44 protein-coding genes and 1 riboswitch are annotated in these 44,557 nt (G+C 71.1%); of the genes, 24 read left to right on the top strand and 20 right to left on the bottom strand.

Annotated features, from left to right (window positions below; translation table 11 throughout):
• Positions 1 to 152: 152 nt before the first annotated feature.
• The 10 genes from AV521_RS10275 (at position 153) to AV521_RS10230 (ending at position 10,414) form a co-directional block, all read left to right on the top strand.
• Positions 153 to 761 (top strand): CDP-alcohol phosphatidyltransferase family protein, encoded by a 609-nt coding sequence (locus AV521_RS10275; RefSeq protein ID WP_076086671.1) that lies wholly within the window; start codon positions 153 to 155, stop codon positions 759 to 761.
• A gap of 115 nt (positions 762 to 876) precedes the next feature.
• On the top strand, positions 877 to 3,372 hold the full coding sequence (locus AV521_RS10270; protein WP_076086668.1) for a mannose-1-phosphate guanyltransferase: 2,496 nt from the start codon (positions 877 to 879) through the stop codon (positions 3,370 to 3,372).
• A 121-nt stretch (positions 3,373 to 3,493) separates the two neighbouring features.
• Positions 3,494 to 4,411 (top strand): DUF881 domain-containing protein, encoded by a 918-nt coding sequence (locus tag AV521_RS10265; RefSeq protein ID WP_107480864.1) that lies wholly within the window; start codon positions 3,494 to 3,496, stop codon positions 4,409 to 4,411.
• Positions 4,408 to 4,740 carry a small basic family protein gene (locus tag AV521_RS10260; RefSeq protein ID WP_003988855.1) on the top strand — a complete coding sequence of 111 codons (333 nt, stop codon included), beginning with the start codon at positions 4,408 to 4,410 and terminating at the stop codon, positions 4,738 to 4,740. The genes AV521_RS10265 and AV521_RS10260 overlap by 4 nt, the downstream gene beginning before the upstream one ends.
• A gap of 5 nt (positions 4,741 to 4,745) precedes the next feature.
• Positions 4,746 to 5,576, top strand: a complete 831-nt coding sequence (locus tag AV521_RS10255) for a DUF881 domain-containing protein (RefSeq protein WP_076086662.1) — start codon at positions 4,746 to 4,748, stop codon at positions 5,574 to 5,576.
• A 190-nt stretch (positions 5,577 to 5,766) separates the two neighbouring features.
• On the top strand, positions 5,767 to 6,597 hold the full coding sequence (locus tag AV521_RS10250; protein WP_179022965.1) for an FHA domain-containing protein: 831 nt from the start codon (positions 5,767 to 5,769) through the stop codon (positions 6,595 to 6,597).
• 43 nt (positions 6,598 to 6,640) lie between these two features.
• Positions 6,641 to 7,378 (top strand): MerR family transcriptional regulator, encoded by a 738-nt coding sequence (locus tag AV521_RS10245; RefSeq protein ID WP_076086656.1) that lies wholly within the window; start codon positions 6,641 to 6,643, stop codon positions 7,376 to 7,378.
• Between the two features lie 86 nt (positions 7,379 to 7,464).
• The gene (locus AV521_RS10240; protein ID WP_026253112.1) at positions 7,465 to 7,938 is read left to right on the top strand and encodes a bifunctional nuclease family protein; all 474 of its coding nucleotides are present in this window, start codon (positions 7,465 to 7,467) and stop codon (positions 7,936 to 7,938) included.
• 228 nt (positions 7,939 to 8,166) lie between these two features.
• Positions 8,167 to 8,811, top strand: a complete 645-nt coding sequence (locus tag AV521_RS10235) for a MerR family transcriptional regulator (RefSeq protein WP_076086653.1) — start codon at positions 8,167 to 8,169, stop codon at positions 8,809 to 8,811.
• Between the two features lie 112 nt (positions 8,812 to 8,923).
• Positions 8,924 to 10,414 carry a DNA polymerase IV gene (locus tag AV521_RS10230; RefSeq protein ID WP_076086651.1) on the top strand — a complete coding sequence of 497 codons (1,491 nt, stop codon included), beginning with the start codon at positions 8,924 to 8,926 and terminating at the stop codon, positions 10,412 to 10,414.
• On the opposite strand, the gene AV521_RS10225 is transcribed toward AV521_RS10230, so the two are convergent.
• On the bottom strand, positions 10,336 to 10,710 hold the full coding sequence (locus tag AV521_RS10225) for a PRC-barrel domain-containing protein (protein WP_179022963.1): 375 nt from the start codon (positions 10,708 to 10,710) through the stop codon (positions 10,336 to 10,338). The genes AV521_RS10230 and AV521_RS10225 overlap by 79 nt on opposite strands.
• A 119-nt stretch (positions 10,711 to 10,829) precedes the next feature.
• Positions 10,830 to 10,924, top strand: a riboswitch (glycine riboswitch).
• 169 nt (positions 10,925 to 11,093) lie between these two features.
• Here AV521_RS10225 and gcvP point away from each other — a divergent pair.
• Entirely contained in the window at positions 11,094 to 13,979 is a 2,886-nt protein-coding gene (gene gcvP / locus AV521_RS10220) for an aminomethyl-transferring glycine dehydrogenase (protein WP_076086647.1), read from the top strand.
• 54 nt (positions 13,980 to 14,033) lie between these two features.
• On the opposite strand, the gene AV521_RS10215 is transcribed toward gcvP, so the two are convergent.
• From AV521_RS10215 to modA, 4 genes are read right to left on the bottom strand one after another with little or no spacing between them, the layout of a single operon-like run.
• Positions 14,034 to 14,453 carry a molybdopterin-binding protein gene (locus AV521_RS10215; protein ID WP_076086645.1) on the bottom strand — a complete coding sequence of 140 codons (420 nt, stop codon included), beginning with the start codon at positions 14,451 to 14,453 and terminating at the stop codon, positions 14,034 to 14,036.
• Positions 14,454 to 14,481: 28 nt separating this feature from the next.
• A complete protein-coding gene (locus AV521_RS10210; protein ID WP_076086643.1) occupies positions 14,482 to 15,567 on the bottom strand; it encodes an ABC transporter ATP-binding protein in 1,086 nt (361 codons plus the stop codon).
• A gap of 41 nt (positions 15,568 to 15,608) precedes the next feature.
• Positions 15,609 to 16,469: a molybdate ABC transporter permease subunit gene (gene modB / locus AV521_RS10205; protein WP_076086641.1), complete on the bottom strand. Its 861-nt coding sequence runs from the start codon at positions 16,467 to 16,469 to the stop codon at positions 15,609 to 15,611.
• On the bottom strand, positions 16,466 to 17,296 hold the full coding sequence (modA, locus tag AV521_RS10200; RefSeq protein ID WP_076086639.1) for a molybdate ABC transporter substrate-binding protein: 831 nt from the start codon (positions 17,294 to 17,296) through the stop codon (positions 16,466 to 16,468). The genes modB and modA overlap by 4 nt, the downstream gene beginning before the upstream one ends.
• A 208-nt stretch (positions 17,297 to 17,504) precedes the next feature.
• Between modA and AV521_RS10195 the strand changes: the two genes are divergently transcribed.
• Positions 17,505 to 17,990: a molybdopterin-dependent oxidoreductase gene (locus tag AV521_RS10195; protein ID WP_076086637.1), complete on the top strand. Its 486-nt coding sequence runs from the start codon at positions 17,505 to 17,507 to the stop codon at positions 17,988 to 17,990.
• Here the strand turns inward: AV521_RS10195 and AV521_RS10190 are convergent.
• Both AV521_RS10190 and AV521_RS10185 read right to left on the bottom strand, forming a co-directional pair.
• A complete protein-coding gene (locus AV521_RS10190) occupies positions 17,905 to 20,643 on the bottom strand; it encodes a molybdopterin-dependent oxidoreductase (RefSeq protein ID WP_076086635.1) in 2,739 nt (912 codons plus the stop codon). The genes AV521_RS10195 and AV521_RS10190 overlap by 86 nt on opposite strands.
• A complete protein-coding gene (locus AV521_RS10185; RefSeq protein ID WP_076086632.1) occupies positions 20,640 to 21,464 on the bottom strand; it encodes a xanthine dehydrogenase family protein subunit M in 825 nt (274 codons plus the stop codon). The genes AV521_RS10190 and AV521_RS10185 overlap by 4 nt, the downstream gene beginning before the upstream one ends.
• 211 nt (positions 21,465 to 21,675) lie before the next feature.
• Here AV521_RS10185 and AV521_RS10180 point away from each other — a divergent pair, with 211 nt between their 5' ends.
• Entirely contained in the window at positions 21,676 to 23,280 is a 1,605-nt protein-coding gene (locus AV521_RS10180) for a PucR family transcriptional regulator (protein WP_076086628.1), read from the top strand.
• Positions 23,281 to 23,340: 60 nt separating this feature from the next.
• Here AV521_RS10180 and AV521_RS10175 read toward each other — a convergent pair whose 3' ends face one another.
• Entirely contained in the window at positions 23,341 to 23,736 is a 396-nt protein-coding gene (locus AV521_RS10175; RefSeq protein WP_076086754.1) for a molybdopterin-binding protein, read from the bottom strand.
• Positions 23,737 to 23,861: 125 nt separating this feature from the next.
• Between AV521_RS10175 and AV521_RS10170 the strand changes: the two genes are divergently transcribed.
• The gene (locus tag AV521_RS10170) at positions 23,862 to 24,440 is read left to right on the top strand and encodes a DUF1707 domain-containing protein (RefSeq protein WP_076086625.1); all 579 of its coding nucleotides are present in this window, start codon (positions 23,862 to 23,864) and stop codon (positions 24,438 to 24,440) included.
• 39 nt (positions 24,441 to 24,479) lie between these two features.
• Here AV521_RS10170 and AV521_RS10165 read toward each other — a convergent pair whose 3' ends face one another.
• The 3 genes from AV521_RS10165 to AV521_RS10155 all read right to left on the bottom strand — a co-directional run bounded on the left by AV521_RS10165 (position 24,480) and on the right by AV521_RS10155 (position 27,958).
• Positions 24,480 to 26,435, bottom strand: a complete 1,956-nt coding sequence (locus tag AV521_RS10165) for an APC family permease (RefSeq protein ID WP_076086622.1) — start codon at positions 26,433 to 26,435, stop codon at positions 24,480 to 24,482.
• Between the two features lie 268 nt (positions 26,436 to 26,703).
• The gene (locus AV521_RS10160; protein ID WP_076086619.1) at positions 26,704 to 27,261 is read right to left on the bottom strand and encodes a hypothetical protein; all 558 of its coding nucleotides are present in this window, start codon (positions 27,259 to 27,261) and stop codon (positions 26,704 to 26,706) included.
• A 166-nt stretch (positions 27,262 to 27,427) separates the two neighbouring features.
• Positions 27,428 to 27,958, bottom strand: coding sequence for a universal stress protein (locus AV521_RS10155; RefSeq protein ID WP_076086616.1), 531 nt, complete (start codon positions 27,956 to 27,958; stop codon positions 27,428 to 27,430).
• 277 nt (positions 27,959 to 28,235) lie between these two features.
• Between AV521_RS10155 and AV521_RS10150 the strand changes: the two genes are divergently transcribed.
• Entirely contained in the window at positions 28,236 to 28,988 is a 753-nt protein-coding gene (locus AV521_RS10150; RefSeq protein WP_076086752.1) for a carbohydrate ABC transporter permease, read from the top strand.
• 121 nt (positions 28,989 to 29,109) lie between these two features.
• On the opposite strand, the gene AV521_RS10145 is transcribed toward AV521_RS10150, so the two are convergent.
• Together AV521_RS10145 and AV521_RS10140 are read right to left on the bottom strand one after the other, a co-directional pair.
• A complete protein-coding gene (locus AV521_RS10145; protein WP_067135827.1) occupies positions 29,110 to 29,316 on the bottom strand; it encodes a DUF5999 family protein in 207 nt (68 codons plus the stop codon).
• A 288-nt stretch (positions 29,317 to 29,604) separates the two neighbouring features.
• Positions 29,605 to 30,204 (bottom strand): hypothetical protein, encoded by a 600-nt coding sequence (locus AV521_RS10140; RefSeq protein ID WP_076086612.1) that lies wholly within the window; start codon positions 30,202 to 30,204, stop codon positions 29,605 to 29,607.
• Between the two features lie 570 nt (positions 30,205 to 30,774).
• Here AV521_RS10140 and AV521_RS10135 point away from each other — a divergent pair.
• Complete coding sequence (locus AV521_RS10135; protein ID WP_076086609.1) at positions 30,775 to 32,292, top strand: glutamate--cysteine ligase; 1,518 nt, start codon at positions 30,775 to 30,777, stop codon at positions 32,290 to 32,292.
• A gap of 162 nt (positions 32,293 to 32,454) precedes the next feature.
• Entirely contained in the window at positions 32,455 to 33,255 is an 801-nt protein-coding gene (locus AV521_RS10130) for a CPBP family intramembrane glutamic endopeptidase (protein ID WP_076086606.1), read from the top strand.
• A 16-nt stretch (positions 33,256 to 33,271) separates the two neighbouring features.
• Here AV521_RS10130 and AV521_RS10125 read toward each other — a convergent pair whose 3' ends face one another.
• Together AV521_RS10125 and AV521_RS10120 are read right to left on the bottom strand one after the other, a co-directional pair.
• A complete protein-coding gene (locus AV521_RS10125; protein WP_076086603.1) occupies positions 33,272 to 34,084 on the bottom strand; it encodes a PhzF family phenazine biosynthesis protein in 813 nt (270 codons plus the stop codon).
• Positions 34,085 to 34,129: 45 nt separating this feature from the next.
• A complete protein-coding gene (locus AV521_RS10120; RefSeq protein WP_076086599.1) occupies positions 34,130 to 34,585 on the bottom strand; it encodes a hypothetical protein in 456 nt (151 codons plus the stop codon).
• 117 nt (positions 34,586 to 34,702) lie between these two features.
• Here AV521_RS10120 and AV521_RS10115 point away from each other — a divergent pair, with 117 nt between their 5' ends.
• Complete coding sequence (locus AV521_RS10115; RefSeq protein WP_076086596.1) at positions 34,703 to 35,068, top strand: MerR family transcriptional regulator; 366 nt, start codon at positions 34,703 to 34,705, stop codon at positions 35,066 to 35,068.
• Between the two features lie 70 nt (positions 35,069 to 35,138).
• Here AV521_RS10115 and AV521_RS10110 read toward each other — a convergent pair whose 3' ends face one another.
• Positions 35,139 to 35,681 carry a hypothetical protein gene (locus AV521_RS10110; protein ID WP_076086593.1) on the bottom strand — a complete coding sequence of 181 codons (543 nt, stop codon included), beginning with the start codon at positions 35,679 to 35,681 and terminating at the stop codon, positions 35,139 to 35,141.
• A gap of 289 nt (positions 35,682 to 35,970) precedes the next feature.
• On the opposite strand from AV521_RS10110, the gene AV521_RS10105 reads away from it, so the two are divergent.
• Complete coding sequence (locus AV521_RS10105) at positions 35,971 to 36,597, top strand: PadR family transcriptional regulator (RefSeq protein ID WP_031226750.1); 627 nt, start codon at positions 35,971 to 35,973, stop codon at positions 36,595 to 36,597.
• A gap of 163 nt (positions 36,598 to 36,760) precedes the next feature.
• Here AV521_RS10105 and AV521_RS10100 read toward each other — a convergent pair whose 3' ends face one another.
• Positions 36,761 to 37,189: an SRPBCC family protein gene (locus AV521_RS10100; RefSeq protein WP_076086590.1), complete on the bottom strand. Its 429-nt coding sequence runs from the start codon at positions 37,187 to 37,189 to the stop codon at positions 36,761 to 36,763.
• 88 nt (positions 37,190 to 37,277) lie between these two features.
• Positions 37,278 to 37,472: a hypothetical protein gene (locus AV521_RS10095; protein ID WP_076086587.1), complete on the bottom strand. Its 195-nt coding sequence runs from the start codon at positions 37,470 to 37,472 to the stop codon at positions 37,278 to 37,280.
• 150 nt (positions 37,473 to 37,622) lie between these two features.
• Between AV521_RS10095 and AV521_RS10090 the strand changes: the two genes are divergently transcribed.
• The 3 genes from AV521_RS10090 (at position 37,623) to AV521_RS10080 (ending at position 40,413) form a co-directional block, all read left to right on the top strand.
• Positions 37,623 to 38,201, top strand: coding sequence for a Clp protease N-terminal domain-containing protein (locus AV521_RS10090; RefSeq protein ID WP_256725489.1), 579 nt, complete (start codon positions 37,623 to 37,625; stop codon positions 38,199 to 38,201).
• 70 nt (positions 38,202 to 38,271) lie between these two features.
• The gene (locus AV521_RS10085; RefSeq protein ID WP_076086584.1) at positions 38,272 to 39,276 is read left to right on the top strand and encodes a DMT family transporter; all 1,005 of its coding nucleotides are present in this window, start codon (positions 38,272 to 38,274) and stop codon (positions 39,274 to 39,276) included.
• 192 nt (positions 39,277 to 39,468) lie between these two features.
• Positions 39,469 to 40,413, top strand: a complete 945-nt coding sequence (locus AV521_RS10080; RefSeq protein WP_076086581.1) for a DMT family transporter — start codon at positions 39,469 to 39,471, stop codon at positions 40,411 to 40,413.
• 23 nt (positions 40,414 to 40,436) lie between these two features.
• On the opposite strand, the gene AV521_RS10075 is transcribed toward AV521_RS10080, so the two are convergent.
• Entirely contained in the window at positions 40,437 to 41,117 is a 681-nt protein-coding gene (locus AV521_RS10075; RefSeq protein ID WP_076086577.1) for a pyridoxamine 5'-phosphate oxidase family protein, read from the bottom strand.
• Between the two features lie 76 nt (positions 41,118 to 41,193).
• On the opposite strand from AV521_RS10075, the gene AV521_RS10070 reads away from it, so the two are divergent.
• The gene (locus AV521_RS10070; RefSeq protein WP_107480863.1) at positions 41,194 to 42,525 is read left to right on the top strand and encodes an aminotransferase class I/II-fold pyridoxal phosphate-dependent enzyme; all 1,332 of its coding nucleotides are present in this window, start codon (positions 41,194 to 41,196) and stop codon (positions 42,523 to 42,525) included.
• 61 nt (positions 42,526 to 42,586) lie between these two features.
• On the opposite strand, the gene AV521_RS10065 is transcribed toward AV521_RS10070, so the two are convergent.
• Positions 42,587 to 43,522 carry a DMT family transporter gene (locus tag AV521_RS10065; protein ID WP_256725488.1) on the bottom strand — a complete coding sequence of 312 codons (936 nt, stop codon included), beginning with the start codon at positions 43,520 to 43,522 and terminating at the stop codon, positions 42,587 to 42,589.
• Positions 43,523 to 43,596: 74 nt separating this feature from the next.
• Between AV521_RS10065 and AV521_RS10060 the strand changes: the two genes are divergently transcribed.
• Entirely contained in the window at positions 43,597 to 44,499 is a 903-nt protein-coding gene (locus AV521_RS10060; RefSeq protein WP_076086567.1) for a LysR family transcriptional regulator, read from the top strand.
• The last annotated feature ends 58 nt before the right edge of the window (positions 44,500 to 44,557 follow it).

Here is a 44,557-nt window from a genome sequence, read left to right as displayed (position 1 = left end):
GTACTGCAGGGGGGACCCTGTGGGAGAGTAGGACACCGCCGAACTCCTTTTATAGCTCCGGCTCTTGGGCACTGCCCAGGGGCCGGAGCTTTTTTGCGTTGAGGTAGGGTCAGGGGGCATCGTTGGCTCGTTTTCGCACAGGAGGCCCCCGGGTGGAGGTCCAGGAGACGCGTGTCCAGACGGACCGGGTCCTCACCATCCCCAACATCCTCAGCATGGCACGGCTCGTCGGCGTCCCCCTCTTCCTGTGGCTGATCCTCAGGCCCGAGTTCGGGGGCCCCAAGAGCGACGGCTGGGCCCTCCTCGTGCTGGCCTTCAGCGGGATCAGCGACTATCTCGACGGCAAGCTCGCCCGGCGCTGGAATCAGATCAGCAGTCTCGGCCGGCTTCTCGACCCCGCAGCCGACCGGCTGTATGTACTTTCCACGCTGGTCGGTCTCACCTGGCGGGAGATCCTCCCGCTCTGGCTGACCGCCCTTCTGCTCGCGCGAGAGCTGATGCTCCTGGTGATGGTGGGCATCCTCCGCCGGCATGGGTATCCGCCGCCGCAGGTGAACTTCCTCGGGAAGGCCGCCACCTTCAACCTGATGTACGCCTTCCCGTTGCTGCTCCTTAGCGATGGACACGGTTGGATCGCGTCACTCGCTGCTGTTTTCGGATGGGCGTTCGCCGGGTGGGGTACAACGCTCTACTGGTGGGCAGGAGTGCTCTACGTGGTACAGGTCCGCCGTTTGGTCCGCGCGGACGCCATGGCCGATTGAGCTCGGCGATTGTCCCGGACGTAACGCCACGATGGCCCGCGGTGGAAAAGTGCGGGACAATCTGGACGGGTGAAGTCGGCTAGACCGTCGTCTCTTGGAGGAGGACGCTTCCGACATGAAGGCCGTCGTGATGGCCGGGGGCGAAGGCACTCGCCTGCGCCCCATGACCTCTAGCATGCCCAAGCCGCTCCTGCCCGTGGCCAACCGCCCGATCATGGAGCACGTGCTACGGCTGCTCAAAAGGCACGGGCTCACCGAGACCGTCGTCACCGTCCAGTTCCTGGCATCGCTCGTCAAGAACTACTTCGGCGACGGCGAGGAGCTCGGGATGGAGCTCACGTATGCCAATGAGGAGAAGCCACTCGGTACCGCCGGAAGCGTCAAGAACGCCGAAGAGGCGTTGAAGGACGATGCCTTCCTCGTCATCTCCGGTGATGCCCTGACCGACTTCGACCTCACGGAGCTGATCAATTTCCACAAGGAGAAGGGCGCGCTGGTCACGGTCTGTCTGACCCGGGTGCCCAATCCGCTGGAGTTCGGCATCACGATCGTCGACGAGGAAGGCAAGGTCGAGCGATTCCTGGAGAAGCCGACCTGGGGGCAGGTCTTCTCCGACACGGTCAACACGGGCATCTATGTCATGGAGCCCGAGGTATTCAACTACGTCGAACCCGATGTTCCGGTCGACTGGTCCGGTGATGTCTTCCCGCAGTTGATGAAGGACGGCAAGCCGATCTACGGCTATGTCGCCGAGGGCTACTGGGAGGACGTCGGCACCCACGAGAGCTATGTGAAGGCCCAGGCCGACGTGCTTGAGGGCAAGGTCGACGTCGACATCGACGGCTTCGAGATCTCCCCGGGCGTGTGGGTGGCGGAAGGCGCCGAAGTACATCCCGATGCCGTACTGCGCGGTCCGCTGTACATCGGCGACTACGCGAAGGTCGAGGCCGGGGCCGAGATTCGCGAACACACCGTCGTCGGCTCCAATGTCGTCGTCAAGAGCGGGGCCTTTCTGCACAAGGCCGTCGTGCACGACAACGTGTACGTCGGGCAGCACAGCAATCTGCGTGGCTGTGTCGTCGGCAAGAACACCGACATCATGCGGGCCGCGCGGATCGAGGATGGCGCGGTCATCGGTGACGAGTGCCTGATCGGCGAGGAATCGATCGTTCAGGGCAATGTCCGGGTCTATCCCTTCAAGACCATCGAGGCCGGTGCCTTCGTCAACACCTCCGTCATCTGGGAGTCCAGAGGGCAGGCCCATCTGTTCGGCGCCCGGGGTGTGTCCGGCATTCTGAACGTGGAGATCACGCCGGAACTGGCCGTGCGGCTGGCCGGCGCCTATGCGACGACCCTCAAGAAGGGCTCCACGGTCACCACGGCCCGCGATCACTCCCGAGGTGCCCGTGCGCTCAAGCGGGCCGTGATCTCGGCGCTGCAGGCCAGCGCCATCGACGTACGCGACCTGGAGAACGTGCCGCTGCCCGTGGCCCGGCAGCAGACCGCGCGCGGCAGTGCCGGCGGCATCATGATCCGGACCTCGCCGGGGGTGCCGGACTCGGTCGACATCATGTTCTTCGACGGCAACGGCGCCGATCTGTCGCAGGGCAGTCAGCGCAAGCTCGACCGGGTGTTCGCGCGCCAGGAGTACCGGCGGGCGTTTCCCGGTGAGATCGGGGACCTCTACTTCCCCGCGAGCGTGTTCGACTCGTACACCGGCTCGCTGCTGCGCAATGTCGACACGACCGGGATCGCGGATTCCGGACTGAAGGTCGTCGTCGACGCCTCGAACGGCAGTGCCGGGCTCGTGCTGCCCAGCCTGCTCGGCAAGCTCGGTGTGGACTCGCTGACCATCAACCCCGGTCTCGACGAGGCCCGGCCCACTGAGACGGCCGAGGTGCGGCGCAACGGTCTGGTCCGGCTGGGCGAGATAGTGGCGTCCTCGGGTGCCGCGTTCGGTGTCCGGTTCGACCCCGTGGGCGAGCGGCTGTCGCTCGTGGACGAGAAGGGCCGGATCATCGAGGACGACCGCGCGCTGCTGGTCATGCTGGACCTGGTGGCCGCTGAGCGGCGCAGCGGGCGGGTGGCGCTGCCGGTGACCACGACCCGGATCGCCGAACAGGTGGCGGCCTATCACGGAACCCAGGTCGAGTGGACGACCACCTCGCCCGACGACCTCACGCGCGTGGGCGGCGAGGAGGGCACGATCTTCGGCGGTGACGGAAAGGGCGGGTTCATCGTCCCCGAGTTCAGCAGCGTCTACGACGGCACGGCGGCCTTCGTACGGCTGATCGGGCTGGTGGCGCGCACGCAGCTCACGCTGAGCCAGATCGATGCGCGGATCCCGAGGGCGCACGTGCTGAAGCGGGACCTGGCGACGCCGTGGGCGGTCAAGGGTCTGGTCATGCGGCGGGTGGTCGAGGCGGCCGGTGATCGCTTTGTCGACACCACGGACGGGGTGCGGGTCGTGGAGACCGACGGCCGTTGGGTGATGGTGCTGCCCGACCCGGCCGAGGCTGTCACCCATCTGTGGGCCGAGGGGCCGGACGACGCCTCGGCGCAGGCGCTGCTCGACGAGTGGTCGGCCGTGGTGGACAGCGCCGGACGGTAGGCGGCGCACGCCTTCGGACGGAAAAATCCACGCACGCGCGCGTGCCGGACAAGTGTCCCCAAGGGGGCCTGTCCGGCACGCCGGTGGGGCCATTCGGAGGAACCGCTCGCGACATGCGACGATGTGCGGCATGCCGCAGCAACCCCCCGTTCGGAGCAGCGCCACTCAGGCGCACCGCCCGGACGCCTCCATGTCGTTGATCACCAACGTCATGGACCACAGCCTCGACGACGGGTACGCCGAGGCCGCCGCCCGGAGGAAGTCCCAGGGCGAGGGCGGGCTGCCCAAGACCCTCAGGGCGAAGCTGGGCCTCGCGGCCGGCCTTGTCCTCGCGGCGCTGGTCGTGACCGTGGGGGCGGCACAGACGCAGGCGGCGGCACCCGTGGTGGCCAAGGAGCGCCAGGAGCTGATCGACCGCGTCGACAGCGAGACCGCGGCCGCGGACAAGCTCGAGGGCACGGTCGACAAACTGCGTGACGATGTCAGCGCGCGTCAGCGTGCGGCGCTGAAGTCGAGCGGCGGCAGCGCGCAGGTGGACCTGGTGGGTGTGCTGTCGGGCGCCACCGCGGTCCACGGGCCCGGCGTCAAGCTCGTCGTGAACGATGCCAAAGAGGCCAGCACCGGCGGCGACGGCACCAATCCGCGGGAGACCTCGGGGTTCTCCGACACCGGCCGTGTGCGCGACCGCGACATGCAGCGCGTGATCAACGGGCTGTGGCAGTCCGGCGCGGAGGCCGTCTCCATCAACGGCCAGCGGCTGACCTCCCTGTCCGCGATCAGGGCCGCGGGGGACGCGATACTGGTCGACAACAGGCCGCTGGTGCCGCCGTACACGGTGCTGGCGGTGGGGGATGGGGAACGGATGAGCACCACGTTCCAGAACAGCGACGACGGGCTGTACCTGCACGCCCTGGAGCAGAACTTCGGCATCCGCGCCACTATCTCCACGGAGGGTGATCTGCGGTTGCCCGCTGCACCCAGTGTGATCGTACGAACAGCAACGCCGAGCACCGAGAAGACTGAGAAGGGCACATCGTGATCGCCGTACTGGGCCTCGTCGTGGGAGTGGTGGCTGGACTCTTGGTCCGGCCCGAGGTTCCGGCGGTCGTCGAGCCTTACCTGCCGATCGCCGTGGTCGCGGCGCTGGACGCCGTGTTCGGCGGTCTTCGGGCCATGCTCGACGGCATCTTCGACGACAAGGTCTTCGTGGTGTCGTTCCTGTCCAACGTGGTCGTCGCCGCGCTGATCGTGTTCCTCGGCGACAAGTTGGGCGTGGGTGCCCAGCTGTCCACGGGCGTCGTGGTGGTCCTGGGCATCCGGATCTTCTCCAACGCCGCGGCGATCCGCCGCCACGTGTTCCGGGCGTGACACCGATGAGCGAGGAGAACGAGCGGCCGGAGAACAGGCTGCGCAAGGAACTGCCCGAGGAGGTGCCCGCGCGGGCACCGGAGCCGGCGCCCGAGGAGAAGACGGAGGCGCCGCTGACCGGGCGGCAGCGGCTGGTCAAGGGACTGTGGCCGCCGCGCGTCACCCGGGCCCAACTCATCGTCGCCCTGCTGCTGTTCGGCCTCGGCTTCGGGCTCGCGGTGCAGGTGGCGTCGAACAGCAACAGCGACAGCGCGCTGCGCGGCGCGCGCCAGGAAGATCTTGTTCGCATCCTCGATGAACTGGATTCGCGCACTCAGCGTCTTGAGGACGAGAAGCAAGGACTCGAAAAGCAGCGCTCGGAGCTGCAGAGCAGCTCCGACCAGGCCGCGGAGGCCCGCAAGCAGACGGCCGAGAAGGGGAAGCAACTCGGCATTCTGGCGGGCACCGTGGCGGCGCAGGGTCCCGGCATCACGATGACCATCGAGGACACGAAGGGGACGGTCAAGGCGGACATGCTGCTCGACGCGATCCAGGAGCTGCGCGCGGCCGGTGCGGAGGCCATCCAGGTCAACGGGATCCGGGTGGCGGCGGGCACCTACTTCACGGATTCCGGCAAGAGCGTCGCCGTCGACGGGAACAAGATCAACGCCCCCTATCGTTTCCAGGTCATCGGTAAGCCGCAGGATCTGGAACCCGCGCTGAACATTCCGGGAGGCGTGGTGCAGACGCTGGAGAAGGAGCAGGCCACGGTGACGGTCGAGCAGTCGGACAAGATCATCGTGGACGCCTTGCGACAGGCGAAGCGGCCTGACTACGCTCGGTCGTCCTCCCAGTGAACCGGCGGTGCATGCGGGACGTCCGGCAGGGGCATGAGGTTGCGGGGGGTCGGCGCACCGAAGGGGTGGTGCGTGATGGAAACTGTCTGGTGGATACGGACGTTGTGAGAATGTCCGGCTCGGCCGGTGTAGGCAATCAGGGTTCGTCCTGCCCCACGGGCGGGTCTGTTTCGGTCAAGGGGAATCGCCCGTGAAGTTGTTTGCGAAGTTGTTCGGCAAGAGCGCGCGAGAGGGCAGCGACAACGCGACCGCTCGGCATCGCGCGCAGCCTGACGCGGAGAGCCAGCGCCCGCTGTTCCGGGACCAGGTCGCTGGTCCGGGCGGTGACATTTCCGGAGGTCAGGGCGGGGCGTCGGTTGACCCTGCCCAGTCCGGCGGCATAGGTTTCGGGCAGCCGTCGGCCTCAGGTGCGGGTGGAGGATTCGCCTCCGGTCCGTACGCGTCCAACGCCCCTGCGGGGCAACCGCAGCAGGAGGATCCGTCCATGTCGGTCCTGGTGTGTACGAGGTGCGGTAACCGCAACGCGGAAAACGCCCGCTTCTGCTCCAACTGCGGTGCGCCGCTGCGCCCGGGAGCGGTGCCGGAGCGCGCCGCGGAGACGACGTCCACGATCTCCATCTCGGGTCTCGAGGCCTATGACTCCGAGGTGACCGGGCAGACGCAGATGCCGATGCTGTCGCCGGAGGCGCAGGCCGCGGTGGACGCGTTGCCGCCGGGCTCGGCGCTGCTGGTGGTGCGCCGGGGACCGAACTCGGGCAGCCGCTTCCTGCTGGACAGCGACCTGACCACGGCCGGCCGTCATCCGCAGAGCGACATCTTCCTGGACGACGTCACGGTCTCGCGTCGGCATGTGGAGTTCCGGCGTTTGCCGGACGGCTCCTTCACCGTGGCCGACGTCGGCAGCCTGAACGGCACATACGTGAACCGCGAGCGGATCGACCAGGTCGCTCTGTCGAACGGCGACGAGGTGCAGATCGGCAAGTACCGGCTGGTGTTCTACGCGAGCCGGCAGGGCATCTGACCCACCCCCGGACCGGTGTCCGGGGGGACCCCAGGGAAGGTCCATGCTTCAAACACCGAGTGGCGGTGCCGGAAGCGGTACCGCCGCCAGGGACAGTGGGCTGATGAGCATCGGCACGGTGCTGAACGTGCTGCGCGACGAGTTCCCCGAAGTCACCATCTCCAAGATCCGTTTCCTGGAGTCCGAGGGGCTCATCGAGCCGCAGCGGACCCCTTCGGGGTACCGCAAGTTCAGCGCCAGGGATGTCGAGCGACTGGCTCATGTGCTGAGGATGCAGCGGGACCACTATCTGCCGCTCAAGGTGATCCGCGAGCATCTGGACGCCATGGAGAAGGGCGAGGCCGTCCAGCTGCCCGTCGTGGGGCGTCAGCGCGCCGGGGAGGACGCCGCGGCGCCGCTGCGGGCGCCCGCGGTGGCCCGGGTGGGCCGGGCCGAGCTGCTGGCGGCCGCGGAGATCGACGAGGGCGAGCTGAAGGAGTGGGAGTCGTACGGGCTGATCGCTCCTCTGGAGGACGGGGCGTACGACGCCGAGGCGGTCACCGTGGCCTCACTGGTGGCCGAACTGGGCCGGTTCGGGATCGAGCCACGCCACCTTCGGGTGATGAAGGCGGCCGCCGACCGCGAGGCGGGTCTCGTGGACCAGGTCGTGGCCCCACTGAAGCGCCATCGCAACCCGCAGACCAGGGCGCATGCCGAGGCTCGTACGAAGGAACTGGCGGGGCTGACGGTGAAGCTGCACGCGGCACTGGTCCAGACCGCTCTTGGGGTGCGGCTGCCGTGAAACGCCGGGGCCGGACGGCGGTCGGATCGGCCACCTGTTCCCGGCCCGACTACCCAAACGTCCCGGGCACGGCCTAGGGTTGCTGTGTGAACGAGCTCGATGTCGTAGGTGTCCGGGTCGAAATGCCCTCCAACCAACCGATCGTGCTCCTGCGCGAAGTGGGAGGCGACCGTTACCTCCCCATCTGGATCGGGCCGGGGGAGGCGACGGCGATCGCGTTCGCCCAGCAGGGCATGGCCCCGGCCAGGCCGCTGACCCACGACCTGTTCAAGGACGTGCTGGAGGCCGTCGGTCAGGAGCTGACCGAAGTACGCATCACCGATCTGCGCGAAGGTGTCTTCTACGCGGAGCTGGTGTTCGCCAGCGGCGTCGAGGTCAGCGCCCGGCCTTCCGATGCCATAGCGCTGGCCCTGCGCACCGGAACGCCGATCTATGGCAGTGACACGGTGCTGGACGACGCCGGCATCGCCATCCCGGACGAGCAGGAGGACGAGGTGGAGAAGTTCCGCGAGTTCCTCGACCAGATCTCGCCCGAGGACTTCGGCACGAGCAGCCAGTGAGAGAGATCGGCCGGTTCGCGCCGACATCCCGTGCCCGGGCAATTGCCACCGGCCATTGAGGGCGTCCTACGGCCCCCCGCGAACGCATTCGGCTAGCCTTTCCCCGCGGTGGGACACGGGAAACCACTCCTAGGGTGATTATCACTCGGCGTGCCGAGTGTGGCGATCGTTGACGCACCCCTGGTGACTGCCTACCGTCGTGAAGGCAGGTCAAGGACGGAGGTCGGCGTGAGAACCAGCGGCGACGGTACGGCTGGGGGTGCTCCCGTGCGCGGTCTCGGGGAGAGCGGTCCGTACCCGGTTCACAGCAGCGCGGTGGATCACGCTCCGCAACGGCCGACGGCGGTGCCGAACGGCGGAGGGGCGGCGTCCATGGCGTCGGAACAGATCGGCTATCGCGGGCCCACGGCCTGCGCGGCCGCCGGCATCACCTATCGACAGCTCGACTACTGGGCCCGTACCGGCCTCGTCGAGCCGAGCGTGCGGCCCGCGTACGGGTCGGGTACACAGCGTCTGTACAGCTTCCGGGACGTCGTCGTCCTGAAGATCGTCAAGCGCTTCCTGGACACGGGTGTGTCGCTCCAGAACATCCGCTCCGCCGTGCAGCACCTCAGAGAACGCGGTTTCCGCGACCTGGAGCGGATGACGCTGATGAGCGACGGCGCCACGGTCTACGAGTGCACCTCGCCGGACGAGGTCCACGCCCTGCTCCAGGGCGGTCAGGGCATCTTCGGGATCGCTGTCGGCGTGGTGTGGCGGGATGTGGAAACCGCGCTCTCCCAGCTGCACGGCGAGCGCATCGACACCGGCGAGACCCTCGTCGGGCACAACCCCGCCGACGAGCTGGCGCGGCGCCGCAACCGGGCGGTCTGACTCCGCTGCGGTGGTCCGACCCCCGTACGGCGATCCGGCAGCGGTACGGCGGTCCGACACCGGGCCTTTCGGGGCCGGGGCATTGTCAGTGCCGTGGTGCAGCATCGGAGATGTGAGAAACGCGCCCACGATCCTGCATCTCGACATGGATGCCTTCTACGCCTCGGTGGAGCAGGCATCCAAGCCGAGCCTGCGCGGGAAGGCGGTCGTGGTGGGCGGCCTCGGACCCCGCGGGGTGGTGGCCACCGCGTCGTACGAGGCACGGGTCTTCGGGGTCCACTCGGCGATGCCCATGGCCCAGGCGCGCCGGCTGGCACCGAATGCCGCGTATCTGGTGCCGCGCTTCACCCTGTACCGGGCGATCAGCGAGCAGGTGATGGCGCTGCTGCGGGAGCTGTCGCCGCTGGTGGAGCCGCTCAGCCTGGACGAGGCCTTCGTGGACCTGGAGGCCGGCGGGACGGCCTGGGACGAGCAGTCGGCGCGGTTGGCCGGGATCGAGCTGCGCGCGGACATCCGGGAGGTCACCGGGCTCACCGGCTCGGTGGGGCTCGCCGCCTCCAAGATGCTCGCCAAGATCGCCTCCGAGCAGGCCAAGCCGGACGGTCTGGTGGTCATCGAGCCGGGCTCCGAGCGGGCGCTGCTGGGGCCGATGCCGGTGCGGACCCTGCCCGGGGTCGGGCCGGCCACCGGGGACCATCTGCGCAGAGCCGGGATCACCACGGTCGCGGAGCTGGCCGAGGCGGGCGAGGACGAGCTGGTCCGGCTGCTCGGCAAGGCCCATGGGCACGCGCTGTACGCCATGGCCCTGGCCCAGGACGAGCGGCCCGTGGTGGCCGAGCGCGAGGCGAAGTCGGTGTCGGTCGAGGACACCTACGACGTGGACATCCATGACCGGCTGCGGATCGGACTGGAGGTGCAGCGGCTGGCCGACCGGTGCGTGGGGCGGCTGCGCGGGGCGGGGCTGTCCGGGCGGACCATCGTGCTGAAGGTGCGCCGGTACGACTTCTCGACGCTGACCCGCTCCGAGACGCTCAGAGGACCCACGGACGATCCGGCGGTGGTCCGGGAGGCGGCCGCGCGGCTGCTGGACTCCGTGGACACCACGGGCGGGGTACGGCTGCTGGGCGTGGGGGTGTCCGGGCTCGCCGACTACACGCAGGAGGACCTGTTCGCGCAGGCCGCGCCGGTGCCTGCGACGGAGGAGCCGGAGAAAGGCGCCGTCGAGGCCGTTGAGGAGCGGGCGGAGCCGGTCGAGCGGCACTGGCGGGCCGGGCAGGATGTGCGGCATGCCGAACACGGGCATGGGTGGGTGCAGGGGAGCGGGCTGGGGCGGGTGACGGTGCGGTTCGAGACCCCGCAGTCCCCTCCGGGACGGGTGCGGACGTTTCTTGTGGAGGATCCTGCGCTGGAGTCTGCCGATCCGTTGCCGTTGGTCGCGGATTCCGCCCACCCGCTCGTCCGTCTCGGTCAGTCAAGCAGCGACCGCCCCGGGGCTCCGCCCCGGATCCCGGAAGAGAGTCACGTTCAGGCCTCCTCCGACCCCGCCAGCTTGCCGAAGTCGTGGTCCGGGACCGATGGAGGTGGGGCCACGTCCAGGCCGTAGTGATGGTAGAGCTGGAGTTCCTGCTCGGGGGAGAGGTGGCGGCCCACGCCGAAGTCGGGGGCGTCCTTGATCAGGGCGCGGTCGAAGGGCACGTGGAGGGTGCCGTCCTTGAGCAGTTCGCTCGGTTCCAGGGGGACGAACGCGTCCCGGCTGAACAGGCCGGTTCGTATGGCCGCCCACTCTGGCACGCCGGTCGCGTCGTCGAGGTAGATCTCGTCGATGGTGCCGATCTTGGTGCCATGGCGGTCGAACGCCTTGCGGCCGATCAGGTTGCGTGGATCGATGTCGGTCAGCACGGCCCCTCTCCCTCCACTTGGTCGCAATTCATCCGTAACCACTACAAAAGAGCACATTCAAGGAGGCGGCCACTCGAGGGCTCGGGCGTTGACCTCGCTGGTAGGCTGACAGCGGCTGCTGACCCCGTGCGGGAGAGTCCTCCGAGCACCTCGGAGGCGCCGAAGGAGCAACTCCTCCCCGGAATCTCTCAGGCTCACGTACCGCACGGACGAGGTCACTCTGGAAAGCAGGGCGGGTGTCGATGGCTCCCGCCCTCACCGACGGTGAAAGCCGGGGGCATACCCGGTGAAGCTCTCAGGTTGAGATGACAGAGGGGGAGGCCGTCGGGGTACCCGCGCCGTGGTGCCCTTCGAAGGTCGCGTCAGACCAGGAGGCCTCCGCAATGACCGTCCATCGCATGCCGCTCTCGGAGCTCGAAGCGGGCATCCCCTTCGAGCAGCGCCACATCGGGCCCGACCAGGAGGCGCGGGCCAAGATGCTCGCGCAGGTCGGTTACGGCTCGCTGGACGAGCTGACCGCCGCGGCGGTCCCGGATGTGATCAAGAACGCCGACGCCCTCGACCTGCCGGACGCCCGCACCGAGGCCGAGGTGCTCGCCGAGCTGCGCTCGCTGGCCGAGCGCAACCAGGTCCTCGGCTCGATGATCGGGCTGGGGTACTACGGCACGTTCACGCCGCCCGTCATCCTGCGCAACGTCATGGAGAACCCGGCCTGGTACACGGCCTACACGCCGTACCAGCCGGAGATCTCCCAGGGGCGGCTGGAGGCCCTGCTGAACTTCCAGACCGTGGTCGCCGACCTCACCGGTCTGCCGACCTCGGGTGCCTCCCTGCTCGACGAGGGGACGGCCGCCGCCGAGGCGATGGCGCTGTCCCTGCGCATGGGCAAGAACAAGAAGGGCCTGTTCCTGGTCGACGCGGACGCGCTGCCGCAGACCGTCGCCGTCATCCAGACCCGTGCGGAGCCGACCGGTGTCGAGGTCGTCGTCGCCGACCTCAGCGAGGGCATCCCGGCCGACATAGCCGCGCGTGAGATCAACGGCGTGCTGATCCAGTACCCGGGCGCCTCCGGTGCCGTACGGGACATCAAGCAGGTCATCGACCAGGCGCACGAGCTGGGCGCCCTGGTCACCGTCGCCGCCGACCTGCTCGCGCTGGCCCTGCTGACCTCGCCGGGCGAGCTGGGCGCGGACATCGCCGTTGGTACGACCCAGCGCTTCGGTGTGCCGATGGGCTTCGGTGGTCCGCACGCGGGCTACATGGCGGTGCGCGAGAAGTTCGCACGCAGCCTGCCCGGCCGCCTCGTAGGCGTCTCCGTCGACGCCGACGGCAACAAGGCCTACCGGCTCGCGCTGCAGACCCGAGAGCAGCACATCCGCCGGGAGAAGGCCACCAGCAATATCTGCACCGCGCAGGTGCTGCTCGCCGTGATGGCCGGCATGTACGCCGTCTACCACGGGCCCGAGGGGCTCCAGACCATCGCGCGCCGCACCCACCGGTACGCCACGATCCTCGCGGCGGGGCTGAAGGCCGGCGGTGTGGAGATCGTCCACGGCGCCTTCTTCGACACCGTCACCGCGCGTGTGCCCGGCAGGGCCGCCGAGGTCGTCGCCGCAGCGCGGCAGAACGGGGTCAACCTCCACCTGGTCGACGCCGACCGCGTCTCCCTGGCCTGCGACGAGACCACCACACGCGCCCAGCTGGGCACCGTCTGGTCCGCCTTCGGCGTCGAGGGCGACATCGAGGCGCTGGACGCGACTGCCGAGGACACCCTCCCCGAGGCGCTGCTGCGCACCGACGCCTACCTCACCCACCCGGTCTTCCAGCAGCACCGCTCCGAGACCGCGATGCTGCGCTACCTGCGCAAGCTGGCCGACCGCGACTACGCGCTCGACCGCGGCATGATCCCGCTGGGCTCGTGCACCATGAAGCTCAACGCGACCACCGAGATGGAGCCGGTCACCTGGCCCGAGTTCGGCCAGCTGCACCCCTTCGCCCCGGCCGAGCAGGCGCAGGGCTACCTCACGCTCATCCGCGAGCTGGAGGAACGTCTCGCCGAGGTCACCGGCTACGACAAGGTCTCCCTGCAGCCGAACGCCGGTTCCCAGGGCGAGCTGGCCGGTCTGCTCGCGGTACGCGGGTACCACCGCGCCAACGGCGACGAGCAGCGTGTCGTCTGCCTGATCCCGTCCTCCGCGCACGGCACCAACGCGGCCAGCGCCGTGATGGCCGGCATGAAGGTCGTCGTCGTCAAGACCGCCGAGGACGGCGAGATCGACGTCGAGGACCTGCGTGCCAAGATCGAGCAGTACCGTGACCAGCTGGCGGTGCTGATGATCACCTACCCGTCGACGCATGGCGTCTTCGAGGAGCACGTCGCCGACATCTGCGCCCAGGTGCACGAGGCCGGCGGCCAGGTCTACGTCGACGGCGCCAACCTCAACGCGCTGGTCGGCCTCGCCAAGCCGGGCCACTTCGGAGGTGACGTCTCCCACCTGAACCTGCACAAGACCTTCTGCATCCCGCACGGCGGCGGCGGCCCCGGCGTCGGCCCGGTCGGGGTCCGTGCGCACCTGGCGCCGTACCTGCCGAACCACCCGATGCAGCCGGCCGCGGGTCCGGAGACCGGCGTCGGCCCGATCTCCGCCGCTCCCTGGGGCTCCGCGGGGATCCTGCCGATCTCCTGGGCGTACGTCCGGCTGATGGGCGGCGAGGGCCTCAAGCGGGCCACGCAGGTGGCCGTGCTCAGCGCCAACTACGTCGCCAAGCGGCTGGAGCCGCACTACCCGGTGCTCTACACCGGCCCCGGCGGCCTGGTCGCGCACGAGTGCATCATCGATCTGCGCCCGCTGACCAAGGCGACCGGTGTGAGCGTGGACGACGTGGCCAAGCGGCTGATCGACTACGGTTTCCACGCGCCGACCATGTCCTTCCCGGTGGCCGGCACGCTGATGATCGAGCCGACCGAGTCGGAGGACATCACCGAGCTGGACCGTTTCTGCGACGCGATGATCGCCATCCGTGCGGAGATCGAGAAGGTCGGCTCGGGTGACTGGCCGGCGGAGGACAACCCGCTGCGCAACGCCCCGCACACCGCCGCCGCGCTCGGCGGTGACTGGGCGCACGCCTACAGCCGCGAGGAGGCCGTCTTCCCGGCCGGAGTCTCGGCGGCCGACAAGTACTGGCCGCCGGTGCGCCGTATCGACCAGGCCTTCGGTGACCGCAACCTGGTGTGCTCCTGCCCGCCGCTGGACGCGTACGAGGACTGAGTCCGCGGTGACGTTCAGGGCCCCGTCCGGTTTCCGGGCGGGGCCCTCGCCGTGTCATGCCGTCGCCAGCGCCACCTCGGTGGACTTGATCAGGGCGACCACGGCGGAACCGGCGGAGAGCCCGAGGTCGGTGGCCGACTCCTTGGTGATGGCGGAGGTCACCGAGCCGCCGTCGATCGAGATCTTCACGGTGGCCATCGCGGCGCCGGCCGCGATGTCGGTGACGGTGCCCGGCAGCTGGTTGCGGATCGAGACGCGGTCGATCGGCGCGGTGGCGAGGGAGACCTCGGTGGACTTCACCAGGGCCCGTACCGGGGAGCCCTCGGCCAGGCCGAGGTCGCGGACGGATTCCAAGGTGATCGCCGCGGTCAGGTCCTGGCCCCCGTCGAGCCGGATCTTGACGGTGGCCATGGCCTCACCCGGCTGGATCGCCGTGACCGTGCCGGGGAGCTGGTTGCGGATGCTCAGGGTCATGGGCACCCACGGTAGGGCGCCCGTCCGCTCAGGCCGGGTATGCGTGCGTCTGCGTCGCTTTGACCGTCGCCCAGACGGCCGCGCCCGGGTGCAGATCGAGCTCGGCGGCGGCGACCGTGGTGAGGTCGGCGGCGAGGGGGAGCTCGCCGCCGAGGTCGGCGCGGATCTGATCGCCGTGCGTCTCCAGGCCGGTCACCTCGCACTGCCAGAGGTTACGGGCGCTGGCTCCGGTGGGCCGGTCCCGGAACAGGGTGACGGCGCTGGGCGGGAACGCCACGAAGACCGGGCCTGACAGGTCTTCCGTGGTGGTGATCCGGGGACCCGCGTCGAGTCGTACCGTGTGCCCCTCGGCCCGGCCCCGGTAGAGGTTGAGGCCGACCAGTTGGGCGATGTAATCGGTGCGCGGGTGGCGGGCGATGTCGGAGGGGGTGCCCTCCTGGACGACCTGGCCGTGCTCGACGACCACCAGGCGGTCCGCGAGCACCATGGCGTCCAGGGGGTCGTGGGTGACGAGGACGGCGACCGCCTCGAACCCGGCCAGGTGGCGGCGCAGTTGGGCGCGTACCGCCAGGCGGGTACGGGCGTCCAGGGCGGCCAGCGGCTCGTCCAGGAGCAGCAGCCGGGGGTGGGTGGCCAGGGCGCGGGCGAGGGCCACGCGCTGGGCCTGCCCGCCGGAGAGCCGGCGGGGCTTGGCGCCCGCGTGACCGGCGAGACCCATCCGGTCCAGCCACGCGGCGGCCTGGGCACGCGCCTCGGCCTTGGGCAGGCCCTGGCAGCGCGGCCCGAAGGCCACGTTGTCCAGCGCGGACAGATGCGGGAAGAGCAGATAGTCCTGGAAGACCACGCCGACCGGGCGGGACTCCGGGGGCGTGCGGTCCAGGGAGGCGCCGTCCAGCCTGAGATGGCCGTCGGTGAGCGGGGCCAGGCCGGCCAGGGCGCGCAGGGCGGTGGTTTTGCCGGCGCCGTTGGGGCCGAGGAGGGCCACGACGTCCCCCGGGGCGGCGGCCAGGGTCACATCCAGCCGGAAGGAGCCGCGGTCGACGACGAGATGGGCGTCGAGCCCCTCGTCGCCCGCTCTGCGCAGGTCGGCTTTGGGGGCGTCGATGTCGGTCATGGGTCTGTACGTTCGCACACGGCTCGCTCCGGCTGCCATGATCACGCTCCCGTCATCCAGCGGTCCCTGAGCGCGGCCAGCACCGCGATGGATACCACCAGCAGAACCAGGCTCAGCGAGATCGCCGCATCGGGGTCGTTCTGCAGGGCCAGGTAGACCGCGAGGGGCATGGTCTGGGTGCGGCCGGGGAAGTTGCCCGCGAAGGTGATCGTCGCGCCGAACTCGCCGAGCGCACGCGCCCAGGCCAGCACCGACCCCGCCGCGATGCCGGGCGCGATCAGCGGCAGGGTGACCCGGCGGAACGCGGTGAAGCGGGACGCGCCGAGCGTCGTGGCCGCCTCCTCGAAGCGCGGGTCGGCCGCGCGCAGCGTGCCCTCGACGCTGATGACCAGGAACGGCATCGCGACGAACGCCTCCGCGATCACGACCCCGGCGGTGGTGAACGGCAGCGTGACCCCGAACCAGGAGTCCAGCCACTGGCCGATCACCCCGTTGCGGCCGAGCGCCAGCAGCAGGGCCACACCACCGACCACCGGCGGCAGCACGAGAGGCAATGTCACCAGGGCCCGTACGAACCCCCGGCCGGGGAAGTCCGTACGGGCCAGCAGCCACGCCAGGGGCACGCCCAGGACGAGGCAGACGGCCGTTGCCACTGTGGCGCTGATCAGCGAGAGCTGGAGCGCCTGCCACACCTCGGTGCTGGAGAGCTGGTCCGGCAGGCTGCCCCAGGGCGCGCGGATGAGAAGCGCGACCAGGGGCAGCAGCAGGAACGCCAGCGCCAGCAGGCCCGGCAGCAACAGCGGCAACGGCACCCCGCGTCGGCCCCCCGTGCCGACGCGGCGGCGCCACGGCCGGCCCGTGCGGGGGCCGGCCGCGGCACCGGGCTCGTGAAGCGAGGTCACGGCTTGAGGAAGCCGGCCTGGCTCAGCACCTTCTGGCCCTCGGTGGATTGCACGAGGGCGATGAACGCCTTGGCGGCTTCGGCGTTCGGCGCGTTCTTCAGCAGGGTGATCGGGTAGTCGTTGACCGCCTTGGCCGACTCGGGGAACTCCACGCCCTCCACCTTGTCACCCGCGGCGTGCACATCGGTCTTGTAGACGACCGCGGCGTCGGCCTCCTTCAGCTCCACCTTGTTCAGGGCGCCCTTGACGTCCTGTTCGTAGGAGACCGGGGTGAGCTTGAGGTGGCCGGCGTCCAGGGCCTTCTGCGCGGCGGCACCGCACGGCACCGTCTTGTCGCACAGGACGACCTTCAGGCCGGACTTGGTGAGGTCCTTCAGCGAGGCCACCTTGTGCGGGTTGCCCGGCACGGTGGCGATCTCCAGCTGGTTGCGGACGAAGGTGGCCGGGGTCCCGACCGCGTCGTTCTTGGCCGTGACGATCTTCATCGTCTTCGGGCTGGCGGCGGCGAAGACGTCCGCCGGGGCACCACCGGTGATGCTGGCCGCGAGGGTGTCGCTGCCGCCGAAGTTGAAGTTGACGTGGGTGCCCGGGTGCTGCTTCTCGAACTCCTTGCCCAGGGTAGTGAAGCTCTCCTTCAGGGAGGCGGCGGCGAACACCGTGACCGAGCCGGACAGCTTCGCCGAGGCCGAGGACCCGGACGAGGCCGAGGTGTCCTTGGACTTGGCGGAGCCGGACGAGGAGGAGCAGGCGCTCAGTGCCATCAGGGCCGCGGCTCCCGCACCGGCCAGCTGCAGCATCCGCCGGGTCCGGCGCACGGAACGGGTCATCACGTTTCTACTCCTCGCGTTCTGTGGAACAACTGTCGCGCCCTGTCGTGGCCGGGGATCCGGCCGTGCGGCGATGATACTGCCGCATCTGCCAGCTGTAAGTCTCCTGTCGCATCGCATGAGCTGCGAACTTGTGATGCGGAGCTCGCATGTGCGTTTGCACGGTGCGCTCCCGCGGGTACGGTGCTGCGGGAGGTGGTCGCAGGTGATGCTCGCGGAACTCGACCTGACCGGCGATCTGGCCCGGCCCGCCCGGCTGACCGTGCCGGACCTGCTCCGCTGGCCGCAGCACCGGGTGGACGTCAGCTTCGAGTGCGCGACCAGCGGCATCCAGCGCCACCGGTTCGCCGGCCCCCGGCTGTACGACGTCCTCGTCGACGCGGGGCCCGGTTTCGACCCGGCGCGGCGCAAGGACCGGCTGCGTTTCCTGATCGCCGTCACCGGCACCGACGGCCACCACGCCGTGCTGTCCTGGGCCGAGATCGACCCGGACTTCGCGCACGCGCCGGTCCTGCTGGGCGTACGGATCGACGACACCCCGCTGGACGTGGCCGGGCCCCAGCTGGTGCTCCCGCAGGACCGGTGCGGGGCCCGGCACATCAGCGGGATCACGGCGATCCGGGTGGACGGCGGCTGTCGTTGTGGCGCGCCAGCTCCCGCCACACTCGGTCACGCGGCAGCGGCACCTCGGTGAACCGCACGCCCGTCGCGTCCCGAAGGGCGTTCGCCAGGGCCGGGGCGACCGGGTTGAAGGGGCTCTCGCTCATCGACTTCGCGCCCAGCGGGCCGATCGCGTCGGCCGTCTCCATGAAGTGCACCTCGGTGCGCGGCACATCGGCGTACTGCGGGAGCCGGTAGCGGCGGAAGGCGGCCGTGTCGACCGCGCCCCGCTCGTCCAGCAGCACCCGCTCGAAGAGCGTGGCGCCGAGCGCCTGGGCGACCCCGCCCTCCACCTGGCCCCTGCACTGCATCGGGTTCATCACCTTGCCCGCGTCGGCCGCGTGCACACTGCGCAGGATGCGGATCTCGCCGGTGCCGGGATCGACCGCCACCCGGAACCAGTGCGCGTTGAAGGCGACCGAGCGCGGGGTGCCGCCGAAGTGCCCGTCGGCGGCGAGCTCCAGGCCGACCGCGCGGGAGGCCGCGTACGCCTCCTTGAGCAGCAGGCGCCCACCGGGGTGCAGCACGGCCTCCTCGACGAGCCGGCAGTCGGCGCGCGCCACACCCAGGTGGGCGGCGGCGAAGTCCAGCAGCTGGTCGGCGAGGGCGCGCGCGGCGCGCAGGGTGGCCTTGCCGGCCACGACCGTGCCGGTGGAGGCGAAGGCGCCCGTGTCGTGTCGTACGACGTCCGTGTCGGACTGGCGGATGGCGATCCGGTCGACGGTGGTGGCGAGTTCGCCGGCCGCGATCTGCTTGTGCACGGTCGTGGTGCCGTTGCCGAACTCGGCGGTGCCGACGGCCAGATCGAAGGTGCCGTCGGGCAGCAGGGTGGCCTTGGCGTCGGCGATGTGGCCGCCGGGCGGCCCGGTCGCGATCATCGCCAGGGCCGCGCCCTCACCGAGCAGCCAGCCGCCGGGGGCGGGTTCACCGGGCTGGGACTGCGCTCTGCGCACGATCGACAGGCACTGGTCGAGGCCGTAGCTCGCGATGTGCAGGTCCTCCTCGTGACCGCCCGGGGTGAGCATCGGCTCGTCGGGGCCGATGATGTTGCGGGCCTTGAACTCCAGCGGGTCCAGGCCCAGTCGCCGGGCCAGCTCGTCCAGCGCGGACTCCACCGCGAACAGCACCTGGCCGAGGCCGTAGCCCCGGAAGGCGCCCGCCGGGACGGTGTGCGTGTACACCGAGTAGGCGTCGACCTGTTTGTGCGCGGCGCGGTAGACGGCCATGGACTCGCCGACGCTGTGGAACATCACGGCCGGGCCGTGATTGCCGTAGGCGCCGGTGTTCGCGACGACGCGCAGCTGGAGGGCGGTGAGGGTGCCGTCGCGGCGGGCGCCCGCCTTCACCCGGATCGTGAACGGGTGCCGGGTGGTCGCGCCGTAGAACTGCTCGGCGCGTGTGTACTCCAGCTTCACCGGCTTGCGCAGCTTCAGTACGGCGAGGGTCACGATGTCCTCGACCAGCATCTCCTGCTTGCCGCCGAACCCGCCGCCGACCCGGCCCGTGACCACGCGGACCTGCTCCTCGGGCAGGTCGTACAGCGCGCACAGGGCGCGACGGGTGAGGAACGGGGTCTGGGAGCTGGTACGGACGGTGAGCCGGCCGTCCTTGTCGATCCAGGCGAGCGCGCCGTGCGTCTCCAGGCTGGCGTGCTGGACCCGCTGGGTGCGGAAGGTCTCCTCGTAGACGACGTCCGCCTCGGCGAAGCCCGCTTCGACATCGCCGATCTCGCCGTGCGCCTCGCCGACGACGTTGTCCTGCGGGCGGGAGATCCGGGCCGTTCCCGCGTCCTTGTCGTGGACCACGGGAGCCCCCGGCCGCATGGCCTCCTCGGGGTCGAGTACGGCGGGCAGTTCCTCGTACGTCACCTCGATCCGCCGGCAGCCCTCCTCGGCGGCCGCCTCGCTGTCGGCGACGACGGCCGCCACGCGCTGGCCGGCGTAGCGGACCGTGTCGTCGAGGACGCGGGTGTCGTCCGGGTCCTCCTCGGGGTGTTCGTGGCGGGCGGTGGAGAAGTGCCGTTCCGGGGCGTCGTGGTGGGTGAACACGGCCTGGACGCCCGGGACGCGCAGGGCGGCGGAGGTGTCGATCGCGAGGACGCGGGCGTGGGCGTGCGGGGAGCGCAGCAGCTTCATGTGGAGCAGGCCGGGCACGTCGATGTCGAAGGTGTAGCGGGCGGTGCCGGTGACGACCTGGGGTCCGGCCGGGGCGGGCAGGCTGCGGCCCACGGACTCGCCGGGCGCGGGTTCCTCCACGTTCTTCACCCCGCGTACGGCGTCCTCGATGGCCCGGTATCCGGTGCAGCGGCACAGGTTGCCCTTGAACGCCCGCGGCAGGTCGGCCAGTTTGTCCTCGTCGAGGGCGGCCGTGGTCATCAGGAAGCCGGCGGTGCAGAAGCCGCACTGGAAGCCCTGGGCGTCGAGGAACTTCCGCTGGACGGGATGGAGTTCGCCGTCCGGGGCGGCCAGGCCCTCGACCGTGGTGACACGGTGGCCGTCGGCCCGGAAGGCCGGGTACAGGCAGCTGTGCACGGGCCTGCCGTCGACATGGACCGTGCAGGCGCCGCAGTCGCCCTGGTCGCAGCCCTTCTTCACGCCGAACCAGCCGCGTTCGCGCAGATAGGTGCGCAGGCACTGGCCGGGCCTCGGCTCCTCCTCGAAGGTCCGGCCGTTGACGTCCACCCTCATCGCCGCTCCTCCTCCGCCAGTTCCCGGTGGATCTCCTCCGCCAACCGGAGCGTCATGTGCCGCCGCCACTCGGGCAGTCCGTGGATGTCGTCGAACCACTCGCCGTGCGCGACCGCCCCGTCGATCGCCTCCCGCAGCGCCGCGGCCGTCGGGGCCAGCGGGAACCAGAGCCGCACCGGGCGGACCGTGGCGGCGGTGACGGTGAGCGCGACCGAGTGGTCGACCGGGTCGAGCGTGCCGATGACGAGGACGGCCGAGCGGCCCAGGCCGTACAGCGAGGTCTGCCGGAACGCCGTACGGCAGGCCAGGGCGCGGGCGGGGAGGGTGACCGAGCGCAGCAGCTCGCCCGCGGCGAGGTCCTTGCGGCCCGCTCCGATGACGAAGTCGGCGACCCGGACCCGGCGCCGGCTGCCGTCCTGGGCGATGAGCAGACACTCCCCGTCGAGAGCGGCCGTGAGGGAGATCATCGGACCGGCCGGCAGGCCGTTGCACAGGTTCCCGCCGACCGTGGCCATGTTCCAGATCTTGAACGAGGCGAGGAACGCCCGGCAGCACTGCTCGAAGAGGGGAGCCGCGGGAGCGACCAAGTCCCGTGCGTATCGCGAGAGTTCCGCGATGGTGCAGGTGGCGGCAAGCTCCAGCGAGCCGTCCGGGTGGCGGTGCACGGGTGTCCAGCCCATCCGGCTCAGGTCCACCAGGCGCCGCAGGTGCGGCTGGGGCTCGGAGAACAGGTACGTTCCGCCGCCGAGCCAGGCGTCCCCCGGCCGCCACGGCGCGGGCCGCCTGGCGTCTCGTATCTCGACCACCGTGTTCAGGTCCATGGCCGAAAGTGAACCAACGGGGAACCGGTCCGGACGACTGGTGCGGAGCACGGAAACTCCGACACCGCCGCAGCTCCCACTGGAGGATCCACCAAGAGGCATTCCGCTCCCGCAGGCTTGCATTTACGATGCTGTATCTCGCACTCGGCTTGCGAATGCGAGATGCCAGGCGGTCTGCTCGCCGCCCGGCGGCCGTACGAGGAGCCAGCACATGCACGTCGAACACCTCCTGGGGGACGCCTCCCTCGGCCTGCGCCTGCTGTGGGCGGAGGACGCCCTGATGAGGCGTGAAATCAGCGGAGTGACCGTCACGGACCTGGAGGACCCGGCCCGGTTCGTGCGGCCCGGCGAGGTGGTGCTCAGCGGACTGGTGTGGTGGTCGCCCGACGGCGGCTCCGGCAAGGCGGAGCGGTTCGTCTCGGCGCTCAAGGACGCGGGGGCGGCCGCGCTGCTCGCTGGCGAGGAGACCCACGGAAGTGTGCCGGACGACCTGGTCGAGGCATGCGTACGGCACCGGGTGCCGGTGGCCGGGGTGCCGGCCCACATCATGTTCCGGTCGATCACGGACACCGTGTATCTGCGGCAGTGGGGCGGGCTGAGCCGGCATCACGCGCTGCCGGAGAACACCCGCGTACGGCTGAGCCGGCTGCTCGCTCAGGAGGCCGGGCCGGACGCCGTACTCGCCGCGGCCTTCGCCCACCTCGGCGGGACCGCCGCGTACGTCTTCACCGCGTCCGGGCGGACGGTCGCGGCCACGGCGGGCGCGGCGGCCGTGCCGGCCCGGGAGGCGGTCGCACTCGTCGCGGACGGGTCCGGGGTGACCGCCTCCGTCGACACCGCCGGAGTGTCCGCGTACGAGCGCCGGCTGCTGTACCTGCCCGATCCCGACGGTGCCCCACCGAGCATGCTGCACGAGGTCGCCGCCGCGCTGGCGCGCTGTCAGGAGGCCGGTGCCCGGCGTCCGTCGGCCGGGTCGCGCGCGGCGGACGAACTCGGTGCGCTGCTGGCCGCTCCGGGCGAGCGGGAGGACGCGGCCGTGGAGGCGGCGCTGCGCCGGTGCGGGCTGCCGGAGACGGGCCCGTACCGGGCGATCGTCGCGGACGCGGCGATACGACCGCCGGAGGTGCCGCAGCCGGGGGTGGGTGAAGTGCTGCCCGCCGAGGGGGCGTTGGCCGAGGTGGCCGCGCATCTGGTGGAGGCGGGTGGCCCTGCCGAGGCGGAGTCGGCCGGTGGCACGGGCGAGGGTGAGGGCGAGGGGGCTTCCGCTGTGGCGGTCGCCGTGGGGCGGCTGCCGGACGGATGCGCCTTCGCGGTGCTCGCCGGTGGGGTGGCGGACGGCTGGGCGGACGAGGCGTGGCAGCTGGTCGCCGACTGCGCGCCCGGCGTCGTGCTGCACGGCGGCATGGGCGTGCCCGCGGCGGAACCCGAGGGCCTGGGAGGCGCGCTGGCGCAGGCCCGCTACGCCCTCACCTCGGCCCGCAGCACCGCGCCCGGCGCCTCCCGCCTGATCGACGCCGGTTCCCTCACCACCCTCGACTCCCTGCTCACGGGGGTGCCGGCCGATGTGCGCGCCGCCTACAGCCATAGGGTCCTCGGCCCGCTGCTGGAGAGCGACCGGCCCGGCATCGCCGCCCTGCTGAGCACCCTGGAGACCTTCCTGGCCTGCGACGGCTCCTGGGCGCGTACGGCCCAGGAGCTGCATCTGCACGTCAACACCGTGCACTACCGGATGGAACGCGTCGAGCGGCTCACCGGGCGTGACCTGTCCCGACTGCGGGACCGGCTCGATCTGTGGGCGGCGCTGATGTGCCGGTGAGGGTGCGTTGGTAAGGGGCCCCTGGTGGGGGGTGCCGGGAGCGGGCGCGGCGCTGTCGGGTCAGACGCGGTCGATGTGCACGTTGGTGGACTTCACGCGCGCGGTGGCCTCCATGCCGACCTCCAGGCCCAGTTCCTCGACCGCTTCCCGGGTCAGCAGCGACACCAGCCGGTGCGGGCCCGCCTGGATCTCCACCTGGGCGGCCACGTCACCGAGTTTGATCGCCGTGACGATGCCGGGGAACGCGTTGCGGACGGAGGTGTAAGGGGCGTCGTCCTCGCCACTGCCCGCCTTGGCCAGTTCGACGGAGAACGCGGCGAGGTCCCCGCCGTCGATGAGCCGCCGCCCGGACTCGTCGCGATGGGTCGCCACCCGGCCCGCGTCGGCCCAGCGGCGGGCGGTGTCCGGGCTCACGCCGAGCAGCCGTGCCGCCTGGCCGATCGTGTAGGACTGCATGCCGGTCACGATAGGGCCACCCCCTGGGAAGCGTGGATCTGGGGTTGGCCGTTGGGTATAACGCGATATAGCGTTACTCTGTGATGCCGGCTCCCTGCGGGGACGTTCTGAATCGGGGTGAGGGTATGGCGGTCGAGCTGCCCGCGGAGACGTCGTCCGGGCTGCGCGCCTCGCACGCGGACCGGGACCAGGTGGTGGACGTACTGACGGGCGCCGCCGGAGACGGCCGGATCACGGCCGAGGAGCTGGACGAGCGGGTGGCGGCCGCGCTGTCCGCGCGCACGCTCGGAGAGCTGGCGGTGCTCACCGCCGATCTGCCGCAGGAGGCCGACGCGGCACCGGCCAAGGACGTCGTCCGGATCGAGCAGCAGTACGCCTCGGCCACGCGCGAGGGCCGCTGGGTCGTGCCGCGCCGGCTGGAGATCGTGTGCGCCTGGGGAAACGTGACCCTGGACCTCTCCGACGCCGTGATCACGCACGACACCCTCGACATCGACCTGGACATGTGCGGCGGCACCCTGCGCCTGCTCACTCGGCCCGGCGTGGTCGTCGATGCCGACTCGCTGGCGATCGGCCACAGCAAGACCAAGGTCCGCCCGGCCCGTGATCCCGAGGCGCCGGTCGTGCTCCGGGTGGCGATAGGCGGCCAACTGAGCATGGGCAAGGTGGAGGTACGACCGCCTCGGCGGTGGTTCGGAAAGTAGCGCCGAGCCGGTCGGGCTCGGCGCTGTCGGGCTCCGGACTCAGCCGGTGTGCACCCGCGGCCGGCGCACCCGGTCCGGCTCCGCCTCGCGCAGGACCTCTCGGGTCACCGGGGCGACCTCGCCCTGCCCGAAGAGGAAGAAGCGCAGGAAGTTGGCGAGCGGTGTGCCCTCGGTCCATTCGAAGTAGATGTGCGGCGTGCAGCCCGTCATGTCACGGGCGTGCAGCAGCAGTGCTGCCAGGGCGTTGGGGATGGAGGAGGACTCCAGGGTCAGGACCCGGTAGCGACCGTGCAGGACCTCGCCGCGCACGGTCAGTCCCGCCTCGAACTCGGAGGGGTCGGTGACCGTGACCTCGACGAAGACGAAGTCCTCCTGCTCCGGCATGTCGTTGTCGGCGCGGATCTGCTCGATCTTTTCGCGATACTCGGCCTTGTCGCGTTGACCCGGCTCGTTGGCGATAAACCGGATCTTGCGGCTGGCCATGTCCCGGATGAATCGTTCCGCCATCGGATCGAACGTCACGCTGGTCACGCGCAGCTCGAAGGCGCGGGCGAGCCGGGACAGCAGCGAGACCAGAATGATGCCGATGATGAAACAGGCACCGATCTTCACACCGTCCGGGCGCTCGATGACGTTGGCGACGGTGACATAGAGAAGGACCGCGGAGACGACCGCGAAGGCGATGGTCCAGCCGCGCTGAGCGGCCCTGCGCGCGGCGATGGTCACAGCGATCGCCGCGGAGGACATCAGCACCAGCACGCCGGTGGCGTATGCGCCGCCCTGTGCGTCGACGTTGGCGTCGAAGAGCCAGGTGACCAGGAAGGCGACCAGCGTGAAGACGATCACCATCGGGCGCACGGCGCGGGCCCAGTGCGGGGCCATGCCGTAGCGGGGCAGATAGCGCGGCATCAGGTTGAGCAGACCGGCCATGGCCGAAGCGCCGGCGAACCACAGGATCGCGATGGTGGAGAGGTCGTAAACCGTGCCGAAGGCGCCGCCGAGGTACTCGTGTGCGAGGAAGGCGAGCGCGCGGCCGTTGGCTTGCCCGCCGGACTTGAACTCGTTCGCCGGGATCAGCACCGTGGTGATGAAGCTGGTGGCGATCAGGAAAACGCTCATGATGAGCGCCGCGGCCGTCAGCAGCTTCTTGGTGTCGCGGATCCGGCCCTTGGGGTTCTCCTCGGTGTCGTCGGGGTCGCCCTGGACGTGGGGCATCACGGCGACACCCGTCTCGAAGCCGGACAGGCCCAGGGCCAGTTTCGGGAAGACCAGCAGGGACACGCCGATCATGGCGAAGACGTTGCCGTGCTGGGTGGTCAGGGCGCTGGTCCAGTCGGTGACGACGTGCCCGGCGGTGAGGACGTGCCACATGCCGACGACCACGACTACGACGTTCAGCGCGAGATAGACCACCACAAGGGCGACCGCGACGCCGATCGCCTCCAGGAAGCCCTTGAGGAACACCGCGCCGAGCAGGGCGACCAGCAGCAGCGTGATCAGCATCTGCTGACCGTGCAGTGCGCTCTGCAGGTGTGGGTTCTCGATGAGGTGGGTGGAGGCGTCTGCGGCCGACAGGGTGATGGTGATCAGGAAGTCCGTGGCGGCGAAGCCCAGCAGTGTCAGAACGAACAGCTTGCCCTTCCAGAAAGACAGCAGCCGCTCCAGCATCGCGATGGAGCCCTCGCCGTGAGGACTCTCCTCCGCCACGCGGCGGTACACCGGGAGAGCGCCCGCCAGGGTGACCACGACGAGAACGAGGGTGGCGACAGGTGAGAGCAGACCGGCCGCCAGGGCCGCGATGCCCGGCTGGTACCCCAGGGTCGAGAAGTAGTCGACGCCGGTCAGGCACATCACGCGCCACCAGCGCTGGCCCTTGTGCGGGGGCTCGGGTTCGGCGTGGGGCCCGGTGTGGCCGCCGTGCTTGCCCATGTCGGACAGCCCCTCCAGCATCCAGTTGCGCAAGCGACTGGGAGGAGGGTGTTCGGTCGTGGCCATCGGCGTGCTCCTGGGTGCGGCTCAGCTCTTTCCGGCCATCACGCGGACGGCGGCACCAGCGTATGCAGAGAGTGACGTCTGGGCCCACGGATCCGGGCGCAGGAGGCGTCAAACTTGCGTTAAGAATGGCCTGGAAGGCGCAGAGCCGCATCAAGAACGGGAGGCCGGAGAGGTTTGCCGGGAACACGGCCGTTCGGGTCAGTCATTGGGGTGTCGCCCCATGGACGGCCACCGAGCGTCATGGTGTCAGAGCCGTGAAAACACCACCTCACTCCATGCCGGAGGCCCGGAACACGCTCAGGGCCGTGTCGCTGTCGACGCGTCGGGCGAGGCGGTGCAGGGCCGTCGTGCCGCACAGCAGGATGCCGGCCGCCTCGGAGGCGCGTACGCCCTCGTCGAGCAGGTACCACAGGTTCGGATTGCGGATCAGGACCTCGGGGTCGATCTCGACCCGGTTGCCGAGGGCGTCGCGCAGGATCAGTCGCTGGGCGACGCCGTCCAGCGGGCGCACCGCGACCAGCAGATCGGTGCGGACACGGCGGGTGACCAGCAGTCGTCGCACGGCCAGCCAGCCCGTACCGGCCGACACCCGCACCGGGAACAGGACGAGCAGCAACAGCAGGGCGAGGACGCCCCAGACGGCGCCGCGCCACGAGGTGAGGGAGCCTGCCGCCCAGTCGACGGACAGCAGTAGTCCGAGCAGCACACCGGCGTAGCGGAGCGCCGTGCGTGCGTCCGCTCGCCAGTCGCGGTCGTACGCCACACCGACGGGGCCGGCCGGGTGCGAACCCATGGGCCGGGTCGGGGCGTCGTCGTGGCGCTTCATGGCTGAGACGTTAGACAGCCCTGGTCCCGCCGGAGCGTTCGTTGACGGCATCCTGACGGCCGGCGTACGCGTTTTGACGGGATCCGAGCGCGCGGGGGGAACCCGGTGACCGCAGCGCGCCCCGGGCCCTCATTGCACCCGGGGGCCCAGTGGCCTCGCGCCGCCGTCACAACCCCCGTATATCCATGCGCAGATGCCAGGTGTACCGCCGGTGCACGGACATCAGTTCTGACTCCAGCGGCGACGGGGGCACCGCGAGGACCGGGCAGACCGCGTGGGCCAGGCAGTGGCGGGAGACCCGGCCCGAGAAGGCGCGTTGCAGACCGCGTCGGCCCGCGCCCACGACGAGGACGTCGTCCTCCCGGTCCGCGGTCGCCACCAGCGCCGGGCCCGGGGCGCCCCGGACGACGACCGCGTGCATCGGCACCCCGGGGGCGTCCACGCCGAAGATCTCGTCGAGCACCGCGGCCAGCCGCTGTCTGGCCAGCCGCTGCCAGTCCTCGATCAGCAGACCGGCGGCGGGGGAGCGGCGTGCGGCGGGGTCACCGCCCGGTGGCTCCCAGGCCAGCACGGGCCACAGTTCCGCTCCCAGCCGACGGGCCAGCGCGGTGGCCCGACGCAGGGCCGTGACGCTGCCCAGGGAGCCACTCACACCGACCACGACCCGAGCGGCCGCCGAGGCGTCGTAACCGGACATCACTCCACCGTTCCTCGCGGGCGACGCCGGGTGTCTCGCGCGTGGACGTGCCCGCCCTGCAAGGCCCTTGGTTCCTCTCTTCCATCCCACTCCCGTCCCGGCGATTCGACCAGCCGGGCGGACCGTCGCCTTCCGGGCCCTCTTTCCGGGTCGCGCGCCCGGCACGGCTCCGCACCCGCCACCTCCTGCGCGACACCTTGACGCTCCCGACACCCGTTCCTGGAGTCGCCGTTCGGAACGTTCGGTATTTGAGTCGAATGTTTCGGTCGACTCCGAGCTGCAGTACGCGCTGTTCTCCGGCCTCAAGTCCACCGACCAGCTGTCCCGCAACCCGGTGGGGCTGCCGAGCCCCTGGGTGTTCGCCAACTACGGCGACATCCTCGGCTCGGGTTCCGTCTGGCGGCTGGTCGGCAACAGCACGCTGATCGCGGTCGGTACGACGGTGCTCGTCGTCGCGGTGTCCGCGCTCGCCGCCTTCTCCTTCGCGCGGTTCGCCTTCCGGGGCAGGGAAGTGCTGTTCACGCTGTTCACGATGGGGCTGATGTTCCCGTTCGCGGTGGCGGCGCTGCCGCTGTTCCTGCTGCTGCGGTCGCTGGGGCTGCTGGACAACCCGCTGGGCGTGATCCTTCCGCAGGCCGCGTTCGGGCTGCCGATGACGATCATCGTCCTGAGGGGCTTCTTCCGGCAGATCCCGGGCGAGCTGGAGGAGGCGGCCACGCTCGACGGCTGCGGACCGCTCGGGTTCTTCTGGCGGGTACTGCTGCCGATGGTCCGGCCGGCGCTCGGCACGGTCTCCGTGCTCGCCGTCGTCACGAGCTGGAACAACTTCTTCCTGCCGCTGCTGGTGTTCACGGACTCGACCTGGTGGACCATCCCGATCGGTGTGCAGCAGTTCCAGGGCCGGTACTCCGCCGACACCGCGCGCGTCTTCGCCTACCTCGTGCTCGCCATCGTCCCCGCCCTGGCCTTCTACTCGGTCGCCGAACGCCAGCTGGTCGGTGGTCTCACCGCGGGTGCCACCAAGGGCTGAGCCGCCGTACGAGGCGCTGCGCCGACATGTGGTCACCGAACGTGACCGACCCCGGACACACGTCGGGGCCGGTGCGCACCGGACGGGTGCGGCCGGCCCCTGGAGGTCGCTCGTGCTCCGCTCAGGCGGCGGTCATCACCTGGTCCGCACCGAGCGGGCGGTGCGGACCGATGATCCGGCCGTCGGGCAGCAGCTCACCGGTGTCCTCGAAGAGCAGGACGCCGTTGCACAGCAGACTCCACCCCTGCTCCGGGTGGTGCGCCACGAGACGGGCGGACTCCCGGTCGGCGGACTCGGCTGGTGGACACGGCGGCTGGTGCTGGCACATGGGTGGGATCTTTCGCTCTGTCGTGGTCATGGCCGTCCCCCGTGGTGATAAGTCGGTCGGAACCCAGTGTTGCCCTCTGGGCGTCATTCCGCAGGGATTTCGCAGCACCGCTTCTCACAGGTTCATGACGCGTCACCCGGGCGGACGGTTCAGTCCAAGTGCACTGTCCCTTTGGATGGTTCGCAGTGGCCGGATGGGGCTAGTCCATGCAGGCCACACGCCCTGACATGAACGTACCCCGCTCCCCTTGCGGGCAAGCGGGGTACGAGGTCGGCCGTCGCGCGGTGGTCAGGCGGGCGAGCCCAGCACCGGCGGCCCCAGCAGCGACACGGGAGTCGCGCGCTGGGTCAGCACCGGCAGCAACTCCGTCACCGGGAACGGGCGGTGTGTCGGTATGCCGGGCGGGGCCGGCGCCAGAGGGACGAGCAGATCGGTGTCGGCCGGATGCCCCTCGGCTCCGTCGGCGCCTGTGTCGCCGTGCAGCCACAGGGTCAGCATGTACAGACCGGGCACCGACAGCAGTCGGGCCTGGTACGGCTGTTGCAGCGTCTCGGCCTGCTGCAGGGCGCGCTCGGTGGAGGTGACGTAGGGGCCCTCGAAGAAGTGCGAGAAGGTCCAGCCGTCGGGCGTGAGCATGGTCTCGGCCGCGGCCACCGCACGCTCGCCGGACCGTATCAGGAAGCGCCAGCCGGCCAGCCGGGTCGCGGACAGGCCCTGCGGGGTGATCCGGTCCAGGACATGCACGGGCAACGGGAGTTCGGGTGTCGTCGGGCCCTGTGCGGCACGCAGGGAGGGGGTGCGGGCCTCACGGACCGCGGTGGGTGAGCCGAGGGCGGCGAGGACGGAACGCAGGGCGGGCGCGGGGGCAGGGGGCACGTGGAGCGGCATGTGGGTCGCCTCTCTCATTCGACAGGCGCGACGGCGCGAGGAGGGGTGGGGCGGACGACGCTGTCTGCTCACGCAAGGCCAAAAGGGTGAAGGCCCGATCGGTGAACATGGGTGCGGCTCGGCCTGCCGCCCGTCGCGAGGACGGCCTGAACACGGCAGGAACCAGGACCGAGGGCGTCAGCCTTCTACCTTGTGGGCGAAGTTTATACGACGTCCGTTCGGCCGTTGTTTCGTCTATCTCATTTCCGGGGGTGACGCAAGGCGGTAATACGCCGTCGATTTGCGGGACTTCTCCCGGTTCCCGGGCCGGTGTGCCACCGCTGACCTCGCCATACGCGCCGGTAACGGTCGGCCGAATGTCATCGGCGTTTTTCACGAGGAGTTCGGGGAACTCGAAGACGCGGACTGTTGCATGCCCCGTGAATGTGCCGCGGGGAACATTCCGACAGGGTAGCGGGCGCCGCGCTCGCACGGGACGTTATCGATCGCTTCCGCTGGGCATCATCCCCCCACTGACCGGGAGCCCGGCGGCCGGAACGCCGGCCCGCCCATCCGAGGAGGGACACTTCGATGGGGGAGAAGGTCGCGGCAGGGCAGTTCGACCTGTCCGATCGCCAGCGCTACCGCGAAAAGCTCCAGAAGTGCCTCGCGGGACTGGAGCGGCTGTTGCGCGAGAAGAGATTCGACCGTCCCAAGAACCTCATGGGAGTCGAGATCGAATTGAATCTCGCTGGACCCGACGGTATGCCGAAAATGTTGAACGGGCAGGTGCTGGAACGCATCGCGAGCCGCGATTTCCAAACAGAACTCGCCATGTTCAATCTGGAAGTCAACATCGCCCCACACCGATTGGGCGGCCGGGTATTCGACCGGCTCGCCGAGGAACTGCGCACCTCGCTCGCCTACGCCGATCGCAAGGCCGGCGAGGTGGACGCGGGCATCGTCATGATCGGCATCCTGCCCACGCTCGACCGCGACGACCTGGTCTCCGCCAACCTCTCCGAGGTCGACCGTTACACCATGCTCAACGACCAGATCGTGGCCGCACGCGGAGAGGACTTCCGGCTCGACATCGAGGGCGTGGAGCACCTCGTGTGCACGTCCAAGTCGATCGTCCCGGAGGCCGCGTGCACCTCCGTACAGCTGCACCTGCAGGTCACCCCGGCCCGGTTCGCGGACGTGTGGAACGCGGCGCAGGTGGCGACCGCCGCGCAGATCGCCGTCGGCGCCAACTCGCCGTTCCTGTTCGGCCGCGAGCTGTGGCGCGAGTCCCGGCCACCGCTGTTCCTGCAGTCCACCGACACCCGCCCGCCCGAACTGCAGGCGCAGGGTGTACGGCCGCGCACCTGGTTCGGCGAGCGGTGGATCAGCTCCGCGCAGGAGCTGTTCGAGGAGAACCTGCGCTACTTCCCGGCCCTGCTGCCGATCTGCGACGACGAGGAGCCGCTGGACGTGATCGCGGCCGGCGGCACGCCCAGGCTCGCCGAACTGGTGCTGCACAACGGCACGATCTACCGCTGGAACCGGCCGGTGTACGGCATCGCGGACGGCGTCCCGCACCTCAGGGTGGAGAACCGGGTGCTGCCGGCCGGGCCGACCATCACCGATGTGATCGCCAACGCGGCCTTCTACTACGGCCTGGTCCGCGCCCTCGCCGAGGAGTCCCGGCCGGTGTGGACCCGGCTGCCGTTCGCCGCGGCCGAGGCCAACTTCGACACCGCGTGCCGGTACGGCGTCGACGCGAGGTTCGTATGGCCCCGGCGAGGGCGCTACGGCGGCACGGGAGTGGTCGACGCGGTCACCCTGATCCGTGACGAGCTGCTGCCGCTGGCCGCGGCCGGGCTGGACGCGTGGGGTGTGGAGGCGGCCGACCGCGACCTGTACCTGGGCGTCATCGAGGAGCGCTGCCGCAGGCGGGTGAACGGGGCGTCCTGGCAGGCGGCCACGTTCCATCGAGCGCTGGAGCAGGGGCTGAACCGAGACGGTGCGCTCGCCGCCACGACGCGGAGGTATGCCGAGCTGATGCATGTGGGGGAGCCGGTGCACACGTGGCCGGTGGGGTTGCCGGAGCCGGTTCCTCTGGGATGACGGTCGCTCCGCCGTATTGCGCCGACCTGGGTTGAGCGTCGTACACAGGCGTACCGGTGCTGCTCGTGCGCGACGGCCCGGTACGCCGTCCTCACATGTGCTTCTGCGATCCTTGCGGGGCGAAGGTGGGCCAGGGGGCCCGTGAGCCGCAGGGAGGCAGGGGTGCAGGTGGAGGCTGACTCGGTGACCGCGTCCGGGGCGCGCGAGCGTGGCCCGCGGCGGATCCTGCGGGACGAGACACTGCTCGTGCTCGGGCTCTCGCTGGGCGCGAGCGGGGTCTCCGCGCTGATCAGCTTCATCGGCTCGGTCACCAAGCCCGGCGGTCTGAAGGACCAGGCGGCCACCCTCAACGCCTCGGCCGCGCCCGGCCGCCCCTGGCTCGACCTGGCCTGGCAGCTGTTCGGCATCGCCACCGCGTTGGTCCCCGTCGCCCTGGTCGCCCACCTCCTGCTGCGCGAGGGCGCGGGCCTGCGCACCCTCGGCTTCGACCGCACCCGCCCCCGGCCCGACCTGGCCCGGGGCGCCGGGATCGCGGCGGTGATCGGCAGCACCGGGATCGCCTTCTACCTGGCCGCCCGCGGCCTCGGCTTCAACCTCACGGTCGTCCCCGAGGCGCTGCCGGACGTGTGGTGGAAGTACCCGGTACTGATCCTGTCCGCCCTGCAGAACGCGGTCCTCGAAGAGGTCATCGTCGTCGGCTATCTGCTGCGCAGGCTGGGCCAGTTGGGCTGGAGCCCGGGGACCGCTCTGGTGGCCAGCGCGGTCCTGCGCGGTTCGTACCACCTCTACCAGGGTGTCGGCGGCTTCCTCGGCAACATGGTCATGGGCGTGGTGTTCGTGTACCTGTACCGGCGCTGGGGACGGGTCGGTCCCCTGGTCGTCGCGCACTCCCTGCTCGACATCGGCGCCTTCGTCGGCTACGCCCTCCTCGCGGGCAAGGTGGGCTGGCTGCCGACGGCCTGAGACTCTGAACGCCTGGTCAGGCGTGCAGCTCGCCCTCGATGACCGTGACCGCGCGGCCGGTGAGCAGGGTGCGGTCGCCGCGCAGACCGGTGCGGACCAGGCCGGTGCGGCGGGAGGCCTGCAGCCCGGTGAGGTCGTCGCGGCCGAGGCGCGCCGACCAGTGCGGGGCGAGCGCGGTGTGGGCGCTGCCGGTGACCGGGTCCTCGTCGATGCCGACGTTCGGGAAGAAGCAGCGGGAGACGAAGTCGTAGCCCCGGGACGGGTCCTCGGCACGGGCGGTGGCGATGACGCCGCGCGAGGAGTAGGCGCCGAGGGACCTGTGGTCCGGCGTGAGGCCGAGGACGGTCTTCTCGTCGGCGAGTTCCACGAGCAGGTCGCCGACGTTCGCGCCGGTGTCGAAGACGGCGACGGGCTCGGCACCCAGCGCCTCGGCGACCCCGGCCGGGATCTCGATCCGGGTCAGCGGGGCGGTCGGGAAGTCGAGGGTGATCGAGCCGTCCGCGGCGGGCGTGGCGCTGAGCACGCCGCTGCGGGTGGTGAACCGCACCGGGCCCTCGTGGGCGCCGGTGGTGTGCAGGACGTGGGCGGTGGCGAGTGTGGCGTGCCCGCACATCGCCACCTCGGCAACGGGCGTGAACCAGCGCAGCGCCCAGTCCGCCTCGCCTCCCTCGGGCAGCGGGTGGGCGAACGCCGTCTCGGCGTGGTTCACCTCCATGGCGACGTTCTGGAGCCAGTCGTCGTCCGGGAAGACGTCGTCCAGGAGCAGGACGCCGGCCGGGTTGCCGGTGAAGGGGCGGTCGGAGAAGGCGTCCACGATTCGAATGCGCATGACGCCGACGCTAACGGCTGCGACGGCCCTCGGCACAAGGCCAATTCACGAGTCCTGGCACGTTTCCCGGACGCCGGTGGCCCGCGCCCGCGCCCATGGCGCGAGCTGGGCGACGCCGAACGACACCTCCAGCACCAGGAACGGCCACAGCACCCCGGGCCCGCCGTGTGCCAGCGCGTACGCCTGCCACAGCGAGAACAGGGCGCGGGCGGTGCCGTCGAGCAGACCGTGCAGGGGCAGCGGTCGTACGACGCGCAGGACGGACCAGACCACCACGACCGAGCCCATCAGGTTGGCGTACAGGGTCTGCATGGGGGTGAGTGCGGGCATGGCGCCGAGACCGGCCGCGTCGCCGCCGGCCGACAGCAGGCGATGCAGCAGCGCGTACGTCCAGGGCGTGGCGAATCCGGCCGTGACGACCAGGTCGTACCAGCCGCTGGAGCGGACGAGGCGCAGATAGGCGGGGGAAGCAGGGGAAAGGACAGGGGAAGCAGGAGGCATCGGAGGCTCCTCGGGGCTCCTGGGAAGGGCTCGCTCGGGCGCCGCCCACGCTAGACAGCGGAGTACGCTCCAAGGTCAAGCCGACCGAGCCGGTGGGGACCAAGCGGCGGGGGAGTCATGCGCATCGGAGAACTGGCCGCGCGTACGGGGCTGTCGAAGGACACCCTGCGCTTCTACGAGAAGATCGGCCTGCTCGACGGCGGCCGGCTGCCCAACGGCTACCGTGACTTCCCGCCGGAGACCGTGGTCTGGCTGCGCTACGTCCGCACCGCACAGGCGCTCGGCTTCACCCTGGCGGAGATCGCCCGGCACGGTGAGGAGCTGCGGGACGCCCCGGACAGCGCCGAGGCCCTGTCCGTCCTGTTCGAGGACAAGATCCGGGTCATCGACGCGCGCATGGCCGAACTGACGGCGCTCCGCGCGGACCTGACCTCCCGCGTGGGCGCGGGCTGTCCGTTGCGGGCGGCGGAACAGGCGGTCTGAGGGGCACGCGCGAGCGCGTTGCCGCGCGGGGGTACGGACAACTGCCAGGGGCCTGCCGGGGAGGGGTCCCTCAGGCGGCCGTCGCCCGATGCCGTGCGGGGCGATGACGGCGATAGTAGGAGAGCGTGACGGCGGCGGTCAGCGGGCCCCAGAGGACCAGCGGCTGGTAGAGAAGGCCGACGACCAGATTGCCGGTGGGTGTCATGCCCTCGTGCGGATACGTCCACCACCACGGGACGTCGGCCCAGATCACGGTGAGAGCCGCCGCGCCGAGGGCGGCAGGGACGACGGCGGCCGGAGGACGCACCCTTCGCCCTCCGAGCAGCGGTATCCAGCGCGGGACGACCTCGCCCCACGGCCGCACCAGGCCGGTCGTCAGGAAAGCGGCCAGCTCGCAGAGCACGCTGAGCGTCAGCATCCACGCCTTGGCCCCGAACGTCTCGAAGGGCCCGAAGCCCGTCGCCGTGTAGCCGGCGGGGTATCCGAGCACCAGCGCGATGCGCCACAGCCCGCTCGGCAGCACCAGCAGCGTGGTCAGATGCGCGGCCCGGACGGTCCAACGCGGCGGCGCCAGTGTGGAGTTGGCGGGAGTGGAAGGCGAGTGAAGGCTCATGCGAACGATCCTCAGGCACATCTCGACGCTCTTCGTCGGCCTGCGCGGCGCACTCGTGTGAGCCGCCGGTACGAGGCCTGTGCGGCCTGCTCGGCCGGGCGGCGGGAGCGGGGTCCTCCTCCGGGACGAGGGGTCGTCCTTCGCGACGAAGAGTCCTCCCCTGGGACGAGATGTGCGACGGGCTCTCGGAAGGGTGTTGCCATGCGATCGGTCCCGATATATCGTTGAGGCATCGCGAACGATACGCGATGCAAACGTGACAGATCAGCGATGGAATGGAGTGATCGCGATGCGTACCCACGGATTCGAGCGTGGACATCGGCACGAGGGCCCCGGAATGCGGGGCATGGGTGGATTCGACGGGCGACGGGCCGCCTTCGGACCCTTCGGTCCGGGTGGTCCCGGATTCGGGCCCGGCGGACCCGGATTCGGACCCGGTCCCTGGGGGCCCAGGGGGCGCGGTGGCCCGCGGGGACGGGCGCGGCGCGGTGATGTGCGGGCCTCGATCCTGGCCCTGCTCAAGGACCGCCCCATGCACGGCTACGAAATGATCCAGGAGATCGCGGAACGCAGCGGCGGCGCGTGGAAGCCGAGCCCCGGCTCGGTGTATCCGACGCTCCAGCTGCTGGAGGACGAGGGTCTGATCGCCAGCGAGACCGAGGGCGGCAAGAAGCTGTTCGCCCTCACCGAGGACGGGCGCACCGCCGCCGACGAGGGGCCGGACGCACCCTGGGAGGAGGCCTCGCGCGGGGTCGACTGGGAGGCCCTCAGTGAGATCCGCCAGGCCGGCTTCGGTCTGATGGAGGCCTTCGGCCAGGTCTGGAAGACCGGCAGCAAGGAACAGCGCGAGAAGGCGCTGGCCGTCATCAACGAGGCCCGCAAGAAGCTGTACCTGATCCTCGCCGACGAGCACTGAGGATCGCAGGCGCGGTGAGGCGCCCCGCACGGTGATCCGGGCGGGGCGCCTTCGCGTGCCCGGGACCGCCGAAGGCGCCTTCGCGCGGCCGGGACCGCTGAGGGCGCCATCGCGTGCCCCGCCCGCCGGGGTGCCGTCGTATGCCCGGCCGGCCCGCCCGGGTTCAGACCACCAGGCCGGCCAGCTTGCGCAGTGACTCGTTCAGGGCGGCCGTCGCCGAGTCCTTCAGCTTGCCCGCCATCAGTGAGACGGCGGCGCCGGTGAACTCGCCGTCGATGCGCACGGACGTGGCGTCGCCGTCGGGGGTGAGGGTGTAGCGGGTGGCGACCGTCACCGCCATCGGACCCTTGCCGCGGATGGCCAACACCCGCGCCGGCTCCAGCTCCTCGACGGTCCAGTCGACCTCGGCCGGGAAGCCCATCAGCTTCATGTTCTCCTGGAACGTCCCGCCCACGGCCAGCGTCTCCGGGCCGCCCTTGGGGAAGCTGGTGTGGGTGGCGTTCCACTCCCCGTACGACGACCAGTCGGTGAGCTGGGCCCACACCTTCTCGGCCGGTGCCTGGATGCGTGCCTCCGCGCTGACTTCGGCCATACGACCACCCCTTCGGAATCGGGCGTAGCGGGCTACGGTGTCGCGGAACGTAGCCGCAGGGGCGTGAACATTCAATACTGATGAACCGTCAGGAATGTCGGTCGATGGGCGCGGGTCGGCCCACCCGCCGTATCGCCGCCGCGTCGAACAGATCCCACGCGCTCGGCAGGGCACTCTCGTCGCGGCAGTGCCAGGCCTCCCGGAACAGGTCCGCGAGCAGGGCGTCCTCTCCACGCCGGTGTGGGATGTGCGGGGGCGTGGGGTGGTTGCGTGCAGGGCGCATGGCAAGGCGACGCGCGCCCTCCTGGGCCGGAGCGGCCGAATCTCCTCCGTAAGGATGAGATGCAGATCGTCGATGTCCACTCTGTGTGGGACGCGAAGATGGTTCCAGTCGTGGATGACTCGGCCCGTTGAGGCTGATGGGGTAGGGGATGTGCAACCCCGTACTGCCCGCCGGGCCGCCCATGACGAGGCGGCCGCGCACCTGGATGACGATGCCGCGCTCGGCGCAGAGCTGGCGGCGGTGCTCGCCGGTGCCCGCCGCAGGGCCGTACGGGACGGGGACCGGCAGATCGACACCGCCCATCTGCTGCACTCCCTCCTGGAACACGACCCCGAGGTCCGCGCCGCCGTCGGCGGCCCGCCGCAGCTCGCCCGGCTCCTCGGCTACCTGGTGCAGCGCAGCATCGGCTACGGACTGCGCTGGCAGGGCAGCGTGGAGGACTCCGGCGCGCTCGCCGTCCTGCCCGCCACGGCCGTTCCCGGCGCACGGGAACCCATGGACACCGCCGGCTGGTCGCCCGCGGCGGCCGCCGCACTGTCCGGCGCCCGTGCACGTGTCCGCCTGCGCGGCGAGCCCCGCGTCACGGGCGTCGATCTCCTCGCAGCGCTCACCGCGGACCCGGGGTCCCGGGCCGTCGAGGTGCTCGAACGCGCCGGCATCCGCGACCTGAACACCCGGCTCGCGGCCGGCGCCGAGGAGTGCGCCGGCGACGGCGATCCGGTCCGCTGAGGGCGTCGCACGTCCAGCCCCTGAGACAGGTGTCATAGGGGATGACGCTCATGTCGCCGCCTGTCATCATGTGCCGGTGCACACGTCAGAGAGCAGTCAGGGCAGCTGTGGCAGGGGTGTCGGGCTCGGTCTCGCGCTCGCCTCGGCACTCGCCTTCGGCGGGTCCGGAGTGGCCGCGAAGCCGCTGATCGAGGCGGGCCTCGACCCGCTCCACGTGGTCTGGCTGCGGGTGGCCGGCGCCGCCGTGGTCATGCTGCCGCTCGCCGTGCGGCACCGGGCGCTGCCGCGCCGCCGCCCCGCGCTGCTCGCCGGGTTCGGACTGCTCGCCGTCGCCGGTGTCCAGGCCTGCTACTTCGCCGCGCTCTCCCGGATCCCGGTGGGCGTGGCCCTGCTCATCGAGTACCTGGCTCCCGCACTCGTGCTGGGCTGGGTGCGGTTCGTGCAGCGGCGGCCGGTGACGCGTGCCGCCGCGCTCGGTGTGGTCCTCGCGGCCGGCGGCCTCGCCTGTGTGGTGGAGGTCTGGTCGGGGCTGAGCTTCGACGCCCTCGGCCTGCTGCTCGCCCTCGGAGCCGCCTGCTGCCAGGTCGGCTATTTCGTCCTGGCCGACCACGGAGGTGACGCGGGCGACGAGGCACCGGACCCGCTCGGTGTCATCGCCTACGGTCTGCTCGTCGGCGCCCTCGTCCTGACGGTCGTCGCCCGCCCCTGGACCATGCGCTGGTCGGTGCTCACCGGCTCGGCGGACATGAACGGCACCGCCGTACCGGCCCTCGCCCTGCTGGGCTGGATCGTGCTGATCGCCACCGTCGCCGCGTACGTCACCGGGGTGCTCTCCGTGCGCCGGCTGTCTCCGCAGGTCGCGGGCGTCGTCGCCTGCCTGGAGGCGGTCATCGCGACCGTGCTGGCCTGGGTGCTGCTCGGCGAGCACCTGTCCCTGCCACAGATCGCGGGCGGCGCCGTCGTCCTGCTCGGCGCGTTCATCGCCCAGTCCTCGACCCCCGCCAAGGGTTCCGCCGAGCCGGTGGCCGCGGGCGGCGCGGAGCGGGAGTTGTCAGCGCGCGGTACGGCTGCCTAAGGTGCCGGTCATGCCGTCCACGCTCGTTCTTCCGCCCCCGGCCGCCTGAGGCGGGCCTCCGGGACACCCGCCCAGCGCCGCTTGTGCGCCGGGCCGGACGGTGCTGCCCGCAGATGAAGTCCGCGCGCCCCGCTGAAACGGGTCGCCCTCGAACTTCCGCACCGTCGTGTGCGCTTCTGCGGAGAAAATCCCTTGTCGAACACTGCTTCTGGCCTGCCCGTCGGGCGTGGCCTGCTCTATCTGATCATCACCGGTGCCGCATGGGGCACCGCCGGCGCCGCCGCCTCCCTGGTCTACCGGACCAGTGACATGGGCGCCTTCGGGCTGTCCTTCTGGCGCTGCGCGCTGGGACTCGTCCTGCTGCTCGCCGGACGAGGGCTGCGCCCCCGGGTCCGCCCGGCCACCATCGAACCCCTGGCCCGCAGGGCCGGCCGGGTCCTCGCCACCGGCCTCGGCCTCGCGGTGTTCCAGACCGCCTACTTCGCCGCCGTGGAGTCCACCGGACTGGCCATGGCCACCGTCGTCACCCTCGGCGCGGGCCCCGTGCTCATCGCGCTCGGTGCCCGGCTGCTGCTCGGCGAACGGCTGGGCGCAGGCGGGGCGTTGGCCGTCGCCGGGGCGCTCGCCGGGCTCGCGGTGCTGACCTTCGGCGGCTCGGCCGCGACCGTGCGCCCGGCCGGTGTGCTCCTGGCGCTCGCCTCGGCCGCGGGCTACGGCGCCATGACCCTGCTGACCCGCTGGTGGGGGAGGGGCGGCGGCGCCGACGCCTCCGACACCACCGCCGGGGCGTTCGCGGTGACCGCCTTGTGCCTGCTGCCGTTCGCGCTGCACGAAGGCCTGCTCCCGCACACCGCCCACCCGGCACGGCTGCTGTGGCTCGTGCTCTACATCGCCGCCGTGCCCACGGCCCTCGCGTACGCCCTGTACTTCGCCGGAGCGGCCGTCGTACGGTCCGCCACCGTCTCCGTGATCATGCTGCTGGAGCCGGTGACCGCGGCCGTGCTCGCCGTCGCCCTGCTCGGCGAGCGGCTGACGGCGACCACCGCGGCCGGCACCCTGCTCCTGCTCGGCGCGGTCGCGGGTCTCGCCGTGAGCGAGGCCCGCGGATCCGGCCGCAGGGAGTCGATCCCGGTGTGACCGGCCGGCCCAGGGACAGGCGCCTACCGGGCCTTCAGGTAGTCCGGCAGCTCGATGCCGGGTGCCAGGTCGGCGTTGGGGACCGGGGTGCCGTAGCCGCGCTGGACCGGGACGACGCCGGCCCAGTGCGGCAGGGCGAGGTCCTCCGGCTCGTCGTTCGCGCCGCCGGTGCGGAGCTTGGCCGAGACCTCGTCCAGGTCCAGGCGGATCACCATGGTGGCGGCCAGCTCCTTCTTGTTCGCGGGCCGGGAGTCGGCGGCGCGGCCCGGCACGACCTGGTCCACCAGCGCGTCCAGGGCCGCCCGCTTCTCGTCCGGGTCGGTGACCTGGCGCGCGATGCCGTGCACCACCACGGAGCGGTAGTTGAGGGAGTGGTGGAAGGCGGAACGGGCCAGCACCAGCCCGTCCAGGTGGGTGACCGTCAGGCACACCGGAAGGCCCGGGTCGGCCTCGCCGGTCATCCGCAGCGGACGCGAACCGGTGGACCCGTGCACATAGAGCCGCTCGCCGACCCGGCCGTACAGCGTCGGCAGCACCACGGGCGCGCCGTCGCGGACGAAGCCGAGGTGGCAGACGTACCCCTCGTCGAGTATCGAGTGCACCAGTTCCTTGTCGTACGACGCCCGGTCCGCGGAGCGCGTGGGCACGGTGCGGTCGGTCGGGGCATAGGCGGCGGCCTGGGTTTCCTCGGTCGTCCCCTGCATGGGTGGTTCCTCCGTGGCGAGCGATGGCGATCAGCAGCAGTGGCAATCCATTTTGCACTAGTGCATAATGTTCTTTGTGCTAGGAGAGTATCCCATCGAAGGGCGTGGCGCAGCGGAGATCGCGGCCAGCGTGGAGCGCGCGGTCGGTACCGGTGGGCTGGTGCCGGGCCAAACCCTGCCGCCCATGCGGGAGTTGGCGACCCGGCTGGGCGTGAATCCCAACACCGTCGCGGCCGCGTACCGCACCCTGCGCGAGCGCGGGGTGATCGAGACCGCCGGCCGTCGCGGCAGCCGGGTCCGGCACAAGCCGGCCACCACCGGGCGCGAGGAACTGCGCGTTGAGGTCCCGGCGGGCGGCCGTGACCTGGCCTCCGGCAATCCGGACCCGGCCCTCCTGCCCCGACTGGCCCCGGCCCTTGCCGCGGCGGCGAAGGAGGGCGACCGGCGGCCCGTCCGCTACGGCGACGACCCCGTCGACGCGGACCTCGCCCGCCTCGCCCGCGCCGAACTCGACGCCGACGGCGTCCCCGCGGGCCCGCTCACCGTGACGTCGGGCTCCCTCGACGCCATCGAGCGCGTCCTGTCCGCCCACCTCAGACCGGGCGACGCGGTCGCCGTCGAGGACCCCGGCTGGGGCAGCGTCCTCGACCTGGTCCCCGCGCTGGGGCTGCGCACACTCCCGGTGGGCCTGGACGACGACGGCCCGCGCGCCGACGACCTGCGCCGCGCCCTGGAGTCCGGCGCCCGCGCCTTCATCGTCACCGACCGCGCGCAGAACCCGACCGGCGCCTGTGTCACCGCCACACGCGCGCGTGCCCTGCGCGCGGTCCTGCGCGACCACCCGGGGACGCTGCTGATCGAGGACGACCACGGCCACGGCATCGTCGACCTCCCGCTGCACCCCCTCGCGGGCGGCACCCGCCACTGGGCCGTCGTCCGCTCCGCCTCCAAGGCCTACGGCCCCGACCTGCGCGTGGCCGTCGTGGCCGGCGACCCCGTCACCGTCGACCGGGTACGCGGCCGCCAGCGTCTGGGCCCCGGCTGGGTGAGCCTGCTGCTGCAGCGGGCCGTGGTCCGGCTGTGGACCCAGGGCGCGGTGGACCGGGTGGCGGTGGCCCGGGCGTACGCGGCCCGCAGGGACGCACTGGTCGACGCGCTGGCGGACCGCGGAGTCGCCGCCCACGGCCGCAGCGGCATGAACGTATGGGTGCCGGTCCCCGACGAGACCGGCGCGGTGGCCCGCCTCCTCCAAGCGGGCTGGGCGGTCGCCCCGGGCGCCCGCTACCGCCTGAACAGCCGGCAGGCGATCCGCATCACGATCTCGACGCTCACGGAGGAGGACATCACCCCCTTGGCGGAGGCGGTGTCAGCAGCGGTACGACCGTCTCCGGCCCGCGTCTACGGCTGACGGCGAGCCACGAAGGGGCGCGGGGCCGCACTCGCGAACGGCATTCCCCGCCCCCTCCCCGTCAGGCGCCCTTTCGCCGCACCTGAGTGAGCGCGGCCCCCGCCAGCACGATCAGCGCCCCCACCGGTGTGGTCCACCGCAACGACTCCCCGAGGATCGCGACGCCCGCTGCCGTGGCGATGACCGGGATGAAGTACGTGACCATCTGCGCGGTCGTCGGACCCACCTCGGCGACCAGCCCGTACTGGATCAGCACGGCCAACCCCGTACCCAGCGCCCCCAGCGCGGCGATCGCCAGCAGCGGAACGAGCGAGAAATGCGCGGGAAAGCTGGTGAACAACGGTGTCACAACGGCCAGTTGAAGCGTCGCCAGCAGCAACTGCGCCCCCGTCATCGACAGATGGGAGTTGCCCGTGCCCGCGAGCGTCCGCCGGACGTAGATCCAGCCCACCGGGTAGCTCAGCGAAGCCAGCAGGGCCATCGCCGTACCCGTGGCATCCAGCCCGTGGAACCCCTGCCAGGCTCCCAGCACGGTCAGCACACCCAAGAAGCCGAGACCGAGCCCGGCCACCCGGACCCTGGTCGGCCGGTCCTCGGACAGGGCGACCAGGGACAGCGCCATGCCCCACAGCGGCGACGTCGCGTTGCAGATCCCGGCCAGCGTGGACGGGATCGTCAGCTCGGAGTAGGCGAAGAGGGAGAACGGCAGGGCGTTGAGGAAGAACGCGGCGAGCGCCATACGGCCCCACAGCCGGGCCCCTCGCGGCAGCTTCTCCCGCTTGACCGCCATCGCCGCCGCCAGCACCGCCGTGCCGAACACCAGCCGCCCGAGGGTGACCTGGAAGGGCGCGTATCCTCCCGTTCCGACCTTGATCAGCAGGAAGCTGAAGCCCCAGATCAGGGACAGGACGCCGAAGCGGACCCGCCAGTCGAGGCGGACGCGGGGACGGTCGGGGGCGGGGGACTGGGTGCGGGGTGCGGTGACCGTGCTGCTCATGACCTCAACGATGCTGGAGACATTCTCGTAGCACAATCGAGATTTCTCGCCGAGTACCTCTTAGAATCTCTTATATGTTGAACCTGGAGCGCCTGCGCACCCTGGATGCCCTCGCCCGGCACGGCTCGGTCAGCGCGGCCGCGGACGCGCTGCACGTCACCACGTCCGCAGTCTCGCAGCAGCTGGGCAAGCTGGAGCGCGAGATCGGCCAGCAGCTCCTCGCCAAGAACGGCCGGGGGGTGCGGCTCACGGACGCCGGGCGGCTGCTGTCGGAGCACGCGGCACGCATCCTGTCCCAGGTCGAGCTCGCCGAGTCCGATCTGGAGGCGCACCGCGGTCAGGTCGTCGGCGAACTGCGGCTGTCGGCGTTTCCGACCGCCGCCCGCGGGCTCTTCCCGGCCGCGCTCGGCGCGCTGCGCGCCGAGCACCCCGCGCTTCGGGTGCGTTCCAGCGAGCTGGAGCCGGAGCAGGGCATCGCCGGTGTGGTCCGCGGCGACCTGGATCTCGCGGTGGTGCTGGACTGGTACAACAAGCCGATGCCCGTGCCCGACGGCCTGGTCAAGGCGCCCCTGCTGGACGATCCGGCCGAGGTCGCCATGCCGGTCGGGCACCGGCTCGCCGGCCGGGACGAGGTCGACCTCACCGAGTTCGCCGAGGACGAGTGGATCACCTGGGGCGAGGGCGAGTTCTGCCACGAGTGGCTGATGTTCACGCTGCGCTCCAAGGGCGTCGAGCCGATCGTCGGCCACCGCGCCGGTGAGACCCACACCCAACTCGGCCTGGTCGCCTCCGGGTTGGGTGTGTGCATCGCGCCACTGCTGGGCCGGCACCCGGTCCCGGACGGTGTGGTCCTCGTGCCGCTCACACAGCGGGTGCGCCGGCACGTCTACGTGATCTGGCGGGCCGACGCCGACCGCCGCCCCTCGATCCGCGCCGCGGTCGAGGCCCTGCGCGGCGCGGCGGGGAAGGTCGGCTGAGGGCCGCCGGACAGCCCCTGATGCCCGGCAGGCGACGTCCGCCCCGTCACGACGCCCG

Origin of the sequence: Streptomyces sp. IMTB 2501 (assembly GCF_001953885.1) — a bacterium.
Lineage (GTDB): Bacteria > Actinomycetota > Actinomycetes > Streptomycetales > Streptomycetaceae > Streptomyces.
Note: the sequence above shows the minus strand (reverse complement) of the source record. Positions and strands in the feature narration are given on the sequence as shown.

Bases quoted from the DNA above. Each gene is read 5' to 3' on its own strand.
- AV521_RS10270 (WP_076086668.1), top strand. From the start codon at position 877: ATGAAGGCCGTCGTGATGGCCGGGGGCGAAGGCACTCGCCTGCGCCCC.
- AV521_RS10265 (WP_107480864.1), top strand. From the start codon at position 3,494: ATGTGCGGCATGCCGCAGCAACCCCCCGTTCGGAGCAGCGCCACTCAG.
- AV521_RS10255 (WP_076086662.1), top strand. From the start codon at position 4,746: ATGAGCGAGGAGAACGAGCGGCCGGAGAACAGGCTGCGCAAGGAACTG.
- AV521_RS10245 (WP_076086656.1), top strand. From the start codon at position 6,641: ATGCTTCAAACACCGAGTGGCGGTGCCGGAAGCGGTACCGCCGCCAGG.
- gcvP (WP_076086647.1), top strand. From the start codon at position 11,094: ATGACCGTCCATCGCATGCCGCTCTCGGAGCTCGAAGCGGGCATCCCC.
- AV521_RS10215 (WP_076086645.1), bottom strand. From the start codon at position 14,453: ATGACCCTGAGCATCCGCAACCAGCTCCCCGGCACGGTCACGGCGATC.
- AV521_RS10210 (WP_076086643.1), bottom strand. From the start codon at position 15,567: ATGACCGACATCGACGCCCCCAAAGCCGACCTGCGCAGAGCGGGCGAC.
- modA (WP_076086639.1), bottom strand. From the start codon at position 17,296: ATGACCCGTTCCGTGCGCCGGACCCGGCGGATGCTGCAGCTGGCCGGT.
- AV521_RS10195 (WP_076086637.1), top strand. From the start codon at position 17,505: ATGCTCGCGGAACTCGACCTGACCGGCGATCTGGCCCGGCCCGCCCGG.
- AV521_RS10190 (WP_076086635.1), bottom strand. From the start codon at position 20,643: ATGAGGGTGGACGTCAACGGCCGGACCTTCGAGGAGGAGCCGAGGCCC.
- AV521_RS10185 (WP_076086632.1), bottom strand. From the start codon at position 21,464: ATGGACCTGAACACGGTGGTCGAGATACGAGACGCCAGGCGGCCCGCG.
- AV521_RS10180 (WP_076086628.1), top strand. From the start codon at position 21,676: ATGCACGTCGAACACCTCCTGGGGGACGCCTCCCTCGGCCTGCGCCTG.
- AV521_RS10175 (WP_076086754.1), bottom strand. From the start codon at position 23,736: ATGCAGTCCTACACGATCGGCCAGGCGGCACGGCTGCTCGGCGTGAGC.
- AV521_RS10170 (WP_076086625.1), top strand. From the start codon at position 23,862: ATGGCGGTCGAGCTGCCCGCGGAGACGTCGTCCGGGCTGCGCGCCTCG.
- AV521_RS10165 (WP_076086622.1), bottom strand. From the start codon at position 26,435: ATGGCCACGACCGAACACCCTCCTCCCAGTCGCTTGCGCAACTGGATG.
- AV521_RS10160 (WP_076086619.1), bottom strand. From the start codon at position 27,261: ATGAAGCGCCACGACGACGCCCCGACCCGGCCCATGGGTTCGCACCCG.
- AV521_RS10155 (WP_076086616.1), bottom strand. From the start codon at position 27,958: ATGTCCGGTTACGACGCCTCGGCGGCCGCTCGGGTCGTGGTCGGTGTG.
- AV521_RS10145 (WP_067135827.1), bottom strand. From the start codon at position 29,316: ATGTGCCAGCACCAGCCGCCGTGTCCACCAGCCGAGTCCGCCGACCGG.
- AV521_RS10140 (WP_076086612.1), bottom strand. From the start codon at position 30,204: ATGCCGCTCCACGTGCCCCCTGCCCCCGCGCCCGCCCTGCGTTCCGTC.
- AV521_RS10135 (WP_076086609.1), top strand. From the start codon at position 30,775: ATGGGGGAGAAGGTCGCGGCAGGGCAGTTCGACCTGTCCGATCGCCAG.
- AV521_RS10125 (WP_076086603.1), bottom strand. From the start codon at position 34,084: ATGCGCATTCGAATCGTGGACGCCTTCTCCGACCGCCCCTTCACCGGC.
- AV521_RS10120 (WP_076086599.1), bottom strand. From the start codon at position 34,585: ATGCCTCCTGCTTCCCCTGTCCTTTCCCCTGCTTCCCCCGCCTATCTG.
- AV521_RS10115 (WP_076086596.1), top strand. From the start codon at position 34,703: ATGCGCATCGGAGAACTGGCCGCGCGTACGGGGCTGTCGAAGGACACC.
- AV521_RS10110 (WP_076086593.1), bottom strand. From the start codon at position 35,681: ATGAGCCTTCACTCGCCTTCCACTCCCGCCAACTCCACACTGGCGCCG.
- AV521_RS10105 (WP_031226750.1), top strand. From the start codon at position 35,971: ATGCGTACCCACGGATTCGAGCGTGGACATCGGCACGAGGGCCCCGGA.
- AV521_RS10100 (WP_076086590.1), bottom strand. From the start codon at position 37,189: ATGGCCGAAGTCAGCGCGGAGGCACGCATCCAGGCACCGGCCGAGAAG.
- AV521_RS10095 (WP_076086587.1), bottom strand. From the start codon at position 37,472: ATGCGCCCTGCACGCAACCACCCCACGCCCCCGCACATCCCACACCGG.
- AV521_RS10075 (WP_076086577.1), bottom strand. From the start codon at position 41,117: ATGCAGGGGACGACCGAGGAAACCCAGGCCGCCGCCTATGCCCCGACC.
- AV521_RS10065 (WP_256725488.1), bottom strand. From the start codon at position 43,522: ATGAGCAGCACGGTCACCGCACCCCGCACCCAGTCCCCCGCCCCCGAC.
- AV521_RS10060 (WP_076086567.1), top strand. From the start codon at position 43,597: ATGTTGAACCTGGAGCGCCTGCGCACCCTGGATGCCCTCGCCCGGCAC.